Annotated in this window: 42 protein-coding genes and 1 rRNA gene; 16 read left to right on the top strand and 27 right to left on the bottom strand. The window is 74.9% G+C overall.

Annotated elements, in window-relative coordinates; all coding sequences use genetic code 11:
• Positions 1–2,166 (bottom strand): helix-turn-helix domain-containing protein (locus AB0C78_RS43640; protein ID WP_360760204.1); only part of this gene is annotated, 2,166 nt, incomplete at its 3' end.
• Positions 2,163–2,654 (bottom strand): hypothetical protein, encoded by a 492-nt coding sequence (locus tag AB0C78_RS43635; RefSeq protein WP_360760201.1) that lies wholly within the window; start codon positions 2,652–2,654, stop codon positions 2,163–2,165. The genes AB0C78_RS43635 and AB0C78_RS43640, both read right to left, overlap by 4 nt.
• A gap of 232 nt (positions 2,655–2,886) precedes the next feature.
• Between AB0C78_RS43635 and AB0C78_RS43630 the strand changes: the two genes are divergently transcribed.
• On the top strand, positions 2,887–3,552 hold the full coding sequence (locus tag AB0C78_RS43630) for an MBL fold metallo-hydrolase (RefSeq protein WP_151544536.1): 666 nt from the start codon (positions 2,887–2,889) through the stop codon (positions 3,550–3,552).
• A 271-nt stretch (positions 3,553–3,823) separates the two neighbouring features.
• Positions 3,824–4,270 (top strand): ATP-binding protein, encoded by a 447-nt coding sequence (locus tag AB0C78_RS43625; RefSeq protein WP_360760198.1) that lies wholly within the window; start codon positions 3,824–3,826, stop codon positions 4,268–4,270.
• Positions 4,271–4,347: 77 nt separating this feature from the next.
• Here the strand turns inward: AB0C78_RS43625 and AB0C78_RS43620 are convergent, their stop codons facing one another.
• On the bottom strand, positions 4,348–5,604 hold the full coding sequence (locus AB0C78_RS43620) for a hypothetical protein (protein WP_360760195.1): 1,257 nt from the start codon (positions 5,602–5,604) through the stop codon (positions 4,348–4,350).
• A gap of 227 nt (positions 5,605–5,831) precedes the next feature.
• On the opposite strand from AB0C78_RS43620, the gene AB0C78_RS43615 reads away from it, so the two are divergent.
• Both AB0C78_RS43615 and AB0C78_RS43610 read left to right on the top strand, forming a co-directional pair.
• A complete protein-coding gene (locus tag AB0C78_RS43615; RefSeq protein WP_360760192.1) occupies positions 5,832–6,917 on the top strand; it encodes an S-(hydroxymethyl)mycothiol dehydrogenase in 1,086 nt (361 codons plus the stop codon).
• Complete coding sequence (locus AB0C78_RS43610; protein ID WP_360760189.1) at positions 6,917–7,561, top strand: MBL fold metallo-hydrolase; 645 nt, start codon at positions 6,917–6,919, stop codon at positions 7,559–7,561. The genes AB0C78_RS43615 and AB0C78_RS43610 overlap by 1 nt, the downstream gene beginning before the upstream one ends.
• 88 nt (positions 7,562–7,649) lie before the next feature.
• Here the strand turns inward: AB0C78_RS43610 and AB0C78_RS43605 are convergent, their stop codons facing one another.
• On the bottom strand, positions 7,650–8,306 hold the full coding sequence (locus AB0C78_RS43605; protein WP_360760186.1) for a TetR/AcrR family transcriptional regulator: 657 nt from the start codon (positions 8,304–8,306) through the stop codon (positions 7,650–7,652).
• 83 nt (positions 8,307–8,389) lie between these two features.
• Between AB0C78_RS43605 and AB0C78_RS43600 the strand changes: the two genes are divergently transcribed.
• Positions 8,390–9,841 carry a DHA2 family efflux MFS transporter permease subunit gene (locus AB0C78_RS43600; protein ID WP_360760183.1) on the top strand — a complete coding sequence of 484 codons (1,452 nt, stop codon included), beginning with the start codon at positions 8,390–8,392 and terminating at the stop codon, positions 9,839–9,841.
• Between the two features lie 10 nt (positions 9,842–9,851).
• Complete coding sequence (locus AB0C78_RS43595) at positions 9,852–10,595, top strand: hypothetical protein (protein WP_360760180.1); 744 nt, start codon at positions 9,852–9,854, stop codon at positions 10,593–10,595.
• 3 nt (positions 10,596–10,598) lie between these two features.
• On the opposite strand, the gene AB0C78_RS43590 is transcribed toward AB0C78_RS43595, so the two are convergent.
• Positions 10,599–12,176, bottom strand: coding sequence for an adenylate/guanylate cyclase domain-containing protein (locus tag AB0C78_RS43590; protein ID WP_360760177.1), 1,578 nt, complete (start codon positions 12,174–12,176; stop codon positions 10,599–10,601).
• A 163-nt stretch (positions 12,177–12,339) separates the two neighbouring features.
• Here AB0C78_RS43590 and AB0C78_RS43585 point away from each other — a divergent pair, with 163 nt between their 5' ends.
• Positions 12,340–12,678 carry an SPW repeat protein gene (locus AB0C78_RS43585; protein ID WP_360760174.1) on the top strand — a complete coding sequence of 113 codons (339 nt, stop codon included), beginning with the start codon at positions 12,340–12,342 and terminating at the stop codon, positions 12,676–12,678.
• A 72-nt stretch (positions 12,679–12,750) separates the two neighbouring features.
• Positions 12,751–13,314, top strand: a complete 564-nt coding sequence (locus AB0C78_RS43580) for a TetR/AcrR family transcriptional regulator (protein ID WP_151544526.1) — start codon at positions 12,751–12,753, stop codon at positions 13,312–13,314.
• Here the strand turns inward: AB0C78_RS43580 and AB0C78_RS43575 are convergent.
• Positions 13,311–13,808 carry a winged helix-turn-helix transcriptional regulator gene (locus AB0C78_RS43575; RefSeq protein ID WP_360760171.1) on the bottom strand — a complete coding sequence of 166 codons (498 nt, stop codon included), beginning with the start codon at positions 13,806–13,808 and terminating at the stop codon, positions 13,311–13,313. The genes AB0C78_RS43580 and AB0C78_RS43575 overlap by 4 nt on opposite strands.
• Positions 13,809–13,901: 93 nt before the next feature.
• Between AB0C78_RS43575 and AB0C78_RS43570 the strand changes: the two genes are divergently transcribed.
• A complete protein-coding gene (locus AB0C78_RS43570; protein ID WP_360760168.1) occupies positions 13,902–15,284 on the top strand; it encodes an MFS transporter in 1,383 nt (460 codons plus the stop codon).
• Here the strand turns inward: AB0C78_RS43570 and AB0C78_RS43565 are convergent.
• From AB0C78_RS43565 to AB0C78_RS43555, 3 genes are read right to left on the bottom strand one after another with little or no spacing between them, the layout of a single operon-like run.
• Positions 15,281–16,678 (bottom strand): VWA domain-containing protein, encoded by a 1,398-nt coding sequence (locus AB0C78_RS43565; protein ID WP_151544523.1) that lies wholly within the window; start codon positions 16,676–16,678, stop codon positions 15,281–15,283. The genes AB0C78_RS43570 and AB0C78_RS43565 overlap by 4 nt on opposite strands.
• A gap of 4 nt (positions 16,679–16,682) precedes the next feature.
• Positions 16,683–17,603, bottom strand: a complete 921-nt coding sequence (locus AB0C78_RS43560; protein WP_151544522.1) for a MoxR family ATPase — start codon at positions 17,601–17,603, stop codon at positions 16,683–16,685.
• Positions 17,600–18,046, bottom strand: coding sequence for a hypothetical protein (locus AB0C78_RS43555; protein ID WP_360760164.1), 447 nt, complete (start codon positions 18,044–18,046; stop codon positions 17,600–17,602). The genes AB0C78_RS43560 and AB0C78_RS43555 overlap by 4 nt, the downstream gene beginning before the upstream one ends.
• A gap of 139 nt (positions 18,047–18,185) precedes the next feature.
• Here AB0C78_RS43555 and AB0C78_RS43550 point away from each other — a divergent pair, with 139 nt between their 5' ends.
• The gene (locus tag AB0C78_RS43550) at positions 18,186–18,530 is read left to right on the top strand and encodes a hypothetical protein (RefSeq protein ID WP_360760161.1); all 345 of its coding nucleotides are present in this window, start codon (positions 18,186–18,188) and stop codon (positions 18,528–18,530) included.
• A 103-nt stretch (positions 18,531–18,633) separates the two neighbouring features.
• On the opposite strand, the gene AB0C78_RS43545 is transcribed toward AB0C78_RS43550, so the two are convergent.
• The 11 genes from AB0C78_RS43545 to AB0C78_RS43495 form a co-directional block, all read right to left on the bottom strand.
• The gene (locus tag AB0C78_RS43545; RefSeq protein ID WP_360760158.1) at positions 18,634–20,829 is read right to left on the bottom strand and encodes an acyl-CoA dehydrogenase; all 2,196 of its coding nucleotides are present in this window, start codon (positions 20,827–20,829) and stop codon (positions 18,634–18,636) included.
• 80 nt (positions 20,830–20,909) lie between these two features.
• A complete protein-coding gene (locus AB0C78_RS43540; protein WP_360760155.1) occupies positions 20,910–21,932 on the bottom strand; it encodes a TerC family protein in 1,023 nt (340 codons plus the stop codon).
• Positions 21,933–22,174: 242 nt separating this feature from the next.
• Positions 22,175–23,413, bottom strand: coding sequence for a glycosyltransferase family 4 protein (locus AB0C78_RS43535; protein WP_360760152.1), 1,239 nt, complete (start codon positions 23,411–23,413; stop codon positions 22,175–22,177).
• 10 nt (positions 23,414–23,423) lie between these two features.
• Entirely contained in the window at positions 23,424–25,154 is a 1,731-nt protein-coding gene (locus AB0C78_RS43530) for a lipid II flippase MurJ (RefSeq protein ID WP_360760149.1), read from the bottom strand.
• A gap of 60 nt (positions 25,155–25,214) precedes the next feature.
• On the bottom strand, positions 25,215–26,201 hold the full coding sequence (locus tag AB0C78_RS43525; RefSeq protein ID WP_360760146.1) for a hypothetical protein: 987 nt from the start codon (positions 26,199–26,201) through the stop codon (positions 25,215–25,217).
• A gap of 7 nt (positions 26,202–26,208) precedes the next feature.
• A complete protein-coding gene (locus AB0C78_RS43520) occupies positions 26,209–27,165 on the bottom strand; it encodes a copper transporter (RefSeq protein ID WP_151546588.1) in 957 nt (318 codons plus the stop codon).
• Positions 27,162–28,406 (bottom strand): putative cytokinetic ring protein SteA, encoded by a 1,245-nt coding sequence (gene steA, locus AB0C78_RS43515; protein WP_360760142.1) that lies wholly within the window; start codon positions 28,404–28,406, stop codon positions 27,162–27,164. The genes AB0C78_RS43520 and steA overlap by 4 nt, the downstream gene beginning before the upstream one ends.
• A 119-nt stretch (positions 28,407–28,525) precedes the next feature.
• Entirely contained in the window at positions 28,526–30,232 is a 1,707-nt protein-coding gene (recN, locus tag AB0C78_RS43510; protein WP_360760139.1) for a DNA repair protein RecN, read from the bottom strand.
• A gap of 58 nt (positions 30,233–30,290) precedes the next feature.
• Positions 30,291–31,319, bottom strand: a complete 1,029-nt coding sequence (locus AB0C78_RS43505) for an NAD kinase (protein WP_360760136.1) — start codon at positions 31,317–31,319, stop codon at positions 30,291–30,293.
• 145 nt (positions 31,320–31,464) lie between these two features.
• Entirely contained in the window at positions 31,465–32,268 is an 804-nt protein-coding gene (locus AB0C78_RS43500) for a TlyA family RNA methyltransferase (RefSeq protein WP_360760133.1), read from the bottom strand.
• A 31-nt stretch (positions 32,269–32,299) separates the two neighbouring features.
• Positions 32,300–32,626 (bottom strand): hypothetical protein, encoded by a 327-nt coding sequence (locus tag AB0C78_RS43495; RefSeq protein WP_360760130.1) that lies wholly within the window; start codon positions 32,624–32,626, stop codon positions 32,300–32,302.
• A 114-nt stretch (positions 32,627–32,740) separates the two neighbouring features.
• On the opposite strand from AB0C78_RS43495, the gene AB0C78_RS43490 reads away from it, so the two are divergent.
• A complete protein-coding gene (locus AB0C78_RS43490; protein ID WP_360760127.1) occupies positions 32,741–33,082 on the top strand; it encodes an SCP2 sterol-binding domain-containing protein in 342 nt (113 codons plus the stop codon).
• Between the two features lie 26 nt (positions 33,083–33,108).
• On the opposite strand, the gene AB0C78_RS43485 is transcribed toward AB0C78_RS43490, so the two are convergent.
• Both AB0C78_RS43485 and AB0C78_RS43480 read right to left on the bottom strand, forming a co-directional pair.
• Positions 33,109–34,122: an HAD-IIA family hydrolase gene (locus AB0C78_RS43485; RefSeq protein ID WP_360760124.1), complete on the bottom strand. Its 1,014-nt coding sequence runs from the start codon at positions 34,120–34,122 to the stop codon at positions 33,109–33,111.
• 119 nt (positions 34,123–34,241) lie between these two features.
• Positions 34,242–34,685, bottom strand: coding sequence for a tetratricopeptide repeat protein (locus tag AB0C78_RS43480; protein WP_360760121.1), 444 nt, complete (start codon positions 34,683–34,685; stop codon positions 34,242–34,244).
• A 72-nt stretch (positions 34,686–34,757) separates the two neighbouring features.
• Here AB0C78_RS43480 and AB0C78_RS43475 point away from each other — a divergent pair, with 72 nt between their 5' ends.
• From AB0C78_RS43475 to AB0C78_RS43465, 3 genes are all read left to right on the top strand, one after another.
• Positions 34,758–36,101: a DUF1015 domain-containing protein gene (locus AB0C78_RS43475; protein ID WP_360760118.1), complete on the top strand. Its 1,344-nt coding sequence runs from the start codon at positions 34,758–34,760 to the stop codon at positions 36,099–36,101.
• Positions 36,098–36,502 (top strand): NUDIX domain-containing protein, encoded by a 405-nt coding sequence (locus AB0C78_RS43470; protein WP_360760116.1) that lies wholly within the window; start codon positions 36,098–36,100, stop codon positions 36,500–36,502. The genes AB0C78_RS43475 and AB0C78_RS43470 overlap by 4 nt, the downstream gene beginning before the upstream one ends.
• A 73-nt stretch (positions 36,503–36,575) precedes the next feature.
• On the top strand, positions 36,576–37,511 hold the full coding sequence (locus tag AB0C78_RS43465; protein WP_360760113.1) for an MBL fold metallo-hydrolase: 936 nt from the start codon (positions 36,576–36,578) through the stop codon (positions 37,509–37,511).
• A gap of 10 nt (positions 37,512–37,521) precedes the next feature.
• Here the strand turns inward: AB0C78_RS43465 and AB0C78_RS43460 are convergent, their stop codons facing one another.
• Positions 37,522–38,382, bottom strand: a complete 861-nt coding sequence (locus AB0C78_RS43460) for a dienelactone hydrolase family protein (protein ID WP_360760110.1) — start codon at positions 38,380–38,382, stop codon at positions 37,522–37,524.
• 65 nt (positions 38,383–38,447) lie between these two features.
• Entirely contained in the window at positions 38,448–39,059 is a 612-nt protein-coding gene (locus tag AB0C78_RS43455; RefSeq protein WP_360760107.1) for a TetR/AcrR family transcriptional regulator, read from the bottom strand.
• Positions 39,060–39,110: 51 nt separating this feature from the next.
• Here AB0C78_RS43455 and AB0C78_RS43450 point away from each other — a divergent pair, with 51 nt between their 5' ends.
• The gene (locus AB0C78_RS43450; protein ID WP_360760104.1) at positions 39,111–39,944 is read left to right on the top strand and encodes an alpha/beta hydrolase; all 834 of its coding nucleotides are present in this window, start codon (positions 39,111–39,113) and stop codon (positions 39,942–39,944) included.
• Between the two features lie 16 nt (positions 39,945–39,960).
• On the opposite strand, the gene AB0C78_RS43445 is transcribed toward AB0C78_RS43450, so the two are convergent.
• Positions 39,961–40,764, bottom strand: coding sequence for an SAM-dependent methyltransferase (locus tag AB0C78_RS43445; RefSeq protein ID WP_360760101.1), 804 nt, complete (start codon positions 40,762–40,764; stop codon positions 39,961–39,963).
• Positions 40,765–40,929: 165 nt separating this feature from the next.
• The gene (locus AB0C78_RS43440) at positions 40,930–41,865 is read right to left on the bottom strand and encodes a hypothetical protein (RefSeq protein ID WP_360760099.1); all 936 of its coding nucleotides are present in this window, start codon (positions 41,863–41,865) and stop codon (positions 40,930–40,932) included.
• Here AB0C78_RS43440 and AB0C78_RS43435 point away from each other — a divergent pair.
• A complete protein-coding gene (locus tag AB0C78_RS43435) occupies positions 41,854–43,191 on the top strand; it encodes a hypothetical protein (RefSeq protein WP_360760096.1) in 1,338 nt (445 codons plus the stop codon). The genes AB0C78_RS43440 and AB0C78_RS43435 overlap by 12 nt on opposite strands.
• Positions 43,192–43,287: 96 nt before the next feature.
• Here the strand turns inward: AB0C78_RS43435 and rrf are convergent.
• Positions 43,288–43,382: ribosomal RNA gene (rrf, locus tag AB0C78_RS43430) — 5S ribosomal RNA — on the bottom strand; the annotation flags it as partial.

Genomic DNA, 43,382 nt, shown 5'->3' with positions numbered 1-43,382 from the left:
CCTAGATCTACACGCCCACGCATACACTCTGTCCCTCCACGCCGCTCTTCCGATCTCGTCCGCTCCCCGGCCGCGCCGGACGCCGGGACGGCGCCGTCCCGCCAGCGCGTCTCCGGCCGCGCGCGCTTCGGCGAGGTACCCGGCGAGGAGCCGGCGCTGCGCGGCGAGCCGGTCGGTATCGGCGTCCTCTGCCAGGCCCCGGTCGCGGGCGAAGTCGCGCAGCAGGTCGTGCATCCGGTACCGCCCGGGCGCGACGTCGTGCACCAGATACGCCTGGCGCAGGCCTTCCAGGCATTCGCGGGCCTCGTCCACCGTCCGGTCCTGCAGCGCGGCGAGCGCGGACGGGGTGAAGTCGGGGCCCGCGACGAGCGCCAGCACCCGGAACGCCTCCCGGTGGTCGCGGCGCAGGCTGCGGTACGCGACGTCGAACGTCGGGTTCAGCACGCCCCGCAGCCCGGGGACGGCGGTGCCGTGCCCCGCCCCCGTGTGCAGCTCGATGCCGGTCAGCGGGCTGCCGGCGGTCTCCGGGGCGGCCGGCTCCCCCGCGCCCCGTCCCGCCCCGTCCGGCGACGGCCCGTGCCCGAGCCCGGGCAGGACCGTCCCGTAGGACGAGGCGGCCTGCGCGTCGCTCTCGGCCAGCTCCCTGACGGTCCCGGCGATGGACTCGCCGGGGTTCTCCGCCAGCCGCCCGGCCATGACCGACAGCGCCAGCGGGAGATGCCCGCACTCGCGGGCGAGGCGGGCGACCGCCTTGCGCTCCTCCCGGACGCGGGCGTCCGCCGGCCCGAGCACGTTGGAGATGAGGTCGACGGCCTCCTGCGTGACCATCTCCCGCAGTTCCAGGGTGCGGACGTCGGCGCCCTCCAGCAGCGCCGGCAGCCGGCGGCGGCTCGTCACCACGGCCAGCCCGGACGCCATCGCCCCCACCAGCGGCCTGATCTGCTCCGGCCGCGCCGCGTTGTCGAGAATCAGCAGCATCCGCCGGTCGGCCAGCAGCGACCGGCACTGCGCGGCGAGCTCCGCCTCGGTGCTGCGCAGCTGGTCGCCGGGGACGCCGGCGGCGCGCAGCACCTGCCCCATCGCCTCGGCGGGCGTGACGGGGCTGCGGGTCGTCCCGCGCAGGTCCGCGAACACGACCCCGTCGGGGAACCGGTCGACGACCCGGTGCGCCCAGTGCAGCGCGAGCGTCGTCTTCCCGACGCCCGCCATCCCCTGGACGATCACGGCGCGCGGCCACTCGGCCTGCGCGACGAGCAGGTCGAGCTTGCCGAGGCTCACCGCCCGCCCGGCGAAGAACGGGTTGTCGGCGGGCAGGCGGACCGGCGGCTTCCCGCGCGCCGCGTCCAGCCGGACGGGCGTCCGGGCGGCGAGGCCGCCGGGCTCGTCCGGTTCTTGGCGGGGCGCAGGCGGCGCGGCGGGGGCGTCCGGCTCCGCCTCGATCGCCGGCCACTCGTCGCCCCACGGGCTGGCGGCGCGCCGCAGCTTCTCGGGGTCGAGGACGGTCAGCGGGCGCGGGCGGCGGTCGATGATGCCCTTCTGCCGCCACAGCCGGAACCAGCGCACCAGCGTCTCGCGGGAGATCCCGGCCCAGTTCGCCAGCTCCGCCTGGCTGAGCCGCAGCGGGATCTCCGTCCCGCGCGCGGTGCGGACGCCGAACCGGTGCGCCAGCTCCAGCAGGTGGTAGGCGAGGCGCTGCGGATGCTCGGCGGCCCGGACCGCGTGGCGCCGCCCGCCGTACCCGACGCTCTCCGACACCGCGTGCATCATCGCCTCGGCGACCTGCGGGTTCGCGGCCAGCAGGCTGCGGAACCCGCGGCGGTCCAGGCGCAGCGCCTCGACATGGTCGAGCGCCGCGACGGTGCCGCGCTCGGGGTGCCCCCACGCCCCGAGCGCGCCGACCAGGTCGCCGGACCCGAACAGGTCGATGATCGACTCGTCGCCCTCGCTGGAGTCGACGAACTCCTTCGCCACGGCGTTGCTCGCCGCGCGCGGCGCCGCCTTGAACACCACCCACACCGACGGGGCGGTCACCCCCTGGTGGCAGAGCGTCCCGCCGGGCGGGATGCTGGTGCGCCGCCCCATGGCCCGCAGCGCCTGCCGGTCGTCCGGGCCGAGCCGCTCCCAGAAGCTGCCCGGCCGGACGTCGTGGTCGATCACCCCGGTCACCCGCCCGTCATCGCCGTCGCCAGCCACCAGAACAGGAACAGCACGGCGGTCGCGGCCGACCAGGCGACCGCCAGCCAGGACAGCTCGCCGCAGCGGTGCGCCGCCGCGAGCAGCCGGCGCAGCTCGGTGTCGCGGACCCGGGCGTCCAGCGCCGTCGCCGCGCCGAACGGCGTCCACGGCGCGGACGGGTCGACCGGCGCGCCGGTGCGGCCGCGCACCTCGCCGAGCACCGCCACCAGCGTGCGCCGGGACCGCACCGCGTACCCGGCGGAGATCGCGAACGCGCCGCCCAGCACCGGCAGCAGGGCGAGGGCGACGACGCCGGGGAGCCCGGCGGCGAGCCGGCTCACGGTCCCGACCAGCACCAGGGAGAGGAACACGGCGGCGATCGCGGCGTCGCGGCCGCAGAGCCGGACCAGCGCGCAGGCGTGGCCGAGCAGTTCCTCCGGGCGTTCCCGGTCCGGACCGGGACGGAAAGCGGTGATCAACGCGGCACCGTCCTCACGGGTCGATCCTGATCTTCCAATGACCATGGTGGGACGGCAAGGCGGAAACGTCCGCCGCCGGGCGCACGGTTCGGCTGAGTCACGTGACTCATCCGGCCCGGGCGCGCCCGGCGGGCGGGCGATGGGGGAAGATGGTCTGCACGCACCGCCAACGGGCGCACCGCCGACAGGGCGCACCACCGACGGCGCGTACTGCCGATGGGAGGACACGCCCATGACCTACACGGGGAACGTCGAGGCGGGCGGCCGCCCGGACGTCCGGGAGCTACCGGGCCTGACGGTCACCAAGGTGGCGGTCGGGCCGTACGACAACAACGCCTACCTGCTGCGCTGCACCGCGACCGGCGAGCAGCTGCTCATCGACGCGGCCAACGAGGCGCCGCGGCTGCTGGAGCTGATCGGCGACGGGCCGCTCGCGCGGATCGTCACCACGCACCGCCACGAGGACCACTGGACGGCGCTGAGCGAGGTCGTGCGGGCCACGGGCGCGCCCGTCGTCGCGCACCCGCACGACGCGGAGGCGCTGCCGGAGCCGGTCGCCGAGCCCGTCGAGCACGGCGGCACCGTCCGCGTCGGGCGGGCGTCGCTGGAGGTGATCCACCTGCGCGGCCACACGCCCGGCTCGATCGCGCTGCTGTACGACGCCGGCGGCGAGCTGGCCGACCGCCCGCACCTGTTCACCGGCGACAGCCTGTTCCCGGGCGGCGTCGGCAACACCTGGGGCGACCCGACGCTGTTCAAGCAGCTGTTCGCGGACGTCGAGGAGCGCGTCTTCGACCGGCTCCCGGACGCCACCTGGTTCTACCCGGGCCACGGCAAGGACTCCACGCTCGGCCGGGAGCGCCCGTCGCTGCCCGAGTGGCGCTCGCGCGGCTGGTGACGCGGCCCTCCTGAGGGCCCGCCGCGGCGTCCGCCGCGCGGCCCGGGCGCGCCGGCCCGCCGGAACCAGTGGTGCGAGGTGTTCGTTTTGACCACCACATCCGCACCGATCCGGGGGCCGAGACCAGGAGCGCATCATCGACGACACGGAACCGGGCTCCGCCCTGCGCTACCCGCGGGGCTCGCTGGTACTGCTCGCCGGGCTCCCAGGGGCGGGCAAGAGCACCCTGCTGAACCGGCTGTACGGGCTGAGCGGCGAGGAGACGGCGCCGGTGCCCGCGGGCGACGTCCGGATCATCGACTCGCGGCAGTCCCGCAACTGGTGGGCGCGGTTCCTGCGCCCGCTGCCGGTGCGGCTGCGCACCCCGCTCGTCCACGTCACGCACGTGTGGCGGATCGGGCGGGCGGTGCTGGCCGGCCACGGGGTCGTCGCGCACACGCGCGGCACCTGGCCGCACATCCTGCACTGCTTCGCCTGGCTGGCGCGCCGCCGGGGCGGCCGGCTGCACCTGATCCTCATCGACGTCGACCCGGAGACCGCGCGGGCGGGGCAGTTCGCGCGCGGCCGGGCCGTCACGGGCGTGACGTTCGCGCGGCACTGCCGGCGCTGGGTGCCGCTCATCGAGCAGGCCCGGGGCGGCGCCCTCCCGCCCGCCGCCGGGGTCACCGTGCTGGACCGGGAGGCCGCCGACCGGCTCCGGGCGATCCGGTTCGGCTGAGCGCACCGCCGCTCCGCGCCCTCTGTCCGCCCGAGCGCGCCGCCCGTCCGCGCCGCCGGTCCGCTCGAGCGCGCCGCTCAGCGCAGCCCGGCGAACCAGCGGACGGCGAGGGCGGTGCCGGCGAGGTTCGACCCGAGGTGCCGGGAGCCGCCGTAGACCTTGTCGCCGACGTCGACGACGGGCGCGTCCACGCCGCGGGCGCGGAACCCGGCGGCGCAGTGGTCGGTGTTCGCGGTGACCGCCTGGTCGTCATTGGTGATCTTGTAGAGCCGGAGCGGGACGCGCGGGGTCCACGCCGTGCAGACCTCGCCGTCCACCTGCAGCGCCTTCGCGAACGTCCCGGACGGGTGGCGCAGCACCTCGAACCCGCGCGCGGTGAGCAGCTCGTCGGGGGTCCCCGGCAGTCCCTTCAGCATGACCTGGCCGGGCGTGGTGCCGTCGAAGTACTTCTCGACATGGCTCGCGTACGGCTCCTTGAAGACGTCGGACGGCTTCCCGTAGCTGCCTCCGTGGATGCGGTTCCACGAGGTGAGCAGGTAGGAGAGGTACGCGACGGACGTCTTCGGATCGACCCTCCCGTCCAGGAGGGCGGGCAGTTCGACGCCGCCGAAGTCGTACCCGCCGCTGATCGGGGCGACGGCGCGGAGCCGGAAGTGCGGATCGGCGCCGTCCTGGAGGGCCCGGGCGAGGCCGAGCGCGGACGAGGCGCCCTGCGAGAACCCGGTGACGAAGACCCGCCCGTCCAGTTCCCGGTGCTCGCGCAGGGTGAACTGCCGGGCGGCGCGGAGCATGTCGAGCGACGCGGACGTCTCGGTCGGCACGTCCTTCCACGGATGGACGCCGGGCCCTTCGCCGAGGCCGAGGTAGTCGGGCGCGGCGGCGGCGAACCCGGCGGCGCCGTAGGTGACGGCCGGCCCGGGTCCCCACACGTCCTGCGCCATCGACGGCGCGTCGGCGATGTAGCTCATGGTGCCGTGCGTGTAGGAGACCGTGCGCAGCTTCCGCTCGCCGTTGCGCGGCAGCACGAACAGGCCGCTGGCGACCGTCGCGCGCCCGCGCGCGTCGACCGTCCGGTAGATGAGGCGATAGGAGTCGACGCCGTAGCGGACGGACGAGGCATCGAAGCCCTCGGTCGCCAGCCAGGCGCGCACCTCCTCCGCCGACTTGGTGCCGAGGTAGCGCGCGGAGATCAGCTGCCCGCGGGCGGCGTCCTGCTCGTGCGTCACGGCCGGGCGGTCCTTGGCCCCCTCCCCGGCCAGGGCGGGCACGGCACCGGCGGCGATGATCGCGGCACCGGCGGCGCCCGCGGCGGCGATCTTCAGGCGGCGTGACATGGCGGTCCTCTTTCGCTTGGGGGGAACGAACGGCCACCAGCCTCCGGCCCGCGCGCCCGGACGGGCATCGCGCCAGCCGGGGATCTTCCATCCGCTACCTCGGAGGGCGGCGGCCTCCCTCCCGCGGGGGTGCCGGGATGTTCTGTCCGGCAGAAGACCTGCGGAGAGGCCGGGGCCGCGGTCTATAGGGTCGGAGCAAGGACGGAAACACGACGAGAGGCGGCAGTATGGCGCAGCAGGTACGCGGGGTCGTCGCACCCGGGCGGGGCGAGCCGGTGCGGATCGAGACGATCATCGTTCCCGACCCGGGTCCGGGCGAGGCGGTCGTGAAGGTGCAGGCGTGCGGGGTGTGCCACACCGACCTGCACTACCGCGAGGGCGGGATCAATGACGAGTTCCCGTTCCTGCTGGGGCACGAGGCGGCGGGCGTGGTGGAGTCGGTCGGCGAGGGCGTGACCGAGGTGGCGCCGGGCGACTTCGTCATCCTGAACTGGCGCGCGGTGTGCGGGCAGTGCCGGGCGTGCCTGCGGGGCCGTCCCTGGTACTGCTTCAACACCCACAACGCCGCGCAGAAGATGACCCTTGAGGACGGTACGGAGCTGTCGCCTGCGCTGGGCATCGGCGCGTTCGCCGACAAGACCCTGGTCGCCGCCGGGCAGTGCACCAAGGTCGACCCGGCCGCCAAGGCCGAGGTCGCGGGCCTGCTCGGCTGCGGTGTGATGGCGGGCCTCGGGGCGGCGATCAACACCGGGAACGTGGGACGCGGCGACTCGGTCGCGGTCATCGGCTGCGGCGGCGTCGGCGCGGCGGCGGTGCTGGGCGCCCGGCTGGCCGGCGCGGCGAAGATCATCGCGATCGACCTGGACGAGCGCAAGCTCGCCACCGCCACCTCGCTCGGCGCCACCCACACGATCCACGCCAAGGGCACCGACGTCGTCGAGGCCGTGCAGGAGCTGACCGGCGGGTTCGGCGCGGACGTCGTCATCGACGCGGTCGGCCGCCCGGAGACCTACAAGCAGGCCTTCTACGCCCGCGACCTCGCCGGGACCGTCGTGCTGGTCGGCGTCCCGACGCCGGAGATGAAGCTGGAGCTGCCGCTGCTGGACGTGTTCGGACGCGGCGGGTCGCTGAAGTCGTCCTGGTACGGCGACTGCCTTCCGTCCCGCGACTTCCCCATGCTCATCGACCTGTACCTGCAGGGCCGCCTCGACCTGGACGCGTTCGTGTCCGAGACGATCGCGCTGGACGGCGTCGAGGCCGCGTTCGAGAAGATGCACCACGGCGACGTGCTGCGCTCGGTGGTGGTCCTCTGATGGCCCCCGCTTCACCACAGGCGCGCATCGACCACGTCGTCACCTCCGGGACGTTCTCCCTGGACGGCGGGACGTGGGAGGTCGACAACAACGTCTGGATCGTCGGCGACGACAGCGAGGCGATCGTCATCGACGCCGCGCACGACGCCGACGCGATCGCGGCGGCGGTCGGCGACCGGCGGCTGGTGGCGATCGTGTCCACGCACGGCCACGACGATCACATCGACGCCGCGCCCGCCCTGTCCGCCCGCACCGGCGCGCCCGTCCTGCTGCACCCCGACGACCTGATGCTGTGGAAGCAGAAGCACCCGGACAAGGCGCCCGACGGCGAGCTGTCCGACGGGCAGGTCATCACGGTCGCGGGCACCGGCCTGACCGTCCTGCACACGCCCGGCCACAGCCCCGGCGCGGTCTGCCTGCACGCGCCGGACCTCGGCACCGTGTTCTCCGGGGACACGCTGTTCAACGGTGGCCCCGGCGCGACCGGCCGGTCCTTCTCCGACTTCCCGACGATCATCGACTCGATCCGGGAGCGGCTGCTCACGCTGCCGCCGGAGACGGTCGTGCGCACGGGCCACGGCGACTCCACCACCATCGGCGGCGAGGCGCCGCACCTCGACGAATGGATCGCCCGGGGCCACTGACCCGGGCCCGCGCGGCGGTACGGCGGCGATCCCTGGATGCGGGGGTCGCCGCCTTTCGCGTTCTCGCGCGCGTTCCTGGCGCGAGACGTCAGGCGGGAGCGTAGGCGCGCAGGAACGCGTCGACGCCGGCGGTCACCACCCGCTCGACCTCGGCGGGCGGCACCTCCCGGTTGCCGAGCTCGGACAGCCCGACCAGCTCGTGGGTGAGCAGTGCGATGAAGTGGGCGGCGGCCCGGTCGGGATCGGCGATCCGCAGGTGCCCGGCGTTGCCGAGGCGGGCGAGCCGCCCGGCGAGGGCGTCGGCGACCTGCCCGGCGCCGTTGGCGCGGACGTCGCCGTACAGGTCCGGGAAGCGCACGGACTCGGCGTACAGCAGCCGCTGCAGCGCCCACGACTCGGGGTGGTGGAAGCACTCGACCATGGCGGGCGCGACGGCGAGCAGCCGCGCCCGCAGTTCCGCCGCGTCGGCGGGGTCGGTCGGGAATCCGTCGAGCGCGGCCATGAACTTGGCGCTGGTCTCCCGCGCCGCGTCCACCATGATCTGCCGGAACAGGTTCTCCTTGCCGCCGAGGTGGTTGTAGATCGTCGGCTTCGCGACGCCCGCCTCGGCCGCGATCATGTCGATGCTCGCCCGCTCGTAGCCCTCCCGGGAGAAGACGCGCAGCGCCGCGTCCAGGATCGCCTCCCGCTTGTCGACCCGGCCGCGCCGCCCGGTCCGCTCCCTCGTGGTCTCCCCCGCGCTCATGGCGCCATGCTACCGTGACGTTCCTCAAATTGAACTGGTTGGTTAAATTCAATGAACCGACACGGATCTCATTGGAGGTGATCATGGACGCGGACACCGGCGACCGGATCGACGGGCCGCTCGCGCGGCTCATCGGCGTGATGGTGCTGGGCGGGTTCATGGCGCTGCTCGACGCGACGATCGTCAACGTCGGGATCGGCACGCTGGCGCGGCACTTCCACGCGCCGCTCGACACGATCGAATGGACGGCCAGCGCCTACATGCTCACGCTCGCCGCGGCGATCCCGGTGAGCGGCTGGGCCGTCGACCGGTACGGCGGCCGCGCCGTCTGGCTCGCCGGCCTCGCGCTGTTCACGTGTGGGTCGCTGCTGTGCGCGCTGGCCTGGGCGCCGGGCGCGCTGATCGCGTTCCGCGTGGTGCAGGGCGTCGGCGGCGGGCTGATGGAGCCGACGATGCTGACCGTCCTCGCCCGGGCCGCCGGTCCGCGCCGCGCGGGCCGGTTGATGGCGCTGATGTCGATCCCGATGACGCTCGGCCCGATCCTCGGGCCGGTCGCGGGCGGGCTCATCAACGAGTACCTGCCGTGGCGGTGGATGTTCCTGGTGAACCTGCCGGTCGGCGCGGTCGCGATCGCGCTGGCCGTGCGGACGGTGCCCGCCGCCGTCCCGGACGGGACGGAGCGCAAGCCGTTCGACGTGCTCGGCGTGCTGCTGCTCAGCCCCGGCTCGGTCGCGGTGATGTACGGGCTGTCGCAGGCCGCGACCGCCGGGGTCGGCGCTCCGCGCGTAGTCGCGGGGCTGGTGCTGGGCGCGGCGTTCCTGCTCGCCTACGTGCTGCACGCGCTGCGCGCGTCCGTCCCGCCGCTGGTCGACCTGCGGCTGCTGGCACTGCGCCCGTACGCGGCGAGCGTCGCGGTGATGACGCTGGTCGGCGGGGTGCTGTTCGCGCTGCTGTTCCTGATCCCGCTCTACTACCAGCAGGTTAGGGGGCATGGCGTCCTCGCGGCGGGGCTGCTGCTCGTCCCGCAGGGCGCCGGCGCGTTCCTCGGCATGCCGATCGCCGGACGGCTCAGCGACCGGATCGGCGCCCGCGCTCTCGTCCCGGCGGGCGGCGCGGTCGTGGCGCTGACCACGCTCGCGTACACGCAGGCCGGCACGGGCGCGAGCCTGATCTGGCTCGGCGCGTGCTCGGCGGTGTGCGGGTTCGGGCTCGGCCTGATCGGCGCGCCCACGATGGCGTCGGTGTACCGCAGCGTCCCCGCCGAGTCGACGCCGAGCGCGACCGGGACGCTCTACGTCCTCAACCAGATCGGCGCGGCGCTCGGCATCACCGTCGTGACGCTGCTGCTCCAGCACCGCGTCTCCGCCGGCGCCACGCCCGCCGAGGCGTTCGGGACGGCGTTCTGGTGGATGGTCGCCGCCGCGTCCGTGCTGCTCCTAGCCGGATTCTCGCTCCCGGGCCGCCCGGCCGCCGCGACCGGGATATCGTCGCCCGTGGCGGACGAGCCGGAGCGCACACGCGCCGACCGGAGGTGAGGGGGCGCTGATGCGGCCGAGGGCATCGCTCGCCGCCGCGCTGGCGCTGTGCGGTGCCCTGGCCGGCTGCGGCCGGGCGTCCGGAAGCTCCGCGGGCACGCTGGACGTCCCGCCGCCGACCGCGACCGGCGCGTCCTCCCCCGGCGTCTCACCGACCGCCTCGTCCGGCGTATCGCCGGAGGCCGAGCGGGTGGCGCCGCTCGGAAGGCCCGGCGCGTGGCGGATCACCACCTACTACACGGCGGTCGAGAGCCTCCACAAGGGACGCCTCAAGGCCGTCAAGGGCTGCCCCGAGCTGCACTGTTCGCACGGGAAGACGCCTCTCGGCTCGTACCCGGAGGACTTCCTCGCGGTCATCCAGGAGGAGGGCAGCGGCCGGATCACGTCCGGGCCTCAGCGCGGCCGGTACCTCAACTGGTCGCACAGCGTCGGGTACTGGCTGGATGACACGACCCGCGACTCGGCCGGCCACCCGCTGCGGCCGTGGTCGTCCGCCGCCGCCGACAAGTCGGTGCTCGCGCGCGGGCAGCGGTTCGCGATCGTCGACTGCGGCAGGGACGGCAACGGGCACCGCATCGAGGCGGCGGTGTGCGCGGCGTTCCGGAAGGCGCGCTGGACGGTCACCGACCTGTTCCGTCCCGGCTACGGCGGCGAGAACCACGCCGACGTGTACATCGGCGAGGAGACCGGCCCCGGCTTCGCCGGCTCGCCGTTCTACACGACGCTGAGCGGCGCCACGCTCGGGCCGTCCTGATCCCTACGCGGGACGCGGCGAGGCGAGCCGGGTCGCCCGGGTGCGGCCCCGGAGGGTGACCTCCTCGCCGAGCTCCCACTGCGCCGCCTCCTCCGGGTCCGCCGCGGCCACAAGGGAGCCGGACGCGAGCACGCGCGCCTCGGTCGCCTTGGCGAGGTCGGTCAGCCGGGCCGCCTCGTTCACCGGGTCGCCGATCACCGTGTACTCGAACCGCTCCTCGGCGCCGATGTGCCCGGCGACGGCCTCGCCCGCCGACACCCCGACGCCCGCGCGCAGGTCCGGCACCTCCTCGCGCAGCCGCCGGGCCAGCTCGCGGGCGGCGGCCAGCGCGCGGCCGTGCATGCCGTCCAGCGCCAGCGGGGCGCCGAACACCGCGAGCGCGGCGTCGCCCTCGAACTTGTTGATCCAGCCGCCGTGCGCGCCGACCACCTTCACCACCACCGCGAAGAACGCGTTCAGCAGCCCGACGACCTCGGCGGGCGGCCGGTCGGCGGCGAGCCGGGTGGAGCCGGCGATGTCGACGAAGAGCACCGCGACCTCGCGGGTCTCGCCGCCGAGGTCGATGCCGCGCTCGAGCGCGACGCGCGCCACGTCCTCGCCGACCTGCCGGCCGAACAGGTCCTGCAGCCGGGCGTGCTCCCGCAGCCCCGCCGCCATGTGGTTGAACCCGGCCTGCAGCAGCCCGACCTCGGTGGCGTCGTAGACGGGCACCTCCACGTCCAGGTCGCCGCGCTCGACCCTGGCCAGGCCGAGCCGCACCGACTCGACCGGGTCGGCGATCGCGCGCGCCGCGCCGTAGGTGACGGCGAGGCCGATGACCAGCGCGGTGCCGCCGAGCGCGAGGACCGCCAGCGCGAAGTCCCGGACGGTGATCTTCGCGATGACGAACGAGCCGACCGCGAGGGTGATCAGCCCGAGGATCGGCACCGCCGTGCCGAGCCCCCAGGCCAGCACCGAGCGCGCCACCACGCCGGGCAGCCCGGTGCGGCGCGGCATCCGGCTGTGCAGCGCCGTCGTCACCGCGCGCCGCAGCAGCCGCTCGGTCAGCAGGTAGACGATGGTGCAGGTGGTCAGGCCGCCGAGCAGGCTGGTGAGACCCAGCTTGACGGCCAGCAGCGTGGAGAACGGCGCGTTGATCACCACCCAGCCGACCGTGCCGATCCCCCACAGCGTCAGGTGCAGCGCCATCAGCCGCAGCGGCCCGTACAGCAGCAGCGACCGCTCGTGCCGGTCCGGCTCGTCGTGCCGCTCCACCAGCCGCCGGACGCGCCGGAAGAACCGCTCGCCGAGGACGAGCCCCACGGGCAGGGCCGCGATGACGTAGGCCGTGAACACCGCGACGTTGATCGTCTGCAGCCGGTCGGAGACCCGTCCCACCGGGTCGGGCACCACGACGGCGAACGCCAGCACGACCAGCGCGCCGCCGAGGTTCGCCAGGCCCGTCGCGACCGGCACCAGGATCCTCGCGCGGCGCGCGATGGCGGCGCGGGAGTCGCCGGGCCGGCCGTCGATCAGCCGCCACAGGGGGCCGAGCAGGGTGCGCCCGGCCCACGGCGCGGGTCCGGGCGGTTCGGTCTCCATGAGCGTGCAGGGTATCCGCTGGCGGGCACCTCACCCTCCGTCCCGCCGGCGTCACCCCGGGGACGCCCTCCTCGGTCTTCGGCGGAAGGTTGACCGGTCGGTCAATCAGGAATCACTGAAGTGGACAAAGAGGTCCAAAGGTGATCGTCCCGGAGGAGGACGGATGGACAGGTTCGCATGGCAGGACGGGGTGGCCTTCGTGGCCGGCCTCGTCGTCCTGGTGGCCCCCGAGCTGTGGGGCGACAACGCGGGCGAGCAGCCGCTGATGGTGCTCGGCGCGCTGCTGATGACGGCCGGCCTGTGGGCGCTGCTCGGCGGCCAGGGCGTCCCGTCGTGGGCGGCGACCGCGTTCGCGCTGCTGATCTTCGTGGCGCCGTGGGCGTTCGGCTTCACCGGCGCGCACGCCTCCGCGTGGACGGCATGGATCGCCGGCGGCGTGGCGGCTATCGTCGGGCTGTGGGGAGCCACCCAGGCGCACGGCGGCAAGCCCGCCGCGGCCTGATCGAGATCCCGCGACGGCCTCGGGCGCACCGCGCCCCGGGGCCGCACGGGCCTGCCGGGGGGGGCGGTGCCGATGGGCGTGCGGCGGACGGGCGCGGCGGACTCGCGCACGCGCATCCTCGACGCGGCGGAGGCGCTGTTCGCCGACCGCGGCTACGAGGCCAGCTCGACGGCCCGCATCGCGGGCCGCGCCCAGGTGCCGAAGGGCCTGGTCTTCCACTACTTCCCGCAGAAGATCGACGTGCTCGTCGCGCTGGTCGACGAGCGCACCTTCGTGGAGGACCCGCCGGACGAGCCCGCCGAGGCCGTGCCCGGCGACCCGGCCGGGACCCTGTCGCGGCTGGCGGGGCGGCTGCCGCTGCGCGCCTCGCCCGCGATGCGCCGCATCCTGTTCCGCGAGGCCGACACGCACCGGTCCGTCCGCGACCGGCTGGGCCACCTCAACCGGGCGCTGTTCCTGCGCGCCCGCCGCGCGCTGGAGATCGCGCTGCCGGGCGCGCGCGGCGACCAGGCCCGGCTGGAGGCCGCCGCCGCCACGTTCGCGGCCGTGCTGATCTACCAGGAGAACCTCGCCGGCCTCACCGGCCAGCACCTCGACCCCGACGCCGTGGCCGACCTGATCACGCGTGCCTTCTAGAGGGGCCTCAGCGGTTCCAGGAGGCGGTGGGGGGTGCGGAGGAGGCGGCTGACGGGGTCGTCGCGGTGGCGGCCGCCGGGGCCGGCGTGGATCTCGATGTCCTCCAGCGGGACACCGCGGCCGCAGGCCGGGCAGACGCCGTCGGTGCCGACGCGGCCGCCGCAGTCCGCGTGGAGGAACAGCCGGCACGGTTCCGCGGACAGGTGCTCCTCGCCCCAGCGGGCGAGCGTGTGCACGACGGGCCACAGCTCCCTGCCCATGTCCGTCAGCACGTAGTCGTGGCCGTCCTTGGCCAGCACGCCGGCCTCGACGAGCGACTGGAGGCGCGCGGACAGCACGGCGCGCGGGACGTCCAGGTGGGCGAGGAAGTCGCTGAACCGGCGGACGCCGTAGAAGGCGTCCCGGACGATCAGCAGCGTCCACCGCTCGCCGACGACCTCCAGCGCGCGGGCCAGGGAGCAGTCCTGGGCCGCGTAGTCCTTGCCGAGTGCCATGGCCCCACAGTACCGCCCTGGCAGTTCATTGAACGAACCGAGCGTGCTACCGTCTCCCCATTGAGTTCATTGACTGAACCGTTGGGGGCTCCCATGACGACTCTGGCGACACCGCGCGCCGGGCGGCACGCGGCGGGGACCGCCGCCGCGCTCGCGCTGCCCGCCGCCGCGACGCTGCTGGCGCTGATGAACTACACCGCGCCGATGGCCACGCTCACCGAGACGGCGCACGGGCTGGGGGCGGGTCCGACGGCCCGGATCTGGCTGATGTCGTCGATCAGCCTCGGGCTGGCGGCGGCGCTGCTGGCGACCGGGAGCCTCGCCGACGACCACGGCCGGCGGCGCGTGTTCGCGATCGGCGCCGCCGCGCTCGCCGCGTCCAGCGTCGCCTGCGCCGTCGCGCCGGGCACCGGCGTCTTCGTCGCGGGACGGATCGTGCAGGGTGCGGCGTGCGCCGCGCTGCTGGCGACGGGCCTCGGGATCATCGCGGCCGCGTTCCCGCCGGGCCCGCGCCGCGCCCATGCCACCGGGGTGTGGGGCGCGATGCTGGGCCTCGGCATCGCGCTCGGGCCCATCGCGTCGGCCGGGCTGACCTCGGCGGCCGGCTGGCGGGCCTGGTACTGGGTCGCCGCCGTCGCGTCGGCGGTGCTCGGCGCGGTCGCGGTCCGGACGCTCGGGGAGTCGCGGGCCGAGCGTCCGCGCGGCCTGGACCTGCCGGGGCTGGTCACGATGAGCCTGGGCGTGGCGGCGCTGGTCGCCGCGATCACGTGGGGACGGGCCGGCTGGACGCGTCCGGGCGTGCTGGCGCTGCTCGCCGCGGCGGCCGTGCTGCTGGCCGCGTTCACCGTGGTGGAGGCGCGGCGCACCGAGCCGATGCTGGACCTCGGCCTGTTCCGGCGTCCCGCGTTCCTGCTGTCGGTGTCCGGCGCGCTGGTCACCGGCCTCGCCGTCATCGGGATCATGAGCTACCTGGCGACCGTGATGACGCTGGTGCTGGGCCTGTCGCCGGTGGTGTCGGCGCTGGTGCTGGCGATCTGGTCCGGGCTGTCGTTCGTCGCCGCGCTGCAGGCCCGCCGGCTCCCGGCACGGCTGCCCGCGGGACGGCTGCTCGGCGCGGGGCTCGCGCTCAGCGCGGCCGGCGAGTTCGCGATGCTCGGGCTCGCCCCCGACTCGCACTGGTGGCGGCTCGTCCCCGGCCTGGTCGTGTCGGGGGTCGGCAGCGGCCTGGCGAACGCGATGCTCGCGCGGCTGGCCGTGGAGAGCGTGCCCGCCGACCGCGCGAGCATGGGCTCGGGCGCGAACAACACGGCCCGCTACGTCGGCGCGTCCATCGGCGTCGCGGTCGTCGGCGCGATCGCGACCGGGTCCGGGGACGGGCCGTCCGCGCTCGCGCACGGCACCGACGTCGCGATGCTGGTCTCCGCCGTCGTCGCGCTCGCCGGCGCGGCCCTGGCCGCCGCCATCCGCGAACGCTAGGCGAGCTCTTCGATGAAGGCGGCGAGCTGGGTGAGGTTGCGGCACTCGAACATCGGGACGAGGTCGCCGTAGCGGGACGCGGCGGAGTCGCCGGTGTCCCACAGCCGGCGCGACTCCGGGTTCAGCCAGTAGGCGTGCCGGGCCCGGTCGACCATCGACCGCAGGATCGGCAGCGACAGCTCGCCGTAGTTGGAGCGGGCGTCGCCGAGGATGAGCAGGGACGTCTTCGGCGTGATGGCGTCGCGGTACTTGTCGTCGAACACCTTGATGGCGTGGCCGTAGTTCGAGCGGCCGGTGATCCAGACGAGGTCGGCCTCGGCGGCCATGCGCGTCATCGCGTCGGTGACGTCCGCGCCCGGCGCGAAGTACTTGGTGATCTCGTCGGTCGCGTCGATGAACGCGAACGCCCGGACCTTGCTGAACTGCTCGCGCAGCGCGAACGTCAGCAGCAGCGTGAAGTGCGCGAACGCCGACACCGAGTCGCTGGCGTCGCAGAGCACGACCAGCTCCGGCTTGTGCGGGCGGCGCGGCCGGTAGTGCGTCGTCAGCGGCACTCCCCCGCTGCCCAGCGACGCCCGGACCGTCCGCCGGAAGTCGAGCCGGCCGCGCTTGCCGTGCCGCTGCTTCTGGACGAGCTTGGACGCGAGCTTGCGCGCCAGCGGGTACACCTCGCGGCGCAGCGCGGCGAGGTCGGCGCGGTTCGCGCTGGAGAAGTCGAGCCGCTCCAGCGGCGGCCGGACGGCGAGGCGCGCGGTCCGCTCGACGCCGGTGTCCTCGGCGATGCGGCGGCGCACCTCGCTCGCGACGAGGTCCTCGAACCGGGCGATCCGGTCGCGGAACGTGCGGCGCGCGACGCGCTCGGCCATCCCGCCGCGCTCCTGCCCGTTCAGGACCGCGTTGAGCAGCCCGGCCATCAGCGTCTCGGGCGACAGCGCGCGCAGCACGCCGGAGGAGAACCACGACTCCTGGCCCGGCGTCCGCCCGTACTCGGCGACGGCCGTCCGCGCGAACTGCCGCAGCGCCGCGTCGTCGCCGGAAAGGAACAGCTCCATCAGCTCCTCGCGGCGGCGCTGCACCTCCGGGTCGAGGGCGGGCGGGACGGGGTTGCCGTCCGCGCCGAGCGTCCGGACCGGGCGGTCGTCGTCCTTCACCGCCCCGGCACCGTCCCCGACCGCCGCCGGGAACCACAGGTCGAACAGCGTGTCGAAGGTCGGACGGTGCTGGGGGCGCTTCACCACCGTGGCGGCGTACGCGGCGCGCAGCGCGCCCCGGTCGAGCAGGTCGACGGCCTGCATCGCGCGGACCGCGTCCAGGCCCTCGGCGACCGACACCGGCAGCCCGGCCTCCCGCAGCGCGGCGACGAACCCGGTGTGCCGGTCGACGAGCGAGGCCATCCGATCAGCCCCTCAGGCCCAGTTCCTTGGCGGCGCGCTCCTGGTCGGAGGCGTGCTTCAGCACGACGCCGAGGGTGCGGGCGACGGCCGCCTCGTCCAGCTCGTCCAGGCCGAGCGCGAGCAGCGTGCGCGCCCAGTCGACGGTCTCGGCGATCGACGGCGCCTTCTTGACCTCCAGCGCGCGCAGCGTCCCGACCGTCCGGACGAGCTGCTCGGCCAGCTCCGCCTCGATGCCGGGCACCTGCGCGAGGACGATGTCACGTTCCCGTTCGGCCGCCGGGTAGTCCAGGTGCAGGTAGAGGCAGCGGCGCTTGAGCGCCTCCGACAGCTCCCGCGCCGCGTTGGAGGTGATCAGCACGAACGGGCGGCGGACCGCGCTGACCGTGCCGAGTTCGGGGATGGTGACCTGGAAGTCCGACAGGACCTCCAGCAGCATGCCCTCGACCTCGACGTCGGCCTTGTCCGCCTCGTCGATCAGCAGGACGGTCGGCTCCGCGCGCCGGATCGCCGCGAGCAGCGGCCGCTCCAGCAGGAACTCCTCGGAGAAGATGTCGTCGTGGGTCTCCTGCCAGGCGCGGTCCGCCGGGGCGGCCTGGATGGCGAGGAGCTGCTTCTTGTAGTTGAACTCGTAGAGAGCGCGCGCCTCGTCCAGGCCTTCGTAGCACTGCAGCCGGATCAGCTCCGCCCGCGTGGCCGCCGCGACGGCCTTGGCCAGCTCCGTCTTGCCGACCCCGGCGGGGCCCTCGACGAGCAGCGGCTTGCCGAGCGCCTGCGCGAGGAACACGGTGGTGGCGATCGCCTCGTCGGCGAGGTAGCGGACGCCGGCCAGCCTGCGCTCGACGTCGGCGGGCGAGGCGAACGCGCCGTCGCTCCCGGCGCCCGCGCCGCTCGCTGCGTCCCCGGCGTTCTGGCTGGTCACGGTCATCCCTTGCCCTTGCCCTTGTGTGCGACTGCCTTGGTGTACGTCTGGTTCGTTCCCGCGAACACCAGCTTGGTGTTCTTCTCCGACAGCGTCACGCCCCAGTAGGACGCGGTCTTCGGATCGCCGCCCTGCCAGGAGAAGCGGTACTTGCCGCCGCCTTCGGGGATCGCCGTCCCGCTCCAGAGCCTCTGCCCGCCCCTGACCCACACGCCGGAGCCGTCCGCCGTGAACTGGAAGTAGTCCTTGGCGGTGCCGACCCAGCGGCCGACGAGCGGCTTGACGTCCGCGGGCTTGATCGCGGGGATCGGCCCGAGCGCGGCGGGCGACGCGCCGGAGGACGCGCTCTCCCCCGCGCCGTCCGCCTTCCCCCCGCCGCATCCGGCCAGGGCGAGCGCGGCGGAGACCGCGCAGGCGGCCAGGACGGTCGAGTGGACCCGCACGGTCACGGAAACCTCCGGCGATTCTCGGACGAAGCGGCAGTTTACCGGCGCGGGGAGCCGTGCCCGCGCTCATCCCTGCGGGGTACGCCCCGGTTGGCACCGGGGGGTGAGGCGGCACCGGCCCCCGCCCGCCTATAACCGAACCATGACGACCCGACGACTGCCTCGCGAGGACCTCGCCGCGGCGCTGGCGGCCCGGCGCGAGCTGGGCCCCGACTACGACGCGGCCTTCATCGAGACGGTCGTGGACCGCATCGAGGAGGCCCTCGACGCGCGTCCCGCCGCCCCGGCCCCGGCTCCGCGCCGCCGCCCCCGAGCACCCCGCGTGTCCGGGGACGGCGACCACAGCCTGCTGCTGGCGGTGCTGTCCATGGTCGCCGCCATCCCGCTCAGCGCCATCGCGGTCGTCAACGCCGGCGGCGTCGGCCTCTTCCTGGCCTGGTCGGCGATCGTCCTGATCAACGTCGCCTACAACTTCCGGCCGCGTTAGCCCAGGGCGGCGACCCCCTGGAACCCCCGTCACGGGCAGGCCCGCTGCGCTCGCAGGACTCGCGCCGCGTGCCTGCCCGTACCGGCCACGTCCCAGGCGCCCGTTACTTCCCGGGCTCGGGGTCGCGGGGCAGGCCGAGGAGCCGCTCGCCGATGATGTTGAGCTGCACCTCGGTGGTGCCGCCGTAGATCGTCATCGCGCGGCTGAACAGCATGGCGCGGGCGATGATCCCGCTCTCGGCCATCGGCGTCTCGGTGGCCGCCGCCTCGCCCTGCGCCGCCCAGCAGTAGTCGGCGACGTCCTGGTTGAACTGCACGCCGAGCAGCTTGCGGACGCTGGCCTCGGCGCCCGGCTCCACGCCGTTGAGCTGCTTCAGCGTGGTCCGCAGCCCCAGCAGGTCGATCGACTGGCCCTGCGCGACCAGCTTGCCGACCTCGGCCGCCGCGACCGCGTCCAGCTGCCGGCCCTTGAAGAAGTTCAGCAACTCGGGCACGCCCATGCCGAGGCCGCCGCCGGTCGACAGCGACACCCGCTCGTTGGACAGGGTGTTGCGGGCGACCTGCCAGCCCTGGTTCACCTCGCCGACCACGCAGTCGTCCGGGACGAACACGCCGTCGAGGAACACCTCGTTGAACAGCGCGTCACCGGTCAGCTCCCGCAGCGGACGGACGTCCACGCCCGGCGACTTCATGTCGACCAGGAAGTAGGTGATGCCGTCGTGCTTGGGCGCGTCGGGGTTCGTGCGGGCGATGCAGAAGCCCCACTGGGCGTGCTGCGCCACCGACGTCCAGATCTTCTGGCCGGTCAGCTTCCAGCCGCCCTCGACCCGCTCGGCCTTCATCGACAGGGACGCCAGGTCCGAGCCGGCGCCCGGCTCGGAGAACAGCTGGCACCACACCATCTGGCCGCGCAGCGTCGGCCGCAGGAACCGCTCCTTCTGCTCCTCGGACCCGTAGCGGACCAGGGACGGCACCAGCCACGCGCCGATCACCAGGTTCGGCGCCTTGACCTTGGCGGCCTTCAGCTCCTGCTGGATGATGATCTGCTCGACCGGGCCCGCGCCGCGCCCCCACGGCTTCGGGAAGTGCGGGACCGTCCAGCCCTCGTCGCCCATCTTGACCTTGAGGGCGTCCTTGTCCTCGATCGCGGCGAGCTCGGCGACCTCGGCGCGGATCCGCTCGCGCAGCGGCTGCGCGCCCTCGTCCAGCTCCAGCTCGACCTCGCGGCGCCCGCCGGCCAGGGCCAGCTCGGCGACCTTGGCGGCCCAGTCCTTGGCCGGGCCGAGCAGCGCCCGCAGGGTCAGCGCGCGGCGCAGGTAGATGTGCGCGTCGTGCTCCCAGGTGAAGCCGATGCCGCCGAGCATCTGGATCGCGTCCCGGGCGGTCTGCACGCCCGCGTCCGCCGCGATCACCGCGGCGACGGCGGCGGCGAACCCGGCCTCCTCGGTGCCCTCGTCCAGCGCGCGGGCCGCGTCCCACGCGGCGGCGCGGGCCTGCTCCAGCGCGATCAGCGCGCGGGCGGCCTTGTGCTTGACGCCCTGGAACTGCCCGATCGGACGGCCGAACTGCTCGCGGACCTTGGCGTACTCGGCGGCGGTGTTCACCAGCCAGCCCGCCAGGCCGGCGGCCTCCGCGCCGAACAGCGTCGCGGCCAGGTCGCGGACGCGGCCGGTCGTCACCCCGTCCAGCACCCGGTCGGCCGCCACCGTCACGCCGTCGGCCTCGACGGCGGCGACACGGCGGACCTTGTCCAGGCTCGCCACCGCGGTGACCTTCAGGTCGGCGGCGTCGACCGCGACCCACTGCTCCTCGTCCCCGGCCGCCACCGGCAGGACGACCACGTCGGCGAGCAGCGCGCCCAGTACCGTCGCCGACGAGCCCGACACCACCAGCGCGCCGCCCTGCCGGGTGCCGGTCAGGCTCCCCGACAACGCGACCGCGCCGGTCCGGGACCCGTCCGCGAGCCCCGGCAGCAGCTCGGCGCGCAGCTTGGCGTTGCTGGACGCGTCGATCACCGAGCTCGCCAGCACCGTCGGCAGGAACGGGCCGGGCGACGCGGCCCGGCCCAGCTCCTCCAGCACCACCGACAGCTCCAGCAGGCCGTAGCCCTGCCCGCCGTGCTCCTCGTCCAGATGCAGGCCCAGCAGGCCCTGCTCGGCCAGGGCCGGCCAGAACCCGGGCCGGGTCTCCTCGTCCGCGTCCAGCGCGGCGCGGACCGCCGTCGCCGGGATGTTGCGCTCGGCGAAACCGCGCACCGAATCGGCGAGCGCCTCGTGCTCCTCGGTCAGCCCGATGGCCATGTGTGGAACCCTCTCTCAGACCGCTTGTTGACAGCGATTCTAGAACAGGATTCTGGTCGCGTGGGGCAGTGATTCCGCTCTCACCGCTCGGAGCCCTCCGAGGTCCGCGCGTCCCCGCCCGCGATCTGCCCGGCGGGCTCGTCCCGCCCCTGGTCAGCGGCACCGCGGGCGCGGCCGCCGACGGTGAGGCTCGCGACGGTGGTGGCCGCCAGCGTGCCGGCGATCACCGCGAGCGACAGCCAGATCGGCACGTCCGGCGCCCAGGCGACACCGTACTCGTGCAGCGCGTGGAAGATCAGCTTGACCCCGATGAAGCCGAGGATGAACGCCAGCCCGTGCCCGAGGTACACCAGCCGGTCCGTCAGCCCGCCCAGCAGGAAGTACAGCTGGACGAGGCCCATCAGCGCGAACGCGTTGGCGGTGAACACCAGGTACGGCTCGGTGGTCAGCCCGAAGATCGCCGGGATGGAGTCCAGCGCGAACAGCACGTCGGTGGAGCCGATCGCGATCATCACGATCATCAGCGGGGTGACCATGCGGCGGCCGCCGCGCCGGGTGAGGAACCGCGAGCCGTCGTAGTCGTCGGACGTGGGAATGACGCGCTTGGCCCAGCGCAGGACCGCGTTCTCCGTGAACTCGTCGTCGTCACCGCCGCGGACCAGACCGTAGGCCGTCCAGAGCAGGAACGCGCCGAAGATGAAGAAGACCCAGGTGAAGGTGGAGATCGCGGCGGCGCCGACCGCGATGAACGCGCCGCGCAGCACCAGCGCGATGACGATGCCCGCCATCAGGACGGTGTGCTGGGCGTGCTTGGGCACCGCGAACCGTGTCAGGATCACCATGAACACGAAGAGGTTGTCGACGCTGAGGCTCTTCTCGGTGACGAACCCGCCGAAGTACTGCGCGGCGTGCTGCCCTCCGGAGAACAGCCAGACGCCGAGCCCGAACAGCACGGCGAGGCCGATGTAGACGGCCGACCAGAACGCGGCCCTGCGGGTGGTGAACTCCCGCGTGTCGTTGCGGTGGATGACCAGCAGGTCGGCGGCGATGACGGCGAGGATCCCGGCGAGCGTCAGGATCCACACCCAGGGTGCGACGGACAACGTGAAACCTCCGGCGGACGTGGTCGAGCGCCGGAGGTCTCTCCCGCCCCCGGAGCGAGGGCCGCGGGCCCCGGGCCGGTGCGGACCGGCCGTGCTGACGACACCCGCGCGCAGGGATACTCCCCTCCACTTGTCATGTTTGACGAGGCACGCCGTCCCGGGGTTCCAGGTTCGCGGAAAATTCTCGGCCTCCCCGCGAACCCGGCCCGCGAGCGCAGCATCTAAGGCGCGGCGCCCGCGGTTCAGTCGCGCGGGGCGCTCAGTTCCAGGTAGACGGCGGCGAGCTGCTCGACGGCGTCGGCCTCGTCCGGGAGCTCCGCGGCGCGCTGCGCGGCGGCGGCGCCGAGCCGCACCGCGAGCGCGGAGTCGTCCAGGATCCGGCGGACGGCGCGGCCGAGCGCGTCGGCGTCCCCGGGCGGGACCAGCAGCGCCGCCTCGCTCTCCGGCCCCTGGAGCAGCGCCCCGTTCCCGGCGGGCCGGTCGTCCGCGCCGACCATCCGGGGGATCCCGCCGACCCGGGTCGCGACCAGCGGCCGCCCGGCCCGCAGGATCTCCTGCACGATGAGCGGCTGCCCCTCCCACACGCTCGGCACCACCGCGACGTCCGCGGCGGTCAGCAGCGCGGGCACGTCGGCGCGGCGGCCGAGCAGCCGGACGGGCAGGTCCTCCGCCTCGATCCGGGCGCGCAGCTCGTCCTCGAGGGGGCCGTCGCCGGCGATCGCGACGAGCGGCGGCGGGGTCCGGCCGGTCCAGGCGCGGGAGGCGTCCAGCAGCGTCGGCAGGCCCTTCTGCTCGGCGAGCCGCCCGACGGTGAGGATCAGCGGCCGGTCCCCCACGCCCAGCTCCGCCCGCACGTCGGCGCGGACGGCCGGGCCCGGATGCTCGCGCGGCGCGGGCGCCGGGACGAGCGCGTACCCCACCGAGCGGGCGCCGAGCGAGCGCATCCGCTCCTCCAGGTCCGGGGAGACGCCGAGAACGCGGGCCGCGCCGCGCGCGACGACCCGTTCCAGCGCCCCGTAGATCGCGGCGGTCCGGCCGCCGGTGATCACCGCGTTGTGCAGCGTGACGACCAGCGGCGGCCCGCCGCGCGAGAACCGCAGCGGGCCCGGCGCGACCCGCGCGCAGGCGGCGACGGCGAGCGCCCCGGCGCGCAGCCCGTGCGCGTGGACGACGTCGGCGCCGCGCAGCAGCTTCCGCAGCCGCGCGACCGCCCGCGCGTCGCTCGCCGGGCGGGGCCGGTCGGCCAGGTCCACCTCCTCGAAGCGGGCACCGCCCGCGGCGAACCCGAACAGCCGCTCGGTCTCGGCCGGGCCGCAGACCAGCACCCGCGCGCCGCGTCCGGCGAGGCCCGCCGCGACGGACCGGACGTGCCGCCCGACACCGCCCGCGCTCGTCCCGAGGACGAGCGCGACGCGCAGCCCGTCCAGGCGCGGGCCCGCGGCCGCCGCCGGCGCGCCGGAGCCGGCCGGCTTCTCGGACATGTTCGTCTCCTCAGGCACTGCGGGCGACCTTCCGGGTGAGGACGGCCCGCAGGTCCCGGCCGTCGACCACGAACGCGATGAGCAGGAACACGGCGGCGGCGACCAGCGCGGCCAGCGCCCCCGTGCCGATGTTGCGGAGCTGCCCGGCGAGGCCGGGCGCGCCGACGCCGAGGAGCGCGGCCGTCCCGTAGCCCGCGGCGGCGCCCGCGCAGGCGCCCAGCACCCCCGCGGCCAGCACCCGCCCGAGCCCGTGCACGGCACCGGCGCCCCGGGCGCGCAGCAGCGTGCCGATCAGCAGCACGCCCGCCACCGTCATGCCGACGGCGTTGCCCGCGCCGAGGCCCGCGACGACCCATTTCGGGTCGAGGACCCACAGCGTGAGCACCACGTCGACCGCCGCGACCACGACCCAGCCCGCGACGACCGCGATCGCGCCCATCCGGCCGCGGTGGCAGGCGTACAGGACGCGGCCGAGGTGCGCGACCAACCCGTACCCCAGCAGGCCGGGCGCGAAGGCGAGCACCGCGCGCGCCAGCACGTCCTGCTGGTCGGGATGGCCGGGGTTGAACACCACCGAGACCGGCACCGCGACCGCCGCCAGCACGGCGGCCCCGGCGCACGAGACGAGGATCACCGCGCGGGTGGTCGCGGCGGTCACCCGGTCGAACCGCTCGTGCTCGCCGGCGCTCATCCGCGCGGACAGCATCGGGAACGCGCTGGTGGCGATCGGCACCGCGAGGATCGCCCAGGGCAGCAGGTAGATCGCCCACGCGTACTGGTAGTTGGCGAGCGCGCCGCGGGTGCCGCGCGAGCTGAGCCGCACGATCAGCAGAGTCGACAGCTGCTGCGCCGCGACCGTCGCGATCCCCGCGAGCGCGAGCCGCCGCACGCGGCGCGCCACCCCGTCCGGGAACCGCAGCGTGGGACGGAGCCGCAGGCGCAGCCGCCAAGCGGCGACGCCCGCGGTCGCGGCCATCGCGACGCCGCCGAGGGCCGTGCCGACCGACAGCGTCAGCTCGGCGTCCAGCGGCAGCCCGGCCAGGTCGTTCTCGAACCCCCTGCCGAGCGGCGCGTAGGCGACGTACGCGCCGATGACCACGAGGCTGGACACCAGCGGCGCCAGCGCGGGCGCCACGAACCGGCGGTGCGACTGCAGCAGCCCGTAGAGCACGACCGCCGCCCCGTACATCACCATCTGCACGGACTGGATCGCCAGCATGTCCCCGCCGACGCGGACGACGTCGTCGCGCGAGCATCCCTGCAGGTGGTCGGAGACCGCCAGCTCCATCAGCGGATGGGAGAGCCCCGCCATCAGCGCGGTGAGGGGCAGCATCAGCAGCACGATCCAGGTCAGCAGCGCCGACGCGGTCCGGCGGACCTCGGCGCGGTCGCCGCGCTCGGCGGGCCCGGCCAGCACCGGGACGACCATGCTGGCCAGCGCGCCGCCCGCCACGATCTCGTAGATGCTGCTCGGCAGCTGCGTCGCGCTGAAATACGCCTGGCTCAAGCAGGACGTGGTGACCGTCTGCGAGAAGGAGTACGTCCGGCCGAACCCGGCGAGCCGGGCCAGCACCGTGATGACCCCGATCACCACGGCCGCGCCGGCGAGGCCGCCGGTGAGCCGGCGCAGCGCGGATCCGCGCGGGGACGGCGTCACGGCGTCGCCGGCGTGCTCATCGGGCGGCCCGCCGCCCGCCGGCGGGTCGCTCGGCGGGGTGCGGGACGGGGTGTTCGCGGGCATCGGTGAGGGGCACTCGTCACGGAAGGCGCTGTCGGGACCGGCCGGGGGGCCGCCGGGATCCTAGGCGGGGTCCACGGCGACGCCGTTGCCGGCGGGGCCCGGCGGCGGGACGTGCGGCCGGAACGCGTCCTCCATGTCCGGCTTGTCGGCGGGGGCCGCGGGCGCGGGCACCGCGACGGGACGGCGGCCGAGCATGTCGATCCGGTTCAGCACCGGGTTCGCCGCGATGACCTTGGTGAAGCTGACGAACTCGCTGGCCGCGTTCAGCGCGACGAGCCCGCCCAGCACGGCCAGCCGGGGGCCGCGGCCGAGCCGCGTCGCGGCCAGGCCGAGCAGCGCGCCGAGCGCGTTGGAGCCGGTGTCGCCGAGCATCGCCCTCTCGGCGAGGTCCTCGGGGAGGAGCGCGGCGGCGGCGCCCAGCGGCGCGGCCACGACGGCGGCGGACGGCCGGGCCAGCGCCAGCGGCGTCCCGGTGATGACGCCGACCTTGATGGCCCGCCCGGGCCGCAGGTCGAACAGGTTCATCAGGTTGGCGCCGCCGGCCACGATCGCGCCGTTCACGACGGTGTCGAACGCGCGGCCGCGCCGCGTCGGGGCGGGCGAGCCGGCGATCGCGGCGGCGGCCAGCCCGGTCGCGCCGATGCCGAGGATCTTCACCGCGCCGCTCGTCACCTCGCCGCGGGCGAGCGCGCCGAGGTGGCCCTTGAAGCCGCGGGACGACGCCGAGCCCGCGAGGTCGTCGTAGCCGCCGAGGATCCCGGACGCGGTACCGGCCAGCAGCGCGGCGGCGCGGGTCCGGCCGGTGGCGCCGGGCGCCAGTAGCCCGGCCGCGGCGGCGCCCGCGACCAGCGCGGGGCCCTCCAGCAGCGTGACCGGCTCGCCCCGGTGGTTGGTGCGGTCCCACACCTCCTCGCCCGGCAGGCCGTTGAGGCCCGGCGGGCGCCGCGTCAGCGCGACGTACGCGGCGCGCGCCGCGACGGCGCCGAGGCCCATCCCGGCCAGCAGCCGCGCGCCCCTCGCCGATCCCGAGGCGATGCGTCCGTTCATCAGGTCGTCACCCGCTCTTCCCCGCCGTGGGCGCGGGCGAGGGCAGGTAGCCGCTCGCGCCGGCGCCCGTCCCGTACTGTCCGGACTTGCCGTTCAGCTCGTTCTGCAGCGCCAGGATCGTCACGACCTGCCCGGACGAGGTGTCCACCATGTCGACGGCGGAGACCGAGTCGCCGGTGTCGGAGTCACGCAGCGCAGCGATCAGCCCGCCCTCCTGCGCGGAGGTCAGCGGGCCACCGACGACGGTACCGCGACCGGCGCCGTCGAGGGCGGCGGCCAGCGAGATCAGTGCCTTGTTGTCCTGGTCCCCGCCGTCGTAGGCGTACGGGTTCGCCGGCGCGACCATGACGGCGAGGGTGGCGTGCTGGCCGGGCTTGCCGCTGGTGGTGATGTAGCCGGCCTGCTTGAAGCCGCTGAGCACGGCGCCGCCGGCGGCGTCCTCGCGGCCGGTCTTGGCGGGGTCGCGGGTGAGCAGCGCGTTCGCGAGCACCGCGCCGGCCTTGTCGTAGGAGCTGGCGCCCGACGGGAACTCGACGCCGTCGCTCTTCAGCTGGGTGGCCAGCTCGTCCAGCGTGCTCTGCTGGTCGTCGTCCAGCAGCTTCTTCTGGATCGTCACCCGGCCGGTGACGGCGGCGCCCGCGTCCTTGGCCAGCTCGCTGACCTGGTCGATGCTGTCGTTGCCGGCGCCGGGCGTCTCGATCATGACGACGGACTGGCCCTTCAGCCGGTCCGCGACGATCTGCGGCGACAGCACCTGGCCGAACTGCTCCTCGCCCTTCACCTGGGTCTGCAGCCGGCGCTGCGCGACCCGGGCCTCCTGGGCGCTCTTGGCCGCCGAGCTCGCCTGCTTGCGCAGCGTGTCGCCGACCGAGTTGGACAGGGTGGTGGAGCCCAGCACGATGCCGAGCGCCAGCGCGAGGAAGATCGCGACGATGGAGACGAGGTGGTAGCGGAAATCGATCACGTGAAGAGTCCGGTCAGCCAGAAGACGAAGGCGTGCCAGCGGTCGGCCAGCAGGGGACTGATGACGTCCCCCGCCGGGGACATGGCGACGGCGGTGACGATGGCGACGAACGCGCCGAGGACGAGGAACAGCAGCGACCAGGTGGAGATCCTGCTGCGGTACAGCCGGGAGACGCCCTTGGCGTCCACCAGCTTGCTGCCGACCCGCAGCCGGGTGAGGAACGTGCTGGCCATGCCGGCGCGGCCCTTGTCGAGGAACTCGACCATGTTGGCGTGCGTGCCGACCGCGACGATCAGGGTGGCGCCCTTGTCGTCGGCGAGCAGCATCGCGATGTCCTCGCTGGTGGCGGTCGCGGGGAACACCACGGCCTCCTGGCCGAGCTCGTGGACGCGCTTCAGGCCGGGCGCCCGGCCGTCCCGGTAGGCGTGCACGACGATCTCCGCGCCGCAGGTCAGCGCGTCGTCGGAGACCGAGTCCATGTCGCCGACGATCATGTCGGGGCGGTAGCCGGCCTCCAGCAGCGCGTCCGCGCCGCCGTCCACCCCGATCAGGACCGGCCGGTACTCGCGGATGTAGGGCCGCAGGGTCGCGATGTCCTCGCGGTAGTGGTAGCCGCGGACGACGATCAGCGCGTGCCGGCCGTTGATCCTCGTGGCCACCTCGGGCACGCCGACGCCGTCGATGAGCAGGTCGCGCTCGCGCTTGACGTACTCCATCGTGTTGGCGACGAACGCCTCGAGCTGGCTCGCGAGCCCCGCCTTCGCCTCGGTCAGCGCCGTCTCGACCGTCTCGGCGGTCTGCTCGGTGCCCTTGGCGACGACGTCCTCGCCGAGGTAGACGCACGGGCCCTCGACCCGGACCTGGTCGCCCTCGTGCAGCTTGCCGAAGATCTCCGGGCCGACGTCGTCGACGAGCGGGACGCCGGCGTCCACCAGGATCTGCGGACCGAGGTTCGGGTACCGGCCGGAGATGCTCGGCGCGACGTTCACCACCGCGCCGACCTGGCACGACACCAGCGCCTCGGCGCTGACCCGGTCGAGGTCGACATGGTCGATCACGGCGACCTCGCCGGCCTGCAGCCGCTTGGTCAGGTCCTTGGTGCGGCGGTCCAGCCGGACGGTCGCGCTGACCCCCTGCCGGCCGTCGTCGCGGCCGCGGCCGAGCGCGAGCACGCGCCGCGGCAGCGTCAGCCGCTGCGTCAGCCGGGCGCGCCGCTCGGTGGTGGGAGCCGGTTCGTTCATCGCCTGCCATCCTGCCAGAGCACGGGAGTAAAGAGCCGCAGGGGCGATCGACGGGGCGTGTCCGACCCGTCGCCCACCGTGTTCACTTGTGCGTTCTCCCCCTGTTCGCGGGCCGCGGGCTAGCGTTCCTCGGCGGCCATGGCCAGCAGTTCCTCGGCGTGCGCCCGGCCGAGCTCGGAGTCCTCCAGGCCGGCGAGCATCCGGGACAGCTCCCGGATCCGGCCCTCCCGGTCCAGCGCGGTGACGCCGCTGCTGGTGACGGTGCCGTCGTCGGACTTCTCCACCAGCAGGTGCTGGTCGGCGAACGCGGCGACCTGCGGCAGGTGCGTGACGACGATCACCTGCGCGTTGCGGGCCAGGCGGGCGAGCCGGCGGCCGATCTCCACCGCCGCCTTGCCGCCGACGCCCGCGTCGACCTCGTCGAACACGAACGTGGGGACGGGGTCGGCGCCGGCGAACACCACCTCGATCGCCAGCATCACCCGGGACAGCTCGCCGCCCGAGGCGCCCTTGTGCAGCGGCAGCGGCGGCGCGCCGGGGTGCGGGGCGAGCCGCACCTCCACCTCGTCGACGCCGTGCGGCCCGTAGTCGTCGGTGGGGGTGACGGTCACCACGACGCGGGCGTGCGGCATCGCCAGCGCGGTCAGCTCCGCGGTGACGGCCTCGGAGAACCGCTCGGCGGCGCGGCCGCGGACCGCGGTCAGCTCCGCCGCCTCGGCGGCGAGCCGCTCGGTCAGCTCGGCGTGCTCGGCGCGCAGCTCCTCGATGCGGCCGTCGTCGCCGTCCAGCTCGGTGAGGCGGGCCGCCGACCGGCGCGCCCACTCCAGCACCTCCGCGACCGTCCCGGCCTCGCCGCCGTACTTGCGGACCAGCGAGGTCAGCTCGGCGCGCCGCTCCTGGACGGCGGCGAGCCGCGCCGGGTCGGCGTCCACGGACTCGGCGTAGGACGCCAGGTCGGTGCCGACGTCGGAGACGAGGTAGCCGGCCTCGGCGAGCCGGTCGGCGAGCGCCGCGAGGTCGGGGTCGTGCTCGCGGACGGCCTCCAGCGCGTTGCGGGCCTGGCCGAGCAGGCTCGTGACGTTCGCGGCCTCGAACGCGGCGGCCGCGTCGCCGAGCAGCGCCTCGTGCGCGGTGTCGGCGGCGCCGCGCAGCGCGTCGGCGTGCCCGAGGCGCTCCTCCTCGGCGGCGAGGTCGACGTCCTCGCCCTCCTTGGGGTCGACCTTCTCGATCTCCTCCAGGCCGAACCGGAGCACGTCGGCCTCCTGCGCGCGCTCGCGGGACCGCGTCGTCAGCTCCTCCAGCAGCGCGCTGACCTGGCGGTGCCGCTGGTAGGCCTTGGTGTAGGCGCGCATCGGCTTGGTGAGGGAACCGCCCGCGTACCGGTCCAGCGCGCCGCGCTGCCGCCCGGCCTGCAGCAGCCGCTGCTGGTCGGACTGCCCGTGCACGGCGACGAGGTCGTCGGCGAGGTTGATCAGCACGCTCACCGGGACGGACCGGCCGCCGAGGAACGCCCGCGAGCGGCCCTCCGCCGACACCGACCGGGTCACGATCAGCGCGCCCTCGTCCAGCTCGCCGCCGGACTCCTCGACCCGCTCGACGGCCCGGCCGCCCGGATCGACCACGATCCGGCCCTCCACGGTGGCGCGGCCCGCGCCGGGCCGGACCCGCTGCGGGTCGGCGCGGCCGCCGAACAGCAGCCCGAGGCTCGTCACCACCATGGTCTTGCCGGCCCCGGTCTCGCCGGTCACCACGTTGAACCCGGGCGACAGATCGAGCACGGCCTCGTCGATCACGCCGAGGCCCTGGATCCGCACCTCATCGACCATCGGACGCACCAGCGTCACAACCCTCCGCAAACGAATCCCCGATCAGCGCCTGTGGAGATTATCCACTCTGCGCGCCGGATGCTCCCCCGTCCGTCCCGGCGAGATCGGACGCCGCCGGCCCGGCCCCGGTTCCGCCGCCGATGGTCTCGACCCCGGTGACCTGCGGAGCCTCCTCCGCGGGGGACGGCGTCGCGGGCTGCCGGACCCGGCCGCGCCAGCCCGTCACCGGCAGCCCGAACTTGGTGACCAGCCGGTCGGTGAACGGGGTGAGGTGCAGCCGGGCGAGCCGCACCGGCTCGGCGCCGCGCCGGACCTCGACCCGCGCGCCGGGCGGCAGGTCGAGCGTCCGCTGCCCGTCGCACCACAGCACGGCGCGCGGGGTGTCGGCGAGGACCTCCACCGCGACCAGCGACCGCGGCGACACCACGAGCGGGCGGGCGAACAGCGAGTGCGCGCTGATCGGCACCACCAGCATCGCCTCGACCTCCGGCCACACCACCGGCCCGCCGGCGGAGAACGCGTACGCGGTCGACCCGGTCGGGGTGGCGCACACCACGCCGTCGCAGCCCCAGTTCGACAGCGGGCGGCCGTCGATCTCGGCGACGACCTCCAGCATCCGCTCCCGCTCGGCCTTCTCGATGCTGGCCTCGTTCAGCGCCCACGTCGCGCCCATCACGGTGCCGTTGCGGCGGACGGTGACGTCGATCGTCATCCGCTCCTCGACGTCGTAGCGGCGCGTCACGACCCGGTCGACGGTGGCGGCGAGGTCCTCCCGCTCGGCCTCGGCGAGGAACCCGACGTGGCCGAGGTTCACGCCGAGCAGCGGCGTCCCGGACGTGCGGGTGAGGTCCGCCGCGCGCAGCAGCGTCCCGTCGCCGCCGAGGACCATCACGACCTCGGCGTCCTCCGCCGCGGCGGCGTTGCTCGGCATGACGTCCACGCCCGCGCAGCCGATGTCCTCGGCCTCGCGGTCCAGGACGCGGACGCAGATCCCCGCCGCGCTGAGCCGCTCGATGACCAGCTGGGCGCTGCGGACCGCCTCCGGCCGCCCGGTGTGCGCCACGACCAGCACCGACCTCTTGCTCATACCTTCGCCCCACTCCCCGGCCCGACCCGGCGTGCCGACGTCCTCTCGACGAACGTCCCCGCCGCGGGCGTTCCCGCCGCGGGCGTCCTTCTCCGGGCCGCTGTGTTCTCGGACGCCCTCTGTACGGCCGCGCGCGCACGGACGATCACTGCGGGCCCTCCGCGATCGCCTTCTCCAGGTCGGCGTCGGCGAGCGGCGGCGCGCCGGCCCGCAGCCACAGGAAGTACTCGACGTTCCCCGACGGCCCGGGCAGCGGGCTCGCGGTCACGCCGAGGACGCCGAGCCCGAGCGCCGCGGCGTGCTCGGCGACGCCGCGGACGGCGCCGGCGCGCAGCTCCGGGTCGCGGACGACGCCGCCCGCGCCGACCCGGTCCTTGCCGACCTCGAACTGCGGCTTGACCATCATCGCGTAGTCGGCGCCGGGGTCGGCGCAGCGCTGCACGGGGCCGAGGACGAGCTTGAGCGAGATGAACGACAGGTCGCCGACCACGAGGCCGGGCCGCGCGCCGCCGAGCGTCTCCGGCTCGAGGTCGCGGATGTTGACCCGTTCGATCACCGTCACGCGGTCGTCGGTCCGCAGGGACCAGGCGATCTGCCCGTACCCGACGTCGACGGCGTACACGTGCGCGGCGCCGGCGCGCAGCAGCACGTCGGTGAACCCGCCGGTCGAGGCGCCGGCGTCCAGGCACACGCGGCCCTTCGTCTCCAGGCCCTCGAACGCCTTCAGGGCGCCGGCGAGCTTGTGGCCGCCGCGCGAGACGTACTCGGGGCCGCCGGTCGCCTCGTCCACGACGATCGCGGCGCCCGCCTCGACCTGCGTCGCGGGCTTGCTCGCGCGCTGCCCGCCGACCCTGACCCGGCCGTCGGCGATCAGCTGGCTCGCGTGCTCCCGCGACCGGGCGAGCTCGCGCCGCACCAGCTCGGCGTCCAGCCGCCGCCTCACCGCCATGGCACCGCCCCCGCGTTCGTCGCCACCGCGCTCACGGGCGGGGGCGCAGCGCGTCGGGGAACGCGGGCCGGGGCGGCGGCACGGCCGGGCCCGCCCCGGCGGAGGGGCCCGTCTCGGCGGAGGGGCCCTCCGCGCCGGCCAGCAGGTCCTGGAGGCGCTGGTGGACGTCCTCGAAGATCTCCACGTGCTCGGGGACGGGCCGCCCGGCCAGCCCGGCCAGGCGCGCGACGGCCTCGTCCACCCGCGGGTCGCCGGTGGGCTCGGGCGGCGGCGCGGCCGGGAGGCCCGGCTCCGCGCCGCCGGCCTCGGCCGGCGGGACCGGCGCCGCTCCGGGCGTCGCCGCGGGCTCGTCGGACATCACGTGTACCTCCCCTTGGTTCCCCGGCGCGGGCGGCGAGTCGCCGCGCGCCCACTGCGAACGCTACCGTCCCTGGACGACATCGTTGCCGATCGAACGGGGAACGGCCTGACCATGGCGAACGAGGACGACTGCCGGACGGCGCTCGACCGGATCGCGGAGCGGCTGGCGGAGGTGGACGCCGACCGGCTCGCCGAGCACGTGGTCGAGCGCACGATCAGCTGCCGCATCCCCGATCTCGGGCTCGTCTACCGGACGCGGCTGCACGCGGGCGGCCTGGACCCGTTCGAGCCCGCCGCCGACCCGGACTCGGCCCAGGTCCGGCTGACCGTGGACAGCGACGACCTGGTCGCCATGGCGCACGACGAGCTGAACCCGGCCAAGGCGTGGGCGGCCGGGCGCCTCAAGGTCGAGGCGAGCGTGTTCGACCTGCTGCGGCTGCGCCGGCTGCTGTGAGGCCCGGCCCGCCGTGACCGCGCCGGTCAGCGGAGCCGGGGCAGCCGGAGGGCGTCCAGCGCGCCGCTGAGCGCCTCCGCCGCCGGCGGGGCCGCGTCCTGCCAGGCGGCGGACGCCAGGGCGCGCAGGCCGTCGTAGGGCTCGCCCGAGCCGGTGACGTCGAACCGGTCGCCGTCCCGCGTCACCGTCCAACCGCCGCAGGAGTGCCGTCCGCCGTCGCGCGCGACCTCGGGGTGCGGGACGAGCAGCCCGGTCAGGTCGTGCGCCAGGTAGGTGGGGCGGTGCTCGGGCGGCGCGGTCAGGGCCTGCAGGTGGCCGGTGACGCCGGTGAAGACGAGGAGGCTGTCGGCGCCGCCGTTGTGGGCGCCTTCGATGTCGGTGTCGAGCCGGTCGCCGACGACGAGGGGGCGTTCGGCGCCCGTCCGCAGGATCGACTCGTGGTGCAGCGGCCGCTCGGGCTTGCCCGTCACGATCGGCTCGACGCCGGTCGCCGCACTGATCACGCGCAGTAGCGCCCCGTTGCCGGGGTGCAGCGGACCGCCGCCGCCCGGGATCGTCAGGTCGCGGTTGGAGCCGACGAACAGGGCGCCCATGCTCACCGCCTGGGCGCCCTCCGACAGCAGCCCGTACGACAGCCGCGGGTCGTAGCCCTGCACGACCGCCGGGGGACGTCCGGACGCCACCGACACCGGCCGCAGGCCCCGCGCGTACAGGGCGTGCCGCAGCCCCATCCCGCCGACCACCAGCACCTCGGACCCGGCGGGCAGCCGCTCGGCCAGCAGCCGGGCGGCGGCCTGCGCGGAGGTCACCACGTCGTCGGCCTGCGCGGGGACGCCGACGTGGTTGAGCAGCGCCGCCACCGCGGACGGCGTCCGGGACGCGTTGTTGGTCACGAACGCCAGCCGCTGCCCCGCCGCACGCGCCTTGGCGAGCGAGTCGGCCGCCGCCGGGACGGACCGCTGCCCGACGTACACGACGCCGTCCAGGTCCAGCAGGGCGACGTCGTACGCCTCGCTCAGGGGACGGGCACTGCCCTTCATCGCACGCTCCTCGGGATCGGGGGGCCACAACTCGTTCCGGGGCCACAGCTCGTTCGGGGGGCACAGCCTTGGTCGGGGGCACAGCCTTGATCAGGGGGCCGGTCGGGGGCGGACGGGGGTCACCTGCGGGACGCGAGGGTCGCCCGGGCGTGCCGCAGCGCCCGTGCGTAGTCCTGGTTCTCCGGACGCATGGCCGCCGCGAGCGCGAGATGCTCGACCGCGCCTTCGAAGTCGCCCATCCGGCTGAGCGACAACCCTAACCCGAAGCGGGCGTAGTCCTCGGCGGGCTCCTCCTCGACGATGCTCTGGAAGCTCTCGGCCGCCGCGCCGAACTGCCGCGCCCCGAACTGGGCGCGGGCGAGCGCCTCCCGGATGCTGTGCGAGGCCGGTTCGGCCTCCGCCGCCCTGGTCAGCAGCTGCAGCGCGGCCGACGCGCTCCCGGAGCGGAGGAGCTCCAACCCCCGGGTGTACCACTCGTAGACGCCTCCTCCCGGGGCGGCGGGATGCTCGCCGGGGGCGTCGCCTTGGGAATCGTCCGGGCGTCCCGGTCCTTCACCACTCATGTGGACCTCCCATCGGACCTTGATCACCACGACGGTACCCGGCCGACGCGCGGGGGCCCGTCGCTGATTACCATGCCCACAGTGGACGACGACCTCCCCTCCGGGCTCGGACCGGAACAGTTCAGCGCCCGGATCTTCGGGGCCGCGGGGCCCGCGACGGGCGGCGGCCTGGAGCTGGCGCCGTTCCGCGGCGTCCGGTTCGCCCCCGAGGCGGCGGGCGACCTGGCCGCGGTGACCACGCCCCCGTACGACCTGGTGGACGACGCGGAGGTCGGCCGGCTGCTGTCGGGGGGCGGGCACAACATCGTCCGGCTGAACATGCCGCGGGCCGCCGGTGAGAGCTACCGGGAGGCGGGCGAGACGCTGCGCCGCTGGCTCGCCGAGGGGGTCCTCACCACCGACCCCGACCCGGCCCTGTACGTGTACGAGGCGTCCAAGGACGGGACGGTCCTGCAGCGGGGCCTGATCGGCGCGCTCGGGCTGCGGGCGGAGGCCGACCGGGTCGTGCTGCCGCACGAGAACGTGTTCCCCGGCCCGGTCCGCGACCGGCTGGCGCTGATGGCGGCGGCCCGCGCCAACCTGGAGCCGATCTTCCTGGTGTACGAGGGCGGCGGCGACGCGGCCCGGATCGTCGACGACGCCGCGCGGGAGGAGCCGCTGCTGGGCTTCCACGCCGACGACGGGCTCACGCACCGGCTGTGGCGGATCGCCGATCCGGCGCTGCACGCCCGCGTCTCCGCCGACCTGCGCGGCAAGCAGGCCCTGATCGCCGACGGCCACCACCGCTACGCCACGTACCGCGCCCTGCAGGCGCGCCACCACGCCCTCGGCGACGGTCCCGGCCCGTGGGACCGTGGCCTGGCGCTGCTCGTCGACTCGACGCGGTTCCCGCCGCATCTCGGTGCGATCCACCGCGTCCTGCCTGGCCTGGGTCCCGCCGACGCCGTCGAGCGCGCGCGCCGCGCCTTTGACGTCACCGAGTTCGAGGACGAGAACCGGGCCGTGTGCGCGCTGGGCGAGGCGCAGGGCCCCGCGTTCCTGCTCGGCGGCGGTGAGGAACTGCACCTGCTCACCGCCCCCGACCCCGCGGCGCTGGCCCGCGTGATGCCGTCCGAGCACTCCCCGCGCTGGCGCCGCCTGGACACCGCGATCCTCGACCACCTCCTCATCGGGGACCTGTGGAACGTCCCCGAGAACGAGAACGCCATCGAGGTCGTGCACGACGACCCGTCCGCGGCCCTCGACCGGGCCCGCCGCGCGGGCGGCACCGCCGTCGTCCTCAACCCGCTGAAGGTCGAGGACGTCCTCGCCGTCGCGAACGGCGGCGAGCGGGTGCCGCGCAAGTCCACCTCGTTCGGACCGAAGCCCAGGACGGGACTCGTCCTGCGCCTCCTCGACCCGGAAGGCGGGCGATGACCGGCCGCACCATCGACAAGATCGCCTGGATCCTGCTGGACGGCGGCCGGATCCTGAGCACCCGCTCGCGCGGCAAGGACGTCTACTACCTGCCCGGAGGCAAGCGCGAGCCGGGCGAGTCCGACGCTCAGACCCTCGTCCGCGAGGTCAAGGAGGAGCTGACCGTCGACGTCCTGCCGGACACGGCCGCCCACCTCGGCACCTGGGAGGCGCAGGCGCACGGCCACGGCGGCGGCGTCACCGTCCGGATGACCTGCTACACCGCCGAGTACTCCGGCACCCCCGCGCCGAGCAGCGAGATCGAGGAGGTTGCCTGGCTCGGGTACGCCGACCGCGACCGGGTGTCGCCGGTCGACCAGCTGATCTTCGACGACCTGCACGCCGCCGGCCGCCTGCGCTGACGGCCCTCGCCGTCCCGGGCCGCCGCGCCGCCCCGGGTGGCCGCGCCGGGCGGCCGGGGGCGATGATCTGCCCATGGACTCCTCGAACATCACGCCCCTCGGCGGAGACGTCTACGAGATCGACACGCTGCTGGCGGGCCACTCCGGCATCACCGCCGCGTACCTGGTCCTCGCCGACCGGCCGTGCCTGATCGAGCCCGGGACCGCCGGATCGGCGCCCGTCGTGCGGCGCGCGCTGGACGAGCTCGGCGTCGGCGCGGACGATCTCGCGAGCGTGGTGGTCACCCACATCCACCTCGACCACGCGGGCGGCGTCGGCGACATCGCCGCGCTGTACCCGCAGGCCGAGATCGTCGTGCACGAGAAGGGCGCCCGGCACCTCGCCGACCCGTCCCGCCTCATGCGCAGCGCCCGGATGGTCTGGGGCGACGCCCTCGACGTCCTGTTCGGGGAGCTGAAGCCGACCGACTCCGCGCGGATCCGCGCCGTCGAGGACACCGGCGTGATCGACCTCGGCGGCGGCCGCCGCCTGGAGTCCCACTACTCCCCCGGCCACGCCAAGCACCACGTCGGGCTCGTCGACTCCGGCACCGGCGACCTGTACGTGGGCGACGCCGCAGGCATCTACATCCCGGAGACGGCGGACGTCCGGCCCGCCACGCCGCCGCCCGACTTCGACCTCGACACGGCGCTGGCGTCGCTCGGGAGGTTCCGCGACCTCGGCCCGCAGCGGCTGCTGTTCGCGCACTACGGCCCGGTGACCGAGGTCGAGAGCACGCTGGAACGCTCCGCCGAGGAGCTGCGCGTGTGGGTGGACGCCGTCCGCGCCGCCAAGGACCAGGGCCTCGAACTCGACCACGCCGTCGCGATGGTGGTGGAGCGCACCAAGGACCGCTACGCGATCAACAGCGCCGACCTCGATCCCGAGCTGGCCGCCAAGTACGACGTCCTCAACAGCCCGGCGAACAACGTCGCGGGCATCATGCACGCCCTGGACCGGCACGCCTGAGCGGCGCGGGCTAGGGGACCTGATCCATCTCCTCGGCGCCCGGGCCGTCGCCGTCCGGCTGGAGCAGCCGGGACCGGAACAGCTCCAGGACCTGCTCCAGCGCGTCGCGGGTGGGCTGGCCAGGCTCGTCGATGAGGTGCTCGGTGAGGACGGAGTGCGGCCTCAGCAGCGCGTCCGGGTTCGCGGCGGAGTCGTCGAGTTCCACGGCGACGAACGCGTCGCCGAGCTGGCGGCGCAGGAAGGCGAACCGTTCGCCGGGGACGAGCCGGTCGCCGCGGAACCGCAGGCCGAGCACCGTCAGGTCGTCCGCGGAGCGCCGCTTCACCGCCGCGAGGTCGGCGGGCGCGATGTCGATCGTGCGCCGCTGCGCGCGGGTGACCGGCAGGGGCATCGACGGCTGCGACAGCACGGCCGCCAGGAGCCGGTCGTCGGCGGCCATCGCGAGCGCGAACCCGCCGGTGAAGCACATGCCCACGGCGCCGACGCCGGGCCCGCCGCATGCGGCGTGCTCGCGCGCGGCCAGCGCCCGCAGCCAGGACACGATCGGCGAGGTCTTCCCGGTGGCGAGCTTGGTGAACTCGCGCCGGACGCAGAGCGGCGCCATGGCGCGGACGCCGTAGGCGATCGTGCCGGACCAGCCGTGCGCGGCGGGGTCGGGGTCGCGTCCGGCCGTCCCGAACAGGTCCGGCAGGACGACGGTCAGCCCCAGGTCGCGGACGCGCCGGGCGAACGCGAGCACCTTCGGCGTGATGCCGGGGATCTCCGCCATCACGATGACGGCGGGCCCCGTCCCGGACCGGAACACGCGGTGGGACGCGCCGCCGTGCGCGAAGGATCCGCGGGTGAAGTCGGACATGCTGTCGTCGGCCATGGCGCGGCCCTTCCGTCGCAGCGGGCGCGGCCTCGCGCGGGCCGCCGATCAAAGTTATTGACACACTATCGAATAACCGCCTCGCCGTGCCCGGACGCGCCGGCTCCCGGCCGGTCCGCCAGCGCGGCGACGTAGGCGGCGACCGACCGTCCGGCGGCCAGGAACGGCTCCACCGACCGCAGGCCGCGGGCGAGGATGAACGCGCCCTCCAGCGCGGTGAGCAGCGCGAACATCACGCTTCGCGCATCGGGCTCGGGCAGCCCGCGGCCCGCCAGGTAGCGGGTCCCCTCCTCGACCCAACCGGCCATCACCTCGCCGGCCACCTCCCGCAGCCGCGGCTCGGTGTCGGCGACCTCGCCGGTCACGGTGCCGACGGGGCACATGTTCGCCCAGCCCGTGCCGCGCATGTCCTCGGCGGCCGCGGAGAAGGCCGCCTCGATGCCCTCCGCCAGGTTCTCGTAGGGGTCGAGGAGCAACGGCAGCAACTGGATGTAGGCGGCGCCGGTGCTGCGCAGCGCGGCCGCCGCGACGTCCCGCTTCCCGCCCTTGAAGTGGTGGTAGATCGACCCGGTGGGCGCGCCCGCGGCACGGGCGAGCTGATTCACCCCCGTCGCCGCGTACCCCTGCTTCCGCAGCAGCTCGGCCATCGCCAGCGTGATCCGCTCCTCGGTGCGCATGACCGCCATGATAGAACGGTCTCTCTAGAGAGATCGTTCTAGTGGGAGGCGATGGTGAAGCACGTCGAGCTGCCCGCGGGCGTCATCGAGTACGCCGAGACCGGCTCCGGGCCTCCGGTCGTGCTGCTGCACGGCCTGCTGATGGACCACACCGTCTGGGACCGCGTCCTGCCGCTCCTCCCGGACGGCTTCACCTACCTGCGGCCCGTCCTGCCGCTCGGGGCGCACCGCCGTCCGATGGAGCCGGGCGCGGACCTCACGCTGCGCGGCCAGGTCCGCATCGTCGCCGGCTTCCTCGACGCCCTCGGCCTGGAGGACGTCACGCTCGTCCACTCCGACTGGGGCGGCGCGCTGTTCCTCACCGCGCACGGGCTCGACCAGCGGATCTCCCGCCTGGTGATCCTGCCGTGCGAGGCGTTCGGCAACTTCCCGCCCGGCCTGCCCGGCCGGGTCCTGAAGATCGCCGCACGGATCCCCGGCTCGATCCCCCTGGCGGCCCGGCAGCTGCGCGTCGCCCGCATCCGGCGGCTTCCCGTGCTGTTCGGGCAGATGGCCCGCCGCCCGCTGCCGGACGACCTCGTCCGAGGCTGGACGGAACCGGTGCTGCGCGATCCCGGCGTCCGCCGCGACCTGCTCGCCTACTGCCGGAGCCCGCTGGTCGAGTCGGAGCTCGTCCGCGACACCGAGGCGCTGCGCGGCTTCACCGGCCCGGCCCTCGTCCTGTGGTCGCCCGACAACCGGGTGATGCCGCCCGAGCACGGCCGCCGCCTGGCCGGACTGCTGCCCGCCGGCCGGTACGCCGAGGTGCCCGGCGCCTACGTCCTGTCGATGCTGGACGAGCCCGAGACGGTGGCGCGCGAGATCGGCGAGTTCCTCACCCGCTGACCCGTAGGCCCGTTCGTCACCGCTTCCGGGCGACGCCGCCCCACATGCCGGTCGTCGGCGACGGCGACGCGTCCGCGTCGGGACGCCAGTCCTGGACCGGGACGACACCCGGCTCGAGAAGGTCGAGCCCCGAGAAGAACGCGCTGACGCCCTCGTGGGTGCGGAACGTCACGCGGAAGCCCATCGCCTTGGTGAGGGCGTCCTCCGCGGCCGCCATCTGCTCGGGCAGCTGGTCGATGCCCGGGTGCGTGATGGCGAGGAAACTGCCGGGCGCGAGGCCGTCCAACAGCGTGCCGATGATGCCGCGCGGATCGTCGTCGTCCGGGATGCAGTGGAGCACCGCGATCAGCAGCAGGCCCACCGGGCGCTCGAAGTCGAGCAGGCGTCCGGCCTCCTCCAGGATCCGGCCGGTGTCGCGCAGGTCGGCGTCGACGAACGAGGTCGGCGCCGTCACACCGGACAGCAGCGCCCGCGCGTGCGCCAGCACGATCGGGTCGTTGTCCGCGTACACCACCCGGCACTCGGGGTCGGCGGCCTGCGCCACCATGTGCGTGTTGTTCGCGGTGGGGATCCCCGTGCCGATGTCGAGGAACTGGGTGACGCCCTCCCCGACCATCGCGCGCACGGCACGGCTCAGGAAGGCCCGGTTCGCGGTGACGCCCGGCTTGATCGTCGGCGTCGCGAGCATCACCTGCTCCGCGGCCGCCCGGTCGGAGGCGAAGTTGTCCTTGCCGCCGAGCCAGTAGTCGTAGATCCGCGCGATGTGCGGGGTCGTGACGTCGATGCCCGTGGGGGCGATCTCTTCCTCGCCGGCCGTCATGCGGCACAGCCTAGCCGCGAACCCCGGCGAAAGATCGTTTTTCGGTTCTTTCCGACTTGCTGGTCATCGCCCGGGCCGGGTCTCCGGACGGGCCGGGTCTCCGGACGGGCCGGGTCTCCGGACGGGCCGCTCACAGCGCGTCCGGAGACCCGGCACAGCCGGTCGTCAGTCGCCGGCCTTCGGCTCCTCGTCGTCCGGAGCCTCCGCAGGACGCTCGGGCTCGGGCGCGGGCTCGGGTTCGGGTTCGGCGGCGGCCTGGTCGAGATCCGGCTCGGGCTCGACGGTCTTGGGCTCGAGGAACACCGCGGGCGCCTCGGGCGCCTCCTCCGGCACCGGCTCCAGGATCTCCGGGTCGGCGGGCTTGAACTGGATGTCCGTCGCCGTGACGATCTCCGGCACGTCCGCGACCGGCTCGGCCGGCGGTGCCGTCGTGTCGTCGGCCTCCGGCTCCTGCTCCGAGCCGAGCTCTTCCGCGGTCTCCTCAGCGGTCTCTTCGGCGCCCTCTTCGTCCTCTTCGGTGTCGAGGATGTGGAGGCCTTCGAGTTCCGCGTAGCGTTCGGCGGCGTCGGTCTCGCCGTCGCGGTCCGCCGCCGCGGCCCGGGCGAACCAGTCGGACGCCTCGTCCCCGCGTCCCGCCTCCGTGAGCGCGTCGGCATAGGCGTAGAAGAGCCGCGCCGACCACGGCTTCAGGCGCCGGTCGCGCAGCTCGGGAATCTGCAGCGTCACCACGGCCGCGTCGTACTGGCCGAGGTCGCGGCGAACGCCCGACTCCACGATCCGCAGCTCCACCCGTCCCATCGGGTCGAGCCGGTCCGCCTCCGGCGACTTGATCACGTCGAGGGCGCGTTCGGGGCGTCCCATGCCCCGCTCGCAGTCCGCCATGACGGGCAGGTACGAGTCGTCACCCGCGCCGAGCCGGCGGGCCGCCCGCAGCTCGGCGAGCGCCTCCGCCCACTCCCCCGTCTGGTACGCGGCGATCCCGGCGGCCTCCCGGACGATGCCGACGCGGGACGCGAGCCGGCGCGCGGCGCGGGCGTGCTTGTACGCCTGCTCCGGCTCGTCCTCGGACAGCCGTCCCGCCATCACCAGATGCCGCGCCACACGCTCCGCGAGGTCCTTGGGCAGCGTCCGCAGCTCCGCGCGCGCCTCGGCGTCCAGCTCCTCGCCGGTGACGTCGTCGGGCAGCAGCGGATCGTCGTGCTTGGGAGCCGGACGCTCCCGCTCGCCCGTGTCGGGACGGCCGCGTCCCGCACCGTGCGGGCGCCCGCCCCGCTCCTCGGGACGGCCGGGCCCGCGACCGCGGAACCCGCCGTCGCGCTGACCGCGCGGCCGCTCCCGGTCGCCCTCGAACCGGCGTCCGCCGGGCCGCTCCTGGCGGAACCCTCCGCCTGGACGGCCGCCGTCGCGTCCACCGCGCTCGTCGCGGTCCTGGAACCGGCGGTCCTTCGGCCGGCCCTCGAACCTGCGCTCGCCTTGCCGGCCACCGGGCCGGGACTCGCGAGGCCCGCCCGAGCGCGCCTCACCGCGCGGCCCGCCAGGGCGACCGCCCCGGCTCTCGCTACGCGGCCCGCGACCGCCCCCGAAACCGCCCTCACGGCGCTCACCCCGGGGACCACCGAAACCGCCTTCACGGCGCTCACCACGAGGACCGCCAGGGCGCTGCTCACGGCCTTCACCACGCGGCCCCTGGCCACCACCGAAACGGTCGTCGCGACGCTCTCCGCGCGGACCACCGAAACGCTGCTCGCGGCCTTCACCGCGCGGGCCCTGACCACCACGTGCGCCACCGAAGCGGTCGTCGCGACGCTCGCCCCGGGGACCACCGAAGCGCTGCTCGCGCCCCTCGCCACGCGGGCCCTGGCCACCGCCGAAGCGACCACCGCCACCGGCACCCTGCCCGGTGCGGGGCCCACCCTGCCCGGTGCGAGGGCCACGCTGGTCACCGAAGCGCCGGTCGTCCCGGCCGCCCGGCTTCCCGCCACGCTGGCCGCCGGCCGCGCCGGAACGTCGCTCATCCCGCGGCCCTGCGCTCCGGCGCTCGCCACCGGGACCGTTGAACCGTCCCTGTCCGCGCTCACCGCCGCGCCCGCCGCCGAAACGGTCATCGCGCCGCTCCCGCGGCGCTCCCTCGCCGCCGCGGCGGTCGTCGTTCCCTCGGAACGGGCGTCCGGACGGCCGGTCGTTTCGCCGGCCCTGGCCGTCGCGGCCCTTCCAGCCGCCACCGCCGCCAGGACGGCCTCCGCCGCCCTTCGGGCCGCCGTTGCGTGGCGCGGATCCACGAGGACCGCCGCTTCCGCGTGCGCCGGACCCGCCGGTGCCCCCACGAGGGCCGGGCGCGCTCCGCCCGCCGTTCTTCCCCCGCCGCCCGCGGTTGTCGTCGCTGCGGCCGTCCTCTTCCGCGCTCATCACGTCCGTCACTGTTCTTGATGGTGGTTCATGGACTCTTGCAGCCTACTTCGGCAGGGCCATGACATGCGTCGAGGGCCGCCCCCGGAAACGGGGTGCGACCCTCGACCAATAAATGTCCGGCGGTGTCCTACTCTCCCACACGGTCTCCCATGCAGTACCATCGGCGCTGAAGGGCTTAACTTCCGGGTTCGGAATGGGACCGGGTGTTT

It is taken from the genome of Actinomadura sp. NPDC048394 (genome assembly GCF_040651755.1).
Taxonomy (GTDB): domain Bacteria; phylum Actinomycetota; class Actinomycetes; order Streptosporangiales; family Streptosporangiaceae; genus Spirillospora; species Spirillospora montaniterrae.
The sequence above is the reverse complement of the archived record's forward strand: the minus strand, read 5'-3'. Positions and strand labels throughout refer to the sequence as shown.

Coding starts and splice junctions, on each gene's coding strand:
- AB0C78_RS43530 (WP_360760149.1), bottom strand. CDS start 25,154: ATGCCCGCGAACACCCCGTCCCGCACCCCGCCGAGCGACCCGCCGGCG.
- AB0C78_RS43615 (WP_360760192.1), top strand. CDS start 5,832: ATGGCGCAGCAGGTACGCGGGGTCGTCGCACCCGGGCGGGGCGAGCCG.
- AB0C78_RS43550 (WP_360760161.1), top strand. CDS start 18,186: ATGACGACCCGACGACTGCCTCGCGAGGACCTCGCCGCGGCGCTGGCG.
- AB0C78_RS43610 (WP_360760189.1), top strand. CDS start 6,917: ATGGCCCCCGCTTCACCACAGGCGCGCATCGACCACGTCGTCACCTCC.
- AB0C78_RS43560 (WP_151544522.1), bottom strand. CDS start 17,603: ATGACCGTGACCAGCCAGAACGCCGGGGACGCAGCGAGCGGCGCGGGC.
- AB0C78_RS43600 (WP_360760183.1), top strand. CDS start 8,390: ATGGACGCGGACACCGGCGACCGGATCGACGGGCCGCTCGCGCGGCTC.
- AB0C78_RS43455 (WP_360760107.1), bottom strand. CDS start 39,059: ATGCGCACCGAGGAGCGGATCACGCTGGCGATGGCCGAGCTGCTGCGG.
- recN (WP_360760139.1), bottom strand. CDS start 30,232: ATGGTCGATGAGGTGCGGATCCAGGGCCTCGGCGTGATCGACGAGGCC.
- AB0C78_RS43605 (WP_360760186.1), bottom strand. CDS start 8,306: ATGAGCGCGGGGGAGACCACGAGGGAGCGGACCGGGCGGCGCGGCCGG.
- AB0C78_RS43545 (WP_360760158.1), bottom strand. CDS start 20,829: ATGGCCATCGGGCTGACCGAGGAGCACGAGGCGCTCGCCGATTCGGTG.
- AB0C78_RS43620 (WP_360760195.1), bottom strand. CDS start 5,604: ATGTCACGCCGCCTGAAGATCGCCGCCGCGGGCGCCGCCGGTGCCGCG.
- AB0C78_RS43470 (WP_360760116.1), top strand. CDS start 36,098: ATGACCGGCCGCACCATCGACAAGATCGCCTGGATCCTGCTGGACGGC.
- AB0C78_RS43485 (WP_360760124.1), bottom strand. CDS start 34,122: ATGAAGGGCAGTGCCCGTCCCCTGAGCGAGGCGTACGACGTCGCCCTG.
- AB0C78_RS43480 (WP_360760121.1), bottom strand. CDS start 34,685: ATGAGTGGTGAAGGACCGGGACGCCCGGACGATTCCCAAGGCGACGCC.
- AB0C78_RS43495 (WP_360760130.1), bottom strand. CDS start 32,626: ATGTCCGACGAGCCCGCGGCGACGCCCGGAGCGGCGCCGGTCCCGCCG.
- AB0C78_RS43445 (WP_360760101.1), bottom strand. CDS start 40,764: ATGACGGCCGGCGAGGAAGAGATCGCCCCCACGGGCATCGACGTCACG.
- AB0C78_RS43595 (WP_360760180.1), top strand. CDS start 9,852: ATGCGGCCGAGGGCATCGCTCGCCGCCGCGCTGGCGCTGTGCGGTGCC.
- AB0C78_RS43565 (WP_151544523.1), bottom strand. CDS start 16,678: ATGGCCTCGCTCGTCGACCGGCACACCGGGTTCGTCGCCGCGCTGCGG.
- AB0C78_RS43435 (WP_360760096.1), top strand. CDS start 41,854: ATGCCGCGCCACACGCTCCGCGAGGTCCTTGGGCAGCGTCCGCAGCTC.
- AB0C78_RS43505 (WP_360760136.1), bottom strand. CDS start 31,319: ATGAGCAAGAGGTCGGTGCTGGTCGTGGCGCACACCGGGCGGCCGGAG.
- AB0C78_RS43460 (WP_360760110.1), bottom strand. CDS start 38,382: ATGGCCGACGACAGCATGTCCGACTTCACCCGCGGATCCTTCGCGCAC.
- AB0C78_RS43450 (WP_360760104.1), top strand. CDS start 39,111: ATGGTGAAGCACGTCGAGCTGCCCGCGGGCGTCATCGAGTACGCCGAG.
- AB0C78_RS43475 (WP_360760118.1), top strand. CDS start 34,758: ATGCCCACAGTGGACGACGACCTCCCCTCCGGGCTCGGACCGGAACAG.
- AB0C78_RS43525 (WP_360760146.1), bottom strand. CDS start 26,201: ATGAACGGACGCATCGCCTCGGGATCGGCGAGGGGCGCGCGGCTGCTG.
- AB0C78_RS43580 (WP_151544526.1), top strand. CDS start 12,751: ATGGGCGTGCGGCGGACGGGCGCGGCGGACTCGCGCACGCGCATCCTC.
- AB0C78_RS43535 (WP_360760152.1), bottom strand. CDS start 23,413: ATGTCCGAGAAGCCGGCCGGCTCCGGCGCGCCGGCGGCGGCCGCGGGC.
- AB0C78_RS43570 (WP_360760168.1), top strand. CDS start 13,902: ATGACGACTCTGGCGACACCGCGCGCCGGGCGGCACGCGGCGGGGACC.
- AB0C78_RS43575 (WP_360760171.1), bottom strand. CDS start 13,808: ATGGCACTCGGCAAGGACTACGCGGCCCAGGACTGCTCCCTGGCCCGC.
- AB0C78_RS43490 (WP_360760127.1), top strand. CDS start 32,741: ATGGCGAACGAGGACGACTGCCGGACGGCGCTCGACCGGATCGCGGAG.
- AB0C78_RS43500 (WP_360760133.1), bottom strand. CDS start 32,268: ATGGCGGTGAGGCGGCGGCTGGACGCCGAGCTGGTGCGGCGCGAGCTC.
- AB0C78_RS43465 (WP_360760113.1), top strand. CDS start 36,576: ATGGACTCCTCGAACATCACGCCCCTCGGCGGAGACGTCTACGAGATC.
- AB0C78_RS43630 (WP_151544536.1), top strand. CDS start 2,887: ATGACCTACACGGGGAACGTCGAGGCGGGCGGCCGCCCGGACGTCCGG.
- steA (WP_360760142.1), bottom strand. CDS start 28,406: ATGAACGAACCGGCTCCCACCACCGAGCGGCGCGCCCGGCTGACGCAG.
- AB0C78_RS43590 (WP_360760177.1), bottom strand. CDS start 12,176: ATGGAGACCGAACCGCCCGGACCCGCGCCGTGGGCCGGGCGCACCCTG.
- AB0C78_RS43585 (WP_360760174.1), top strand. CDS start 12,340: ATGGACAGGTTCGCATGGCAGGACGGGGTGGCCTTCGTGGCCGGCCTC.